Annotated in this window: 46 protein-coding genes (1 of these 46 cut by a window edge); 24 read left to right on the forward strand and 22 right to left on the reverse strand. The window is 68.4% G+C overall.

The features are described 5' to 3' along the window. Window positions 1–194 precede the first annotated feature (194 nt). Together Q0P60_RS17825 and Q0P60_RS17830 are read right to left on the reverse strand one after the other, a co-directional pair. Complete coding sequence (locus Q0P60_RS17825; RefSeq protein WP_294996695.1) at window positions 195–3,356, reverse strand: efflux RND transporter permease subunit; 3,162 nt, start codon at window positions 3,354–3,356, stop codon at window positions 195–197. Between the two features lie 4 nt (window positions 3,357–3,360). Continuing rightward, on the reverse strand, window positions 3,361–4,491 hold the full coding sequence (locus tag Q0P60_RS17830) for an efflux RND transporter periplasmic adaptor subunit (protein ID WP_294996698.1): 1,131 nt from the start codon (window positions 4,489–4,491) through the stop codon (window positions 3,361–3,363). A 118-nt stretch (window positions 4,492–4,609) separates the two neighbouring features. Here Q0P60_RS17830 and Q0P60_RS17835 point away from each other — a divergent pair, with 118 nt between their 5' ends. The 3 genes from Q0P60_RS17835 to Q0P60_RS17845 all read left to right on the forward strand — a co-directional run bounded on the left by Q0P60_RS17835 (window position 4,610) and on the right by Q0P60_RS17845 (window position 7,450). Beyond that, on the forward strand, window positions 4,610–5,287 hold the full coding sequence (locus Q0P60_RS17835; RefSeq protein ID WP_294996701.1) for a TetR/AcrR family transcriptional regulator: 678 nt from the start codon (window positions 4,610–4,612) through the stop codon (window positions 5,285–5,287). Between the two features lie 140 nt (window positions 5,288–5,427). After that, window positions 5,428–6,075, forward strand: coding sequence for a protein-L-isoaspartate O-methyltransferase (locus Q0P60_RS17840; protein WP_294996704.1), 648 nt, complete (start codon window positions 5,428–5,430; stop codon window positions 6,073–6,075). Window positions 6,076–6,091: 16 nt separating this feature from the next. After that, on the forward strand, window positions 6,092–7,450 hold the full coding sequence (locus Q0P60_RS17845) for a TolC family outer membrane protein (RefSeq protein WP_294996707.1): 1,359 nt from the start codon (window positions 6,092–6,094) through the stop codon (window positions 7,448–7,450). A gap of 94 nt (window positions 7,451–7,544) precedes the next feature. On the opposite strand, the gene waaA is transcribed toward Q0P60_RS17845, so the two are convergent. Beyond that, entirely contained in the window at window positions 7,545–8,843 is a 1,299-nt protein-coding gene (gene waaA / locus Q0P60_RS17850) for a lipid IV(A) 3-deoxy-D-manno-octulosonic acid transferase (protein ID WP_294996710.1), read from the reverse strand. A gap of 60 nt (window positions 8,844–8,903) precedes the next feature. On the opposite strand from waaA, the gene Q0P60_RS17855 reads away from it, so the two are divergent. After that, window positions 8,904–9,821, forward strand: a complete 918-nt coding sequence (locus Q0P60_RS17855) for an LpxL/LpxP family Kdo(2)-lipid IV(A) lauroyl/palmitoleoyl acyltransferase (RefSeq protein WP_294996713.1) — start codon at window positions 8,904–8,906, stop codon at window positions 9,819–9,821. Window positions 9,822–9,978: 157 nt separating this feature from the next. Here the strand turns inward: Q0P60_RS17855 and Q0P60_RS17860 are convergent, their stop codons facing one another. The 3 genes from Q0P60_RS17860 to Q0P60_RS17870 are packed head-to-tail and all read right to left on the reverse strand — an operon-like array spanning window position 9,979 to window position 12,619. Then, a complete protein-coding gene (locus Q0P60_RS17860; protein ID WP_294996806.1) occupies window positions 9,979–11,310 on the reverse strand; it encodes an O-antigen ligase in 1,332 nt (443 codons plus the stop codon). Further along, entirely contained in the window at window positions 11,291–12,406 is a 1,116-nt protein-coding gene (locus Q0P60_RS17865; RefSeq protein WP_294996717.1) for a glycosyltransferase, read from the reverse strand. Before Q0P60_RS17865 ends, Q0P60_RS17860 begins: the two co-directional genes overlap by 20 nt. 15 nt (window positions 12,407–12,421) lie before the next feature. Beyond that, window positions 12,422–12,619, reverse strand: coding sequence for a zinc-finger domain-containing protein (locus tag Q0P60_RS17870; protein ID WP_005410967.1), 198 nt, complete (start codon window positions 12,617–12,619; stop codon window positions 12,422–12,424). A gap of 420 nt (window positions 12,620–13,039) precedes the next feature. Here Q0P60_RS17870 and Q0P60_RS17875 point away from each other — a divergent pair, with 420 nt between their 5' ends. Next, complete coding sequence (locus Q0P60_RS17875; protein ID WP_294996722.1) at window positions 13,040–16,384, forward strand: GH92 family glycosyl hydrolase; 3,345 nt, start codon at window positions 13,040–13,042, stop codon at window positions 16,382–16,384. Continuing rightward, the gene (locus Q0P60_RS17880; protein WP_294996724.1) at window positions 16,381–17,124 is read left to right on the forward strand and encodes a basic secretory protein-like protein; all 744 of its coding nucleotides are present in this window, start codon (window positions 16,381–16,383) and stop codon (window positions 17,122–17,124) included. Before Q0P60_RS17875 ends, Q0P60_RS17880 begins: the two co-directional genes overlap by 4 nt. Before the next feature lie 425 nt (window positions 17,125–17,549). Here Q0P60_RS17880 and Q0P60_RS17885 read toward each other — a convergent pair whose 3' ends face one another. Both Q0P60_RS17885 and Q0P60_RS17890 read right to left on the reverse strand, forming a co-directional pair. Then, window positions 17,550–19,841 carry an NADP-dependent malic enzyme gene (locus tag Q0P60_RS17885; RefSeq protein ID WP_294996726.1) on the reverse strand — a complete coding sequence of 764 codons (2,292 nt, stop codon included), beginning with the start codon at window positions 19,839–19,841 and terminating at the stop codon, window positions 17,550–17,552. A gap of 230 nt (window positions 19,842–20,071) precedes the next feature. Beyond that, the gene (locus Q0P60_RS17890) at window positions 20,072–21,415 is read right to left on the reverse strand and encodes a dicarboxylate/amino acid:cation symporter (RefSeq protein ID WP_294996728.1); all 1,344 of its coding nucleotides are present in this window, start codon (window positions 21,413–21,415) and stop codon (window positions 20,072–20,074) included. 332 nt (window positions 21,416–21,747) lie between these two features. Here Q0P60_RS17890 and Q0P60_RS17895 point away from each other — a divergent pair, with 332 nt between their 5' ends. After that, entirely contained in the window at window positions 21,748–22,917 is a 1,170-nt protein-coding gene (locus Q0P60_RS17895; RefSeq protein ID WP_294996730.1) for a porin, read from the forward strand. A gap of 66 nt (window positions 22,918–22,983) precedes the next feature. Then, window positions 22,984–25,626, forward strand: a complete 2,643-nt coding sequence (locus Q0P60_RS17900) for a PAS-domain containing protein (RefSeq protein ID WP_294996732.1) — start codon at window positions 22,984–22,986, stop codon at window positions 25,624–25,626. Between the two features lie 264 nt (window positions 25,627–25,890). Here the strand turns inward: Q0P60_RS17900 and Q0P60_RS17905 are convergent, their stop codons facing one another. From Q0P60_RS17905 to Q0P60_RS17920, 4 genes are read right to left on the reverse strand one after another with little or no spacing between them, the layout of a single operon-like run. Then, window positions 25,891–26,541 (reverse strand): response regulator transcription factor, encoded by a 651-nt coding sequence (locus Q0P60_RS17905; protein ID WP_294996734.1) that lies wholly within the window; start codon window positions 26,539–26,541, stop codon window positions 25,891–25,893. A gap of 28 nt (window positions 26,542–26,569) precedes the next feature. Next, window positions 26,570–27,625, reverse strand: coding sequence for an ABC transporter substrate-binding protein (locus tag Q0P60_RS17910; protein WP_294996736.1), 1,056 nt, complete (start codon window positions 27,623–27,625; stop codon window positions 26,570–26,572). Then, a complete protein-coding gene (locus Q0P60_RS17915; RefSeq protein WP_294996738.1) occupies window positions 27,622–29,013 on the reverse strand; it encodes a sensor histidine kinase in 1,392 nt (463 codons plus the stop codon). The genes Q0P60_RS17910 and Q0P60_RS17915 overlap by 4 nt, the downstream gene beginning before the upstream one ends. Beyond that, window positions 29,006–29,695 (reverse strand): response regulator transcription factor, encoded by a 690-nt coding sequence (locus tag Q0P60_RS17920; RefSeq protein WP_294996740.1) that lies wholly within the window; start codon window positions 29,693–29,695, stop codon window positions 29,006–29,008. The genes Q0P60_RS17915 and Q0P60_RS17920 overlap by 8 nt, the downstream gene beginning before the upstream one ends. A 244-nt stretch (window positions 29,696–29,939) precedes the next feature. On the opposite strand from Q0P60_RS17920, the gene Q0P60_RS17925 reads away from it, so the two are divergent. The 4 genes from Q0P60_RS17925 (at window position 29,940) to Q0P60_RS17940 (ending at window position 35,779) form a co-directional block, all read left to right on the forward strand. Next, a complete protein-coding gene (locus Q0P60_RS17925; RefSeq protein WP_294996742.1) occupies window positions 29,940–31,079 on the forward strand; it encodes a porin in 1,140 nt (379 codons plus the stop codon). A 75-nt stretch (window positions 31,080–31,154) separates the two neighbouring features. After that, window positions 31,155–32,483 carry a CitMHS family transporter gene (locus Q0P60_RS17930; protein WP_294996808.1) on the forward strand — a complete coding sequence of 443 codons (1,329 nt, stop codon included), beginning with the start codon at window positions 31,155–31,157 and terminating at the stop codon, window positions 32,481–32,483. A gap of 23 nt (window positions 32,484–32,506) precedes the next feature. Then, a complete protein-coding gene (gene phbB / locus Q0P60_RS17935; protein WP_005419193.1) occupies window positions 32,507–33,247 on the forward strand; it encodes an acetoacetyl-CoA reductase in 741 nt (246 codons plus the stop codon). Window positions 33,248–33,475: 228 nt separating this feature from the next. Continuing rightward, entirely contained in the window at window positions 33,476–35,779 is a 2,304-nt protein-coding gene (locus tag Q0P60_RS17940) for a TonB-dependent receptor (protein WP_294996744.1), read from the forward strand. 439 nt (window positions 35,780–36,218) lie between these two features. On the opposite strand, the gene Q0P60_RS17945 is transcribed toward Q0P60_RS17940, so the two are convergent. Both Q0P60_RS17945 and rsgA read right to left on the reverse strand, forming a co-directional pair. Continuing rightward, on the reverse strand, window positions 36,219–37,472 hold the full coding sequence (locus Q0P60_RS17945) for a flavohemoglobin expression-modulating QEGLA motif protein (protein ID WP_294996746.1): 1,254 nt from the start codon (window positions 37,470–37,472) through the stop codon (window positions 36,219–36,221). Window positions 37,473–37,598: 126 nt separating this feature from the next. Continuing rightward, window positions 37,599–38,708, reverse strand: coding sequence for a ribosome small subunit-dependent GTPase A (rsgA, locus tag Q0P60_RS17950; protein WP_294996748.1), 1,110 nt, complete (start codon window positions 38,706–38,708; stop codon window positions 37,599–37,601). A gap of 113 nt (window positions 38,709–38,821) precedes the next feature. Between rsgA and Q0P60_RS17955 the strand changes: the two genes are divergently transcribed. The 3 genes from Q0P60_RS17955 to Q0P60_RS17965 are packed head-to-tail and all read left to right on the forward strand — an operon-like array spanning window position 38,822 to window position 41,438. Continuing rightward, the gene (locus tag Q0P60_RS17955) at window positions 38,822–40,096 is read left to right on the forward strand and encodes a pyridoxal phosphate-dependent aminotransferase (RefSeq protein ID WP_294996750.1); all 1,275 of its coding nucleotides are present in this window, start codon (window positions 38,822–38,824) and stop codon (window positions 40,094–40,096) included. Between the two features lie 3 nt (window positions 40,097–40,099). Next, on the forward strand, window positions 40,100–40,717 hold the full coding sequence (locus tag Q0P60_RS17960) for an SGNH/GDSL hydrolase family protein (RefSeq protein WP_294996752.1): 618 nt from the start codon (window positions 40,100–40,102) through the stop codon (window positions 40,715–40,717). Window positions 40,718–40,721: 4 nt separating this feature from the next. Then, window positions 40,722–41,438, forward strand: a complete 717-nt coding sequence (locus tag Q0P60_RS17965; protein WP_294996754.1) for a class I SAM-dependent methyltransferase — start codon at window positions 40,722–40,724, stop codon at window positions 41,436–41,438. Between the two features lie 51 nt (window positions 41,439–41,489). Here the strand turns inward: Q0P60_RS17965 and Q0P60_RS17970 are convergent, their stop codons facing one another. Further along, window positions 41,490–42,269 carry a polysaccharide deacetylase family protein gene (locus tag Q0P60_RS17970; protein ID WP_294996756.1) on the reverse strand — a complete coding sequence of 260 codons (780 nt, stop codon included), beginning with the start codon at window positions 42,267–42,269 and terminating at the stop codon, window positions 41,490–41,492. 59 nt (window positions 42,270–42,328) lie between these two features. Between Q0P60_RS17970 and grxD the strand changes: the two genes are divergently transcribed. Beyond that, window positions 42,329–43,255: a Grx4 family monothiol glutaredoxin gene (gene grxD / locus Q0P60_RS17975; protein WP_294996758.1), complete on the forward strand. Its 927-nt coding sequence runs from the start codon at window positions 42,329–42,331 to the stop codon at window positions 43,253–43,255. Between the two features lie 78 nt (window positions 43,256–43,333). On the opposite strand, the gene Q0P60_RS17980 is transcribed toward grxD, so the two are convergent. Further along, window positions 43,334–43,873 carry a DUF924 family protein gene (locus Q0P60_RS17980; RefSeq protein WP_049421811.1) on the reverse strand — a complete coding sequence of 180 codons (540 nt, stop codon included), beginning with the start codon at window positions 43,871–43,873 and terminating at the stop codon, window positions 43,334–43,336. 43 nt (window positions 43,874–43,916) lie between these two features. Next, complete coding sequence (locus Q0P60_RS17985; protein WP_005414446.1) at window positions 43,917–44,693, reverse strand: AMP nucleosidase; 777 nt, start codon at window positions 44,691–44,693, stop codon at window positions 43,917–43,919. Window positions 44,694–44,901: 208 nt separating this feature from the next. Between Q0P60_RS17985 and Q0P60_RS17990 the strand changes: the two genes are divergently transcribed. From Q0P60_RS17990 to Q0P60_RS18015, 6 genes are all read left to right on the forward strand, one after another. Then, a complete protein-coding gene (locus Q0P60_RS17990) occupies window positions 44,902–46,257 on the forward strand; it encodes an amidohydrolase (RefSeq protein ID WP_294996810.1) in 1,356 nt (451 codons plus the stop codon). Further along, window positions 46,257–47,540: an amidohydrolase family protein gene (locus Q0P60_RS17995; RefSeq protein WP_294996761.1), complete on the forward strand. Its 1,284-nt coding sequence runs from the start codon at window positions 46,257–46,259 to the stop codon at window positions 47,538–47,540. Before Q0P60_RS17990 ends, Q0P60_RS17995 begins: the two co-directional genes overlap by 1 nt. A gap of 21 nt (window positions 47,541–47,561) precedes the next feature. After that, window positions 47,562–48,194, forward strand: coding sequence for a 2-hydroxychromene-2-carboxylate isomerase (locus tag Q0P60_RS18000; RefSeq protein ID WP_294996763.1), 633 nt, complete (start codon window positions 47,562–47,564; stop codon window positions 48,192–48,194). Window positions 48,195–48,288: 94 nt separating this feature from the next. Next, window positions 48,289–49,230: a DegV family protein gene (locus Q0P60_RS18005; RefSeq protein WP_294996765.1), complete on the forward strand. Its 942-nt coding sequence runs from the start codon at window positions 48,289–48,291 to the stop codon at window positions 49,228–49,230. 78 nt (window positions 49,231–49,308) lie between these two features. Then, window positions 49,309–49,647, forward strand: coding sequence for a hypothetical protein (locus Q0P60_RS18010; protein ID WP_006469105.1), 339 nt, complete (start codon window positions 49,309–49,311; stop codon window positions 49,645–49,647). 124 nt (window positions 49,648–49,771) lie between these two features. Then, window positions 49,772–50,170 (forward strand): hypothetical protein, encoded by a 399-nt coding sequence (locus tag Q0P60_RS18015; protein ID WP_294996768.1) that lies wholly within the window; start codon window positions 49,772–49,774, stop codon window positions 50,168–50,170. Between the two features lie 34 nt (window positions 50,171–50,204). On the opposite strand, the gene Q0P60_RS18020 is transcribed toward Q0P60_RS18015, so the two are convergent. The 4 genes from Q0P60_RS18020 to Q0P60_RS18035 form a co-directional block, all read right to left on the reverse strand. After that, on the reverse strand, window positions 50,205–51,626 hold the full coding sequence (locus Q0P60_RS18020; protein WP_294996770.1) for an efflux transporter outer membrane subunit: 1,422 nt from the start codon (window positions 51,624–51,626) through the stop codon (window positions 50,205–50,207). Continuing rightward, window positions 51,623–52,705 (reverse strand): HlyD family secretion protein, encoded by a 1,083-nt coding sequence (locus tag Q0P60_RS18025; protein ID WP_294996772.1) that lies wholly within the window; start codon window positions 52,703–52,705, stop codon window positions 51,623–51,625. Before Q0P60_RS18025 ends, Q0P60_RS18020 begins: the two co-directional genes overlap by 4 nt. Window positions 52,706–52,726: 21 nt before the next feature. Then, window positions 52,727–54,256: an MFS transporter gene (locus tag Q0P60_RS18030; protein WP_294996774.1), complete on the reverse strand. Its 1,530-nt coding sequence runs from the start codon at window positions 54,254–54,256 to the stop codon at window positions 52,727–52,729. A 152-nt stretch (window positions 54,257–54,408) separates the two neighbouring features. Then, window positions 54,409–55,326 (reverse strand): LysR family transcriptional regulator, encoded by a 918-nt coding sequence (locus Q0P60_RS18035; RefSeq protein WP_294996775.1) that lies wholly within the window; start codon window positions 55,324–55,326, stop codon window positions 54,409–54,411. A 141-nt stretch (window positions 55,327–55,467) separates the two neighbouring features. Between Q0P60_RS18035 and Q0P60_RS18040 the strand changes: the two genes are divergently transcribed. Next, the gene (locus Q0P60_RS18040; protein WP_294996776.1) at window positions 55,468–55,914 is read left to right on the forward strand and encodes a universal stress protein; all 447 of its coding nucleotides are present in this window, start codon (window positions 55,468–55,470) and stop codon (window positions 55,912–55,914) included. A 5-nt stretch (window positions 55,915–55,919) separates the two neighbouring features. Continuing rightward, entirely contained in the window at window positions 55,920–56,390 is a 471-nt protein-coding gene (locus Q0P60_RS18045; protein WP_294996778.1) for a hypothetical protein, read from the forward strand. Between the two features lie 9 nt (window positions 56,391–56,399). On the opposite strand, the gene Q0P60_RS18050 is transcribed toward Q0P60_RS18045, so the two are convergent. Beyond that, on the reverse strand, window positions 56,400–57,343 hold the 3' portion of the coding sequence (locus Q0P60_RS18050) for a GGDEF domain-containing protein (RefSeq protein ID WP_294996780.1). It continues 502 nt past the right edge of the window; 944 of the gene's 1,446 nt are visible here — the last part of the coding sequence; its start codon lies off the right edge, out of view — the gene reads right to left on this strand; it ends in the stop codon at window positions 56,400–56,402.

Raw genomic sequence — 57,343 nt, forward strand, 5'->3', positions numbered from 1 at the left:
GCCCCCTCGCAGCCACCCATGGGGTGGCTCTACTGGAGAAATTCCACGCCATGCGTGGATGGCGGAGCCTGCCCCCTCGCAGCCACCCATGGGGTGGCTCTACTGGAGAAATTCCACGCCATGCGGGGATACGTCCATCGGTGCCAACCAAGGTTGGCACCTGCCAAGGGGCGGTCGCTGCAGAATCCGGGGCGTTACGCCCCGGATTCGTCCGGCTTGACCCGGAACCACGCCGCGTACAGCGCCGGCAGGAACACCAGGGTCAGCACCGTACCCACGATCAGGCCACCCATGATCGAAATCGCCATCGATCCATAGAACGCACTGCGCGACAGCGGAATCATCGCCAGTACCGCCGCCAGCGCGGTCAGCACGATCGGGCGGAAGCGGCGTACGGTCGCATCGATGATCGAATGCCAGCGGTCATGCCCGGCGTCGATGTCCTGCTGGATCTGGTCGATCAGGATCACCGAGTTGCGCATGATCATGCCCGCCAGCGCGATCGTGCCCAGCAAGGCCACGAAGCCGAACGGCGCGCGGAACAGCAGCAGGAACAGGGTCGCGCCGATGATGCCCAGCGGGGCGGTCACCAGCACCATCGCCGCCCGCGAGAAACTGCGCAGCTGCAGCATCAGCAAGGTCGCCACCACTACCAGGAACAGCGGCATGCCGGCCTTGATCGAGTTCTGGCCGCGCGCCGAATCCTCCACGGTGCCGCCGGTTTCCAGCAGGTAGCCGCTCGGCAGTTCGGCACGGATGCCATCCAGCGTCGGCAGGATCTGGTGCACCACGTCCAGCGGCTGCATGCCATCGCTGATGTCGGCACGCACGGTCACCGTCGGCAGGCGGTTGCGGTGCCAGATGATGCCGTCCTCGAAGCCGTACTCCATCGTGGCCACCTGCGACAGCGTGATGCTGCCACCGTTGGCGGTCGGCATCGACAGGCTGGACAGCAGCTCCAGCTGGTTGCGCTCGTCGGCCGGGCCACGCAGCAGCATCTCGATCTGGCGGTTGCCTTCGCGGTACACGCTCACCGACTGGCCGGCCAGCGAACTGGACAGGAACTGGCTGACCTGGGCACTGCTCACGCCCAGCGCGCGGGCGCGCTCCTGGTCGATCACCAGCCGCACGACCTTGCTCGGCTCGCTCCAGTCCAGGTTGACGTTCATCACGTGCGGATTCCCGCGTACCTTGGCCTCGACCTGGCGTGCGATCGCCTGCACCTTCTCGATGTGTTCGCCGGAAATGCGCATCTGCACCGGGTAACCGACCGGCGGGCCGTTCTCCAGGCGGGTCACGCGCATCTGCACATCCGGGAACTTCGGGATCACCTCGTGCAGCAGCCAGTCACGGGTGCTTTCGCGCGACTTGATGTCCTTGGCCAGTACCACGAACTGGGCGAAATTGGTCGCGGGCAGCTGCTGGTCGAGGGGCAGGTAGAAGCGCGGCGAACCGGTGCCGACGTAGGACACGTAGTTGGCGATGCCGTCGCGGCTGGACAGCAGCTTCTCCAGCTTCTCGGCCTGGGCCTGGGTCGAGCGCAGCGATGCGCCTTCGGCCAGTTCGATGTCCACCATCAGCTCCGGCCGGGTCGAATCCGGGAAGAACTGCTGCGGCACGAAGCGGAACATCATCAGCGAGAACACGAACAGGCCGATGGTCGCGGCGATCACCCACCAGCGGTGGCGCAGGCAGGTATCCAGGAAGCGACGGAAGCTGCGGTAGAACGGACGCTGGTACGGATCATGGTCGTGCCCGTGCTGCGGCGGCGCGATCAGGTTGGCCAGCGCCGGATAGCGGTCGGCCCACTGCTGGCGCCTGGCCAGCCAGCGCGCAGACAGGCTGCCCGGCTTCGGCGGCTGCGGATTGAACAGGTCCGGCAGCATCTTGTCGCCCAGGTACGGGATGAACAGCACGGCGGCAATCCATGACACCACCAGCGCAATCGTCACCACCTGGAACAGCGAACGGGTGTACTCGCCGGTGCTCGACGCGGCCGTGGCGATCGGCAGGAAGCCGGCGGCGGTGATCAGGGTACCGGTCAGCATCGGGAACGCGGTCGATTCCCAGGCGAAACTGGCCGCGCGCAGGCGGTCGTAGCCCTGCTCCATCTTGGTGGCCATCATCTCCACCGCGATGATCGCATCGTCCACCAGCAGGCCCAGTGCCAGTACCAGCGCGCCCAGCGAGATCTTGTGCAGGCCGATGTCGAAGTAGTGCATGACGAAGAAGGTCATCGCCAGCACCAGGGGAATGGTCACGCCGACCACCAGGCCGGTGCGCAGGCCCAGCGAGAAGAAACTGACCAGCAGCACGATCACCACCGCCTCGGTCAGCACCTGCACGAACTCGCCAACCGACTCTTCCACCGACTGCGGCTGGTCGGACACCTTGCGCAGCTGCATGCCGGCTGGCAGGGTCTTCTGCAGGCGCTCGAACTCGGCATCAAGGTTGGCGCCGAGCTTGAGGATGTCACCGCCATCCTTCATCGCCACCGCCAGGCCGATCGCCTCCTCGCCCATGAAGCGCATCTTCGGCGATGCCGGGTCGGCGAAGCCGCGCTTGACCTCGGCGATGTCGCCCAGGTGCACCGTGCGGTCACCGGCCCGGATCGGAAACTGGCGGATCGCTTCGATGTCGTTGAACTGGCCGGTCACGCGCAGCTGCACGCGATCGGTGGCGGTCTCGAAGAAGCTGGTGCCGGTGACCGCGTTCTGGTCGGCCAGTGCCTGCTGTACCTGCTGCATCGACACGCCCAGCGTGGCCAGGCGGGTGTTGGACAGCTCGATCCACACCTTCTCGTCCTGCAGGCCGACCAGGTCGATCTTGCCGACGTCGGGTACGCGCTGCAGTTCCAGCTGGATGCGGTCGGCGTAATCGCGCATCACCGCATAGTCGAAGCCCTTGCCGGTCAGCGCATAGATGTTGCCGTAGGTATCGCCGAATTCATCGTTGAAGAACGGGCCGACGATCTCGCGCGGCAGCGTCGGGCGGATGTCGCCCACGCGCTTGCGCACCTGGTACCAGAGGTCGGGAATCTGCTTGGAGCGCAGGCTGTCGCGCGCCATGAAGATGACCTGCGATTCGCCCGGGCGCGAGTACGATCGGATGAACTCGTACTCACCGGTGTTCATCAGCGCCTTCTCGATCGGCTCGGTCACCTGCCGCGAGACCTGCTCGGCGGTGGCGCCCGGCCACAGCGTGCGCACCACCATCGCCTTGAAGGTGAACGGGGGGTCTTCGGACTGGCCCAGGTGCTTGTACGACCATGCGCCGATCAGGGCGAAGGCGAGCATCGCGAACAGCACCAGTGGACGATTGGCCAGCGCCCACTCGGAAAGATTGAAGCGGCGCACCGGCTTACTCCTTGGCCTTGGCGGCGGCGGCCGGCGCGGCCGGCTTCAGCACCGGGCGGTTCTGCCGGTCCACGGCGACCACCGGCTGCCCGGCCCGCAGCAGATGGCCGCCGGCGGCGACCACCCAGTCACCTGCGGCCACGCCGGACAACACCGGCACCGTCTCGCTGCCGTAGGCACCGGTGGTGACGGTCGCGGCCTTCAGCGTGCTGTTGGCCGGGTCCACCACCCAGACGCTGGCGGCCCCGTTGGCGCCACGCTGCAGCGCGCCCAGCGGCAGCTGCAGGGTGCCGTGGCGGCCTGCAGTGCTGTAGACGCGGGCGCTCTGGCCCAGCTCGACATCGGCCAGCGCATCGGCCGGCAGGCTGACCCGGGTCGCATAGGTACGTGCCTGCGGATCAGCGGCGGCGGCGATCTCGCGGATCGTGCCCGGCAGGCGCTGGCCCGGACGGTTCCACAGCTCCACTTCGACCGGCTGGCCGACCGCGTAGTCGCGGATGGTCGCCTCGGGCAGGTCGATCAGCACTTCGCGGCCCCCATCGGCGGCCAGGTTGAAGATGGTCTGGCCAGCGGAGACCACCTGGCCGGCTTCGGCCTCGCGGCTGGCGATCACGCCATCGGCCGGCGCGCGCAGCTGCGCGTAGTCGGCCTGGTTGCGCAGCACATCGAGGTTGGCGCGGGCGGCATTGGCCTGGCCCTGCGCGGCCTTGAAGGCGGCGGACTGCTGGTCCAGCTGCGAGCGGCTGACCAGCTGCTGGTCGGCCAGTACCTGGTAGCGCTTGAGGTCATCGCGTGCGCGCACCAGATCGGCTTCCGCCGCCGCCAGCTGTGCCTGCGAGGCACGCGCCTGCAGCGCGAAATCGGCCACGTCCAGCTCGGCCAGCACGTCGCCCTTCTTCACCCGCTGGCCGGCATCGACGTGGCGCTTGACCAGGTTGCCGCCCACGCGGAACGAAAGCGGGCTTTCCTGGCGGGCACGCACCGTGCCCGGGAATGCCGCAGGCGACTGCCCGGCCTGCTCGCCCGGGTGAACCACCAGTACCGGCACGGCCGCCTGCGGCGCCTGTTCCTGTCCCGAACAGGCTGCCAGCGCAGCCACCCACACCATACCGCCCATCCAGCGCACGATCTTCATCGGTCAACGTCCTGAAAACGCAGGGTTGCAACAAGGGGGGAGCCGCGACTGCCGGCCCAATTTAATAAACCGGCCGGTATAGTATAAATATCGAACCGCTTGGTCTAGTATTGTCGTGATGAGTTCTCCCACTTCCCGCAAGCCGTCGGCCAAGCCCGCTGCCAAGGCCGCCGGACCCGGGCGTCCCAAGGACCTCGGCAAGCGCGCGGCGATCCTTGAAGCAGCCAAGGCACTGTTCATCGAACAGGGCTATACCGGCGTGAGCATGGACAGCATCGCCGCTCAGGCCGGCGTCTCGAAGCTGACCGTGTACAGCCATTTCGGCGACAAGGAGACCCTGTTCTCCGAAGCCGTGCAGTCCAAATGCATCGAGATGCTGCCTGACGCGCTGTTCGTGGCCGACGCCAACGGGCCGCTGCGCGACCAGCTGATCGGTATCGGCCTGGCCTTCTTCGAGCTGATCACCTCCGATGCGGCGATCTCGATCCAGCGCATGATGATGGCGCCGGAAACCGACGAACGCCTGCGCGAGCTGTTCTGGCAGGCCGGCCCGGAGCGTACCTGCGAGGCCCTGGCCGACTTCCTGCGTGCACGCGGGGAGCGCGGCGAGCTGGAGATCCCCGACTATTACCTGGCCGGCCAGCAGTTCCTGACCCTGGTCAAGGGCGAAGTGCACATGCATATGATGTGCGGCATGCCACTGTCACCGGTGGAGTGCGACCCTCTTGCCCATGTGACCGCCAGCATCGACTTCTTCCTGCGCGCCTATGCGCCGCGAGGGGCCGGAACCGGCTGAAACGGCAAACCTGAATGAACCGGAGGTCGCGATGACTTCCGGCACTGCGACCCCGGCCCCCCGGCAGCTGATGCTCTGGGCGCGCCGCCGGCCTCCGGCACCGGTAAAATGGCCGGCCCACTGCGCTGGATTTGAACCTCATGACGATTGATTACGCCCACGCCCGCGAACTGATGGTGGAACAGCAGATCCGTCCCTGGGACGTGCTGGACATCAAGGTGCTCGACGTCCTGGCCCGCCTGCCGCGCGAGGCCTTTGTCGCCGATGCACACCGGGCACTGGCCTACGCCGATGTCGAACTGCCGATCGGCCACGGCCAGAAGATGATGAAGCCGGTCATCGAGGGCCGTACCCTGCAGGCGCTGGATCTGCAGCCGGGTGACGAAGTGCTGGAAATCGGCATCGGCAGCGGCTTCCTGTCGGCCTGCATCGGCGCGCTCGCGCGCGACGTGCTGAGCCTGGAGATCGACCCGGAACTGGCCGCCGCCGCGCGTGCCCGCCTGGACGCCTCCGGCCTGGGCACCAATGTCCGCGTGGAAGTGGCCGACGCCCTGTCCTGGCAGACCGAACGCCGCTTTGACGTGATCTGTGTCACTGGTGCGGTCGACGTGGTGCCGTCACAGTTCGCTTCGTGGCTGCGTCCGGGTGGCCGCCTGTTCGTGATCCACGGCCGCTCGCCGGCGATGGAGGCCCTGCTGGTCAAGGCCGACGGCAGCACCGAGTCCCTGTTCGAGACCGATATCGATTACCTGCGCGGTGCCGCCCCGGCACCCCAGTTCCACCTCTGAGTCCAAGGAAGCCGCAATGATCCGCCGATCCCTCGCTGTTGCGCTGGCCACTGCCCTGCTGCCGTTGTCCGCCCATGCCGCCGACCTGCTGCAGGTCTACGAAATGGCGCGCAACGGCGATCCGCAGCTGTCCGCCGCCGAATCGACCCGGCTGGTCGACAAGGAAGGCGCCGTGCAGGCGCGCGCTGCCCTGCTGCCGCAGATCAACGGCGTCGCCCAGTTGAACCGTACGCGCAGCGAGCCGAACGCCGATGCCAATTCCGGCTCGTTCACCAACAAGCGCCGCAGCTACACGGTCGACGGCAGCCAGACGCTGTTCAACTGGACCCAGATCAACAACCTGCGTTCGCAGCGTGAGCTGAGCAAGGCGGCGGATTTCACCCTCGATTCGGCCAACGACAGCCTGATCGTGCGCACCTCGGCGGCCTACTTCAACGTGCTGGTGGCGATCGAATCGCTGAACGCCGCACAGACCAATGAAGCGGCCGCGAAGAAGCAGTTCGACTTCGCCGACAAGCGCCTGGAAGTGGGCCTGGCGCCGATCACCGACGTGCACGAAGCACGCGCCCAGTACGACCAGGCGCGCGCCAACACCATCGTTGCGCAGAACACCCTGGCCGACAATTACCAGGCCCTGACCGAGTTGACCGGCCAGCCGGTGGTCAACCTGCGTGGCCTGCCGGCGGACTTCCGCCCGGAAGTGCCGGCCAACCGCGGCAACATCGACGAACTGGTGCACCAGGCCACCACCCAGAACCCGGCGCTGAAGGCGCAGGAACTGAAGGTCAGCGCCGCCGAAGCCGGCGTGCAGGCCGCACGTGGTGGCCACTACCCGACCCTGTCGCTGGGCGGCAGCTGGGGCAAGACCGCAACCTGGGGTGACAGCACCGGTTCCGGCTCGCTGTCGCCGGATGCACGCACCAACAGCATCGGCCTGACCCTGAACGTGCCGATCTTCGCCGGTGGCGCTACCCAGTCCGGCGTGCGCCAGGCCCTGGCCCAGCGTGACATCGCCCAGGATGGTTACGAGCAGCAGAAGCGCGCCCTGGACCGCAACACCCGCAATGCCTACCAGACCCTGGTACAGGGCATCAGCGAAGTGGAAGCCCGCCGCCTGGCGGTGGTCTCGGCACAGAGCGCGTACGACGCTTCGCAGGTCGGCCTGGAAGTCGGTACCCGTACCGTGCTGGACGTGATCCAGAACCAGCGCATCCTGTTCTCGGCGCAGCTGGACTACGCCCAGGCACGCTACACCTTCCTGCAGAACCGCCTGCTGCTGAGCCAGTCGCTGGGTGCGCTGGACGTGGCCGAGCTGCAGGACGTCAACCGCCTGCTGACCCAGGACGCGGGCAACCCGGCAACGACCACGCACTAAGGCGTCGCCCTGTCGGCCCCAGACAAAAGCCACCCGCGAGGGTGGCTTTTTTCATGGCCCGGGCAGCCTCAGGACCGGTACCGGTCGCGCCGCTTCAGGCGCACGGTGGCGGCAGGTGCGGTGCCACCAGTGCCAGCGTCCGCTGCAGGGCGCCGCGACCGTTGTTGATCAGCGTGCAGCCGGCCCGCGCCATGTCCTCGCGTGCCTGCGGGTCATCCAGCAGGTGCTGCAGCAGATCGCCGACCGCCTGTACGTCTTCACCGATCAGCAGTGCACCGGCCTCGCGCATGCGCCGCGAGATCTCGGAGAAATTGTGCAGGTGCGGACCGGTCACCGCGGCGGTGCCCATCGCGGCCGGTTCCAGCAGGTTGTGGCCACCGATCGGCTGCAGGCTGCCACCGACGAACGCCACCTGCGCACAGGCATAGAACGGCATCAGCTCGCCGAGGGTATCGATCACGAACACATCGGTGCCGGCTTCCGGCCACTGCTTCGCGCGCCGGGTGGCCACGTTCCAGCCCTGCTCGCGTGCCAGCGCTTCCACCTTCGGAAAGCGTTCCGGATGGCGTGGCGCCCACAGCAGCAACAGCTCGGGGTGCTGATGGCGCAGGCGCCGGTGCAGGTCGATGACCGCCTGCTCTTCACCGTCATGGGTACTGGCGGCAATCCACACCGGCCGGCCGGCCGGCACGCGCGCATGGAACTGCTCGACAAAGCCCTGCACGTCCGGCGTGGTGATGTCGAACTTCAGGTTGCCCAGCGCCTGTACCTGCTCCGGTGCCGCGCCCAGCTGCACGAAGCGGTCGGCATCGTCCTGCGACTGCGCCGCCACGCAGGTGACGGTGCGCAGTGCACGCCGGATCAGCGCCGCCAGCAAGCGGTAGCCACGCAGCGACCGTGCCGACAGGCGCGCATTGAGGATGTAGACCGGAATGCCACGGTCACGGCAGCCGAACAGCATGTTCGGCCACAGTTCGGTTTCCAGGATCAGCGCCAGGCTGGGCTGGAAGTGGCCGAGGAAGCGGTTGACGCTACCCGGCACGTCGTACGGCAGGTAGACGTGGTCCAGCGCATCGCCCCACAGTGCGCGCACGCGCTCCGACCCGGTCGGGGTGATGGTGGTGATGACCCAGCGGATGTCCGGGCGCTGCTTGCGCAGGGCGTTCACCAGCGGCGCTGCGGCGTTGACCTCGCCCACCGAAACCGCGTGCAGCCAGACCCGCGGCTGCCCGGTCGGCTGCGGATAGGAGGCATAGCGCTCGTCCCAGCGCCGGAAGTATTCACGGACCCGGAAACCGCGCCAGACCAGGTGGTACACGGTGATCGGCAGCAGGATGTAGAGCACGACCGAATACAGGCCGCGCAGGATCCATTCGACAGGGTCTTTACGCATGCGGCAAGGATACGGGAGCCCCCCGGGAAAGACACGCGGCGGCCTTGGTAGAATGGCCCAATGTCCGATGCCACCACCGCCGTCCGCCCGTCGCTGCGCGATCCCCGCAACTGGCCGATGTTCGCCGCCATGTTCGGCGCCTTCGCCATCGCCCGCCTGCCGTGGATGCTGCAGCGCGCGCTGGGCCGGGGCGTCGGCTGGATCACCTGGCGCCTGCTCGGCAGCCGTCGCCGCGCTGCGGAGGTCAACCTCCAGCTGTGCTTCCCGGAAAAGGACGACGCCTGGCGCCAGCGTCTGGTGCGCGACAGCTTCGATGCGCTGGGCGTGGGCGTGTTCGAGTGCATCCGTGCCTGGTGGGGCAGCATCGACCGCATCCGTCCGCAGGTGCAGATCGAAGGCCTGGAACACCTGCGCCGGATGCAGGCCGAGGGCCGGGGCGTCCTGCTGGTGTCCGGCCATTTCATGACCCTGGAGATGTGTGGCCGCCTGTTGTGCGACTACGTCGACCTGTCAGGCATGTACCGCAAGCACAAGAACCCGGTGTACGAGTGGGCGGTGAAGTTCGGCCGCCTGCGCTACGCCAAGGCGATGTTCGCCAACGAGGACATCCGCGCCACCGTGCGCCACCTGAAGAAGGGCGGCTTCCTCTGGTATGCACCGGACCAGGACATGCGCGGCAAGGACACCGTGTTCGTGCCGTTCTTCGGCCACACCGCCTCCACCATCACCGCCACCCATCAGCTGGCGCGGATGACCGGTTGCGCGGTGATCCCGTATTTCCATCGCCGCGAGGGCGGGAAGTACGTGCTGAAGATCGGCGCGCCGCTGGAGAATTTCCCCAGCGAGGATGTGGAAGCCGACACCACGCGGGTCAACCAGGCCATTGAAGAGATGGTGCGCGAGGCGCCGGACCAGTACCTGTGGATCCACCGCCGCTTCAAGCGCCAGCCGGGTGGCCGGAGCGATTTCTACTCGTAGCCGGATGTAACAGAGGCAGCTGCGTGCCTATGGTAGTCGCCAACCTTGGTGGGCGCCGATGACCCAACGCCCCTAGCGGCAGCCAACCAAGGTTGGCAGCTACCGGGGTGTCGCTCACCTGCGCGCCGTCGTAGTCGCCAACCTTGGTTGGCGCCGATCACCCGATCGGCAGAGAATCTTCGGCGTCGCGCGCCAGCAGGCTGCCGGCGAACAGTGCGGCCAGCATCACGGTCAGGCCTCCCCAGAACGCCGAGTAGAACGCCAGGTGGGTGTTGAGCGGGAAGACGGTGACCGCCAGCGCCAGCATCGCCGGGCGTGCGCGTTCACGCGCGATCGCCGGTGCATAACGCCAGGCCCGCCAGGCCTGGGCCACCGCTGCCAGCCACAGCAGCAGGCCGAGCACGCCAGTCTCGGCCAGGATTTCCAGCACGATCTGATGGGCGTGCAATGCCGGGGCGTTGCCCCACACCGCCGGGCCTTCCTCGGCCACGCACGCCGGATAGGCATCGCGGAAGCCGCGTGCGCCCACGCCGTTGATCGGGTGTTCTTCAATCATGCAGGCGGCGGCTTCCCAGATCCGCGCCCGCCCGGACAGTGCCTGGTCGACACCACGCTCGCCACCGTCCCAGGCCATCGCTGTACGCGTGAAGCGCTCGCGCAGCTGCGGCACGCCGGCGGTCAACGCGCCGGCACCGAGCACGGCCAGCAGCGCCAGCAGCAACAGCCGCTTCCAGCCGAACTGGCGCACGCCGCTGTACACCAGCACCAGCGCGAAGGTGATCCACGAGGCGCGCGAACCGGCCAGCAGCAGCACGCTGCCGAGCACCGCCGCGGCCAGCAACCAGCCGGGATTGCCGAACCGGCGCGCCGCCGGCAGCAACAGGAACGGTGACAGGCTGGCCAGCACCTGGCCGAACTTCAGGTTGCACGGCCCCAGCGCACCACTGAGCCGGTCGGCCAGCGCCGCTTCGTCGGCCGGGCACAGCGCATGACCGCTGATCGCCAGCTTCAGGTGTTCCAGCGACCAGAACCACGGGCTGGTTCCAGCCACCGCCTGCACCAGCGCATCCAGCGTCCAGGCGGCGGTGATCAACGCCAGGCCACCGAAGGTCAGGCGTCGCCGTTCCGGCGTGGCCACGGCGATCGCCACCAGCCACATGAACGGCAGGTAGCGCAGGCCTGCGGCGGCCTTGGTCCAGGAGGCCGCCGGATCGATGGCATCGATGGCCGAGAATGCCTGCGGCAGCCAGTAACCCAGGAACAGGATCGAGGTCAGCGCCCAGGCGGCCGTGCTCAGCAGATGCGGACGGCGCTGCAGGCGACGCATGACCATGCGCGCCGCGGCGTACAACGCACCGAGGCCGAGCACGGTTTCGGCGATGCCCGGCAGTGGCCACATCGCCACGTAGGCGAGCACCCACCAGGGCGCCCAGCGCCCGGCGCGGTCGTCGCGTACGACGACGGCGGGGTCAGCCGGCAAGGTCGGCATAGAGGCGGAGGGTGTCACGCTGCATGGCCTGCAGGGTAAACGGGATGCGGGCCGGCAGGGATGGCGGCTGCGCCAGCAGGGCCAGCGCGCGTTCACCGAGCGCGCGCGCGTCACCCAGCGCTACCGCGCCGCTGGGTTGCAGCTGCTGCAGCAGCTCACCGACGCCACCGTGGTTCCAACCCAGCACCGGACGGCCGACCGACAGCGCCTCGACCACGGTGCGGCCGAACGCTTCCGGCTTGTCCGACAGCTGCAGCACCAGGTCGCTGGCCGCATAGGCCTGGGCAATCCGCGCGGTCGGCGTGCTGATCTGCACGGCATCGGCCACACCCAATGCGGCGGCCTGCCGGCGCAGATCGGCCACGTAGGCTTCACGGCCGGGCTCATCGGTGCCAAGCATCCACAGCTGTGCCGGCACGCCGGCGGCGCGCACGTCGGCCAGCAGCTGCAGCGCGTGGGCGTGGCCCTTCAGGCGGGTGCCCCGGCCCGGCAGCAGCAGCAGCGGGCCTTCAACCTGCGCCAGCCACGGGTAATCGCTGGCCAGGGCCAAGCGCGGCCGGCGGTCGGCGCGTCCCACGCGCGGGAACTGGGCGACATCGACGCCCCGCGGAATCACCTGCAGTGCCGCTTCGGGCACGCTCGGGTAATGCCGCTGCACGTAGTCGCGCACGGTATCGGACACGCAGATCACGCGTTCACCGCTGGTCATCACCGCGCTGTAGCGACTGGGTGAATTCAGGCCATGCACGGTGGTCACCCAGTGCGGGCGCTGGGTGACGGGAAGCGCGCGGATCGCATACAGGCCCAGCCAGGCCGGCAGTCGCGAACGGGCATGCACGATGTCGGCGCCGACCTCGGCGAACAGCCGGCGCAGGGTCGGCAGATGGCGCAGGGTCAGCAGCGATTTGCGGCCGATATCAAGGGTGAGATGTTCGGCACCACTGTCGAGCAGCGGTTGTACCAGGCGCCCGCCGGCGGAGACCACCAGCGCACGATGGCCGGCGGCCACCAGCGCCGCTGCGATTTCCAGGGTCGAGCGCTCGACACCGCCGGAGTGCAGCGCCGGCAGCAACTGCACCACGGTCAATCGGCGCATCGACGGGGCGGCCGTTTAGTCGGCCAGCACGAACACGGAACCGCAGTACGGGCACTGCGCTTCGCCGTTGGGTTCGTCCTCGATCGGCAGGTACACGCGCGGATGCGAGTTCCACAGCGCCATCTCCGGGGTCGGGCAGCTCAGCGGCAGGTCGCTGCGGTGCACGGTGTAGCGCTTCTCGGCGTTGGCGGGCGCGGTGGCGGTATGGCTCATGGCGGATGTCGATGAACGGGTTGCGAGGCCTGTGATTCTAGCATCCGGGCCGCCCCGACATTGCGCCGCAACAGGTCTTTGCGCGCCCGGCGCCGATTCACCGCCGCGTTGCAGGGCGCCCCGGGGCCGGCCTGCGGCAGGATTTCTTCAATCGATCCAGCCGGTTGCGGCGAAAACCCGCCGACCGCGATATTTCCCGCATTTGGATCGAACTAAATGGCACTTGTCAGGCCGCGACGGCTGTTGCAGGATCGGGCCAGGTCGCAGCCCGACCCACCCCATCCGACCCGATCGCATGGCCCGCCCCCACCGGACCGGCATCGCCTCCTGCACTGCCACAGCGGCGGGCGGAGCGATGCTGCCCGTGGTGTCCGCCGATGCGGGTTCTGCCCGCCGCCTGCCCTTCCGGGAGACCCTTGCATGACCCTGTCCGATCCACGCCGCGCCCTGCTTCCGCTCGCCCTCGCCCTGGCCTGTGCGACCACCGCGATGCCGGTACTGGCACAGGGGCTGCAGACCTCGTTCGAGCCCGGCGAAGCCGCACCGGCACCGGCCGCGGGCGCGTTGCAGGTCGCGATCGGCAATGGCCCCGCCGCGCCCTACGCGGCCAAGCGCAACGCCGGCTACAGCGGCCTGCATGCACTGCACTACAGCAGCGCCGGCGGCAGCGCGCGGCGCGAGCTGTTCCGCACCGACCTGGCCATCGACGCCGATACCACGCTGTCGTGGCTGGTGCTGCCGGAAATCGTCGGCAAGGACACCGTGGCTTCGACCTATGTATCGCTGGACCTGCGCCTGGACGATGGCCGCCGCGTTTCCGCGCTCACCGCGTACGACCAGCACGGCGTGGCCCTCGGCGCGCGCGCACAGGGCGACTCGAAGACGCTGTACCCGCAGCAGTGGGCACGCAAGGCGGTACGCCTGGGCGGCATCCCCGCACTGAAGGGGCGCCGCGTGGTCGCGATCGAGCTGGAAGTGGCCAGTGCCGAGGGCGCACCGGTGTCCGGCTGGATCGACGACGTGCGCCTGGACGCACAGGCGCGGCAGCAGCCGCAGCGCGCCTCCGACTGGGTGCTGACCACCCGTGGTACCCAGGCCAACGGCACCTTCTCACGCGGCAACAATGTCCCGGCCACGGCCGTGCCGCATGGTTTCAACTTCTGGACCCCGGTGACCGACGCCGGTGCACTGAACTGGCTGTACCGCTGGAACGAACAGAACGATGCGCAGAACCGCCCGCAGCTGCAGGCGCTGGCGCTCAGCCACCAGCCCAGCCCGTGGATGGGCGACCGCCAGACCTTCCAGGTGATGCCTTCGGCCAGCCGCGGCGTGCCCGAAGCCGATCGTCGCAAGCGCGCGCTGTCGTTCGATCGCAGCCACGAGTCGGCGCGACCCTACCGCTACGACGTCCGCTTCGACAACGGTATCGCCGCAGCCATCGCACCGACCGATCATGCCGCGCTGTTCCGCTTTGATTTCCCGGAAGGCGGCGACGCCAACCTGCTGTTCGACAATGTCGATGCGCGTGGCGGCCTGACCCTGGACGCTGCCTCGCAGACGCTGTCCGGCTACACCGATACGCGCAGCGGCCTGTCCAACGGCGCCAGCCGCATGTACGTGGTGGCCAGCTTCGACACGCCGTGGCGCAGCAGTGGTCGCATCGATACCGGCCGCCCGACCGGCTACATCAAGTTCGAAACCGGTGGCGCGCGCCAGGTGACCATGCGTATCGCCACCTCGCTGATCTCGGTGGAACAGGCACGGCACAACCTGGCGCTGGAAATCGCCGCGGCCGATACGCTGGAGAGCGTGGCCGGCCGCGCCCAGGACGCGTGGGACACCCGCCTGGCCCGCTTCGACATCGGCGATGCCAGCGACGACCAGAAGACCACGCTGTATTCCAGCCTGTACCGGCTGTACCTGTACCCGAATTCCGGCCACGAGAACGCCGGCAGCACGGCGGCGCCGGACTGGCGCTATGCCAACCAGGCCAGTGCCAGCGATGACAACACCGACGGCAGCGCCACCCGCAGTTTTGCCGCCGTCCGCGATGGCCAGGTGTTCGTCAACAACGGCTTCTGGGACACCTTCCGCACCACCTGGCCGGCCTACGCGCTGTTCACCCCCGACGATGCCGGGCACCTGGTGCAGGGCTTCATCGAGCAGTACCGCGCCGGTGGCTGGATCGCGCGCTGGTCATCGCCGGGCTACGCCGACCTGATGGTCGGCACCAGCTCCGACGTGGCCTTCGCCGACGCCTGGCTGAAGGGCATCGGCGGCTTCGATCCAGCCGAGGCCTACGCCGCCGCGCTGAAGAATGCCACGGTGGTGCCGCCGGACCGCCATGTCGGCCGCAAGGGCATGGACCGCTCGACCTTCCGTGGCTACGCCAGCGCCGACGTGCATGAAGGCATGTCGTGGACGATGGAAGGGGCGCTCAACGATTTCGGCATCGCCAACATGGCCGACGCCCTGGCCAAGCGCGCGGCCACGCCAGCCGCACGCGAACGCTACAGCACCGAAGCCGACTACTTCCGCCACCGCGCCGCCAGCTACGCCACGATGTTCGACCCGGCCGCCGGCTTCTTCCAGGGCCGCACCGCCGATGGCCGCTGGCGCGTGGACGCCGCGCACTACGACCCGCGCGTGTGGGGCCATGACTACACCGAGTCCAATGGCTGGACCTTCGCCTTCACCGCCGCCCACGATGGCGAAGGACTGGCTGCGCTGTACGGTGGCCGCGACAAGCTGGCGGCGAAGCTGGATGCCTTCTTTGCCACGCCGGAAACCGCCGACCCGGCACTGGCCGGCTCCTACGGCGGCACCATCCACGAGATGACCGAGGCGCGCGACGTGCGCATGGGCATGTACGCGCACAGCAACCAGCCGGCACACCACATCCCGTGGATGTACCTGTATGCCGGGCAGCCGTGGAAGACCCAGCAGCATGTGCGCGAGATCCTGTCGCGGTTGTACGTCGGCAGCGAGATCGGCCAGGGCTATCCCGGCGACGAGGACAACGGCGAGACGTCGGCATGGTATGTGCTGGCCTCGCTGGGCCTGTACCCGCTGCGCATGGGCGCCCCCGAGTACGTGATCGGTTCGCCGGCGTTCCGGCATGCGCGAGTGGAACTGCAGGGCGGCGCGGTGCTGACCGTGAACGCGGCCAACAACTCGCGCGAGAACGTCTACGTGCAGTCGCTGAAGATCAATGGCAAGCCGTGGACCCGGACCTGGGTGCCGCACGAGCTGATCGCCAAGGGCGCCACCCTGGACTTCGTGATGGGCCCGCAGCCGTCGCGCTGGGGCAGCGGCGTGGACGACGTGCCGCGTTCGCTGACCGCGCCCGGCCAGCGCCCGCAGCGGCTGCACGACCTGCTCGGCAGCGCCGCGAAGGCGACCCTGGCCGATGGCCGCGCGCTGCCCGCACTGGTCGATGACGATGCCGCCACCACGGTCGGCCTGGGCGCTGGCGCGACCATCGCGCTGACCGGCCTGGCCGATGGTGCACCGACGATGTACACGCTGACCAGCGGCGACGGCAGCATCCGCGGTGGCGAATGGACGCTGGAGGCGCGCACCGGCAACGGCAGCTGGAACGTGCTTGACCAGCGCAGCGGCGAAGACTTCGAATCCGCCCGCCAGACCCGGCCGTTCCGCATCGCCCGCCCCGGCCGCTACAGCGAATACCGGCTGCGCCTGGCCGCACCGGCCAGGATGCCGCTGGCGGAGATCGAACTGCTGGCCATCAGCGCCGTACAATGAGCCGCATGCGCTACCGCCTCCTGCCCCTGGCCCTTGTTGCCCTGTCCTTCTGCAGCTTCGGCCAGACCCAGGCGTTCGACACCCAGCTGACCCGCGACGGGGTGACACTGAACTACCAGGACGCCCATGGCGCGCTGGCCGCGTCGCAGCGCAAGCGGGTCATCGATACGTTCTACTTCGCCTACCTGCGCGAACGCGCGGACTTCCATCGCGCTGCGCCGTCGATGGTGCGCATCGTGATCGATCCGGCCTACACCGGCATCGCCTTCGTCGGCGACAAGGACCAGGCGGCGACGATCACCATCAATCCCGGCTGGCTGGCACAGCACCCGAACGACATCGACCTGGTCAGCCATGAGGCCATGCACATCGTGCAGGGCTATCCCGGTTACGGCGATGCACGCGTGCCGGGCTGGCTGGTGGAAGGCATCGCCGACTATGCCCGCGACCGCTACGGCATGGACAACGCCGCCGCCGGCTGGGCCCTGCCGGAAAAGGTTGGCAAGGGCCAGAACTTCGACAGCGGTTACCGGGTCACCGGTGCGTTCCTGAAGTGGGCCGAGGCCGCGCATCCCGGCCTGGTGCAGGCGCTGGACAACGCCCTGCGCGATGGCCGCTACACGGTGGCGGTGTGGCAGAAGCACACCGGAAAGGCCTTGCCGGCGTTGTGGGCGGAATACGCCAGGCCGCGCTCGGAGGCCCCGCCGCCGGCCCCGGCACGTCGCGGCAAGCGGCACTGACAACCGTGCACCACACCTTCGCCGGGCATCGCCCGGCGCTACCGCGTCGCAGCCTCAGCGCGACCGCACGAAACCGGCGTACAGCGCGAACAGCTGCTGGAAATACCGCCGGGTCACTCGATTGCGCATGACACTCTCGCCGATGGGAAGATGGTCGGGCCCAGGGTGGGAAGGCCGGTCCGGTCCCCTCCCACGGCCGGGCCGCGTGGGCGTATTGGGCCGCAGCGGCGTTGCAGGCACATGACCGCCCTGCGTAGCGCGTGTGGCACGCACTCGAGGTAGAACCGGGCGCTGGCTGGCTTCCCACGCCTGCCTGAACGTGATTGCGATTGCCGGCCAGCGGCCGGCACTACCGTTTCCGCTCTGCGGAAACAGAAACGCGCCCCGTGGGGCGCGCTTCTGCAGATCGAATCGGCAAGAAGGCCTCAGGCCTTCTTGTCCGCCTCGATCTGCTTCCTGATCTGCGCATCGACCGCGGCAATCGCGGTCATGTTCAGGATCCGGCGCGAGGTCGCGCTGGTGGTCAGGATGTGCACCGGCTTGTTCACGCCCATCAGGATCGGGCCGATCGCCACGCCATCGGTGAACACCCGCACCAGGTTGTAGGCGATGTTGGCCGCTTCCAGGTTCGGCAGCACGAACAGGTTGGCACGGCCCTGCAGGGTGGAGCCCGGCAGCAGCTTCTGGCGCAGTGCCTCATCCCATGCGGTGTCGCCCTGCATTTCGCCGTCCACGTTCAGGCGCGGGTTGCGCTTGAGCAGCAGCTCGCGCACCTGACGCATCTTCAACGCATCCTTGGAATCGTGGCTGCCGAAGTTGGAGTGCGACAGCAGTGCCACGTTCGGCTCGATGCCGAACAGCTTCATGCGGTAGGCCGCCTGCAGGGTCGCTTCGCACAGCTGCTCGGCGGTCGGGTCTTCCTGCACATGAGTATCGACGAAGAAGAACACGCCCTGCTGGTTGATCACGCCGGTCATCGCCGAGGTCGAGGTCACCTTCGGTTCCAGCGGCAGCACGCTGCGCACGTAGCCCAGCTTCTTGTGGAAGCGGCCGACGATGCCGGTCAGCATCGCATCCGCTTCGCCACGGGCCACCATCACCGCGGCGATCAGGGTCGGACGCGAACGCATCAGGTTCTTCGCCGCCGCCACGGTCACGCCACGACGGCCGGTCAGGCCGTGGTAGTACTGCCAGTACTCGTTGAAGCGCGGGTCATCGTTGATGTTGGTCACTTCAACGTTTTCGCCGATCTTCAGGCGCAGGCCGAGGCGCTCGATGCGCGACTCGATCACTTCCGGGCGGCCGATCAGGATCGGGTGCGCCAGGCCGTCATCGACCACGTTCTGCACCGCCTGCAGCACCACTTCCTCTTCGCCTTCGGCATACACCACGCGCTGCTTGTCGCTGCGCGCGCGGTCGTAGACCGGCTTCATCATCAGGCTGGTGCGGTAGACGAACTGGGCCAGCTTGTCGCGGTAGGCGCCCATGTCCTCGATCGGGCGCGAGGCCACGCCCGAGTCCATCGCGGCCTGCGCCACGGCGGCGGACAGCTCCACCAGCAGGCGACGGTCGAACGGACGCGGAATCAGGTATTCACGGCCGAAGCTCGGCGTGTCGCCGCCATAGGCCGAGCCCATGTCGGTAGCGGCACGGCGGGCCAGCGCGGCGATGGCGCGCACGCAGGCGATCTTCATTTCCTCGTTGATCGCGGTCGCACCCACGTCCAGCGCACCGCGGAACAGGTACGGGAAGCACAGCACGTTGTTGACCTGGTTCGGATAGTCCGAACGGCCGGTGCCGATGATCGCGTCCGGGCGCGCGGCACGCGCCAGTTCCGGCATGATTTCCGGGGTCGGGTTGGCCAGCGCGAAGATCACCGGGTCCGGCGCCATGGTCTTGACCATGTCCGCGGTCAGGATGCCCGGCGCCGACAGGCCCAGGAAGATGTCCGCACCATCGACGATCTCGGCCAGCGTGCGCTTGTCGGTGTCGCGCGCATAGCGCTGCTTTTCCGGGTCCAGGTCGGTACGGCCGGTGTGGATCACGCCCTCGCGGTCGAAGGCCAGGATGTTCTCCGGCTTCAGGCCCAGCTGCACCAGCATGTTCACGCAGGAAATGCCGGCCGCGCCCATGCCCGTGGTCGCCAGCTTCACTTCCTCGATCTTCTTGCCGGTGATCGCCATCGCGTTGAGCACGGCTGCACCGACGATGATCGCCGTACCGTGCTGGTCGTCATGGAACACCGGGATCTTCATGCGCTCGCGCAGCTTGCGCTCGACCACGAAGCACTCCGGCGCCTTGATGTCTTCCAGGTTGATGCCGCCGAAGGTCGGCTCCAGCGAGGCGATGATGTCGACCAGCTTGTCCGGGTCGGTCTCATCGACTTCGATGTCGAACACATCGATGCCGGCGAACTTCTGGAACAGCACGCCCTTGCCTTCCATCACCGGCTTGCCGGCCAGTGCCCCGATGTTGCCCAGGCCCAGCACCGCGGTGCCGTTGGAGATCACCGCCACCAGGTTGCCGCGCGCGGTCAGCTCGCTGGCCTGCTGCGGGTCGGCCTTGATCGCTTCACAGGCGTACGCCACGCCCGGCGAATACGCCAGCGACAGGTCGCGCTGGGTCAGCATCGGCTTGGTCGCGGAGACCTTGATTTTGCCCGGGGGGGACATCCGGTGGTAATCGAGGGCGGCCTGTTTGAAATCTTCGTTGGACATCGACGTTGGTTACATGAATGGGCAAGAGGGACAGGGGATGATACCCCCGTTGGAGCGTCTGGACCTGTCGCTATCCTGTCGCAAGCATGCTGCGACCGCACAATTCCGTGCCGTATGCGACGTTCTCGCCAGACCAGCTTCGGCGCCTCCGATGACAGCCGTAGGACGCCTTGAAACGCCGCGGGGCCGTACCACTGTCGTGAACGGCCCCGCGGTACCACACACCTGGATCAGCCCTTGGCCGGCAATGCCTCGGGCAGCGCGTCCACCGGCGGCGGCAGTTCGCTTTCACGGCCATCCAGCGCCAGCTGCAGGCGGTTGCGGTCCAGCGCGCCTTCCCAGCGCGAGACCACCACGGTGGCCACCGCATTGCCGATGAAGTTGGTCAGCGAGCGGCATTCGCTCATGAAGCGGTCCACGCCCAGGATCAGCGCCATGCCCGCCACCGGCACCTCCGGCACCACGGCCAGGGTCGCGGCCAGGGTGATGAAGCCGGCACCGGTAACGCCGGCCGCGCCCTTGGAGCTGAGCATGGCGACCAGCAGCAGGGCGATCTGGTGGCCGAGGGTCAGTTCGGTATTGGTGGCCTGGGCGATGAACAGCGCGGCCAGGGTCATGTAGATGTTGGTGCCGTCGAGGTTGAACGAGTAGCCGGTGGGAACCACCAGGCCCACCACCGACTTGCTGCAGCCGGCACGTTCCATCTTCTCCATCAGCGACGGCAGCGCCGACTCCGACGAAGAGGTGCCCAGCACCAGCAGCAGTTCGGCCTTCAGGTAGCGCGCCAGCTTGAACACCGAGAAACCGCACAGGCGGCAGACCAGGCCGAGGATCACCGCCACGAACAGGAACGCCGTGAGGTAGAACGAACCCACCAGCCAGGCCAGGTTGATCAGCGAACCCACGCCGTACTTGCCGATGGTGAAGGCGATCGCGCCGAACGCACCGATCGGGGCGGCCTTCATCAGGATGTGCACCAGCTTGAACACCGGAGCGACCAGCGCTTCCAGGAAGTTCAGCACCGGCTTGCCCTTGTCGCCGACCATCGCCAGCGCGATGCCGAACAGCACGGCCACGAACAGCACCTGCAGGATGTTGCCATCGACGAAGGCGCTCAGCAGCGTCTTCGGAATGATGTCCATCAGGAAGCCGACCAGGGTCAGGTCATGCGACTTCTCGACGTAGCTGTGCACCGCGGTCTGGTCCAGCTCGGCCGGGTTGATGTTCATGCCGGCGCCGGGCTGCACCACGTGCGCGACGATCATGCCGACGATCAGCGCCAGCGTGGAGAAGAACAGGAAGTACGCCATCGCCTTGGCGAATACGCGGCCCACCGTGCGCAGGTGGGTCATGCTGGCGATGCCGGTGACGATGGTCAGGAAGATCACCGGCGCGATGATCATCTTCACCAGGTTGATGAAGGCATCGCCAAGCGGCTTCATCTTCTCGCCGATCAGCGGTTCGTAGTGGCCGAGGATGGCGCCCAGGACGATCGCCACGATCACCTGGAAGTACAGCTGGCGATAGATCGGCAACGGCTTTGCAGGCGCCGGGGCTGCGGTCGGGATGTGCATGGCGGACTCCGGAAGGGGCGTTTTCAGGCACGTACGGCCCCGGGACAGCACGGGAACCGTTACCGTGGAAACTGCTCGCAGGCCCCGTGCAGCACGCGCAGGGGGTGCGACCAATGGACGCCTTTGTACGCGCCGGGCACGCCGGCGCAGATAACCTATTGGTACTAGCCCCCCGGTTCAGGTGGCAGTGGTGCCTACACTGGCGCCGCACCGCCCGATCACGGGGAGGCCGGTGGCCCGAGCTGAACGGCCGGGCGCGTCTTTGCGAAAGTTCCGGCCCTTGCGGCCGTTGTTGTCCTGTCCACACGCAATCTGAGAGAGCCGCACCCAACATGCGCCCGATTCCCACCTTGCTGGCCCTGTCGCTGGCCACCCTTCCCGCCTTCGCCTCGGCTGCCGATTTCGACAACTGGCCGACCAAGTACGCCTTCAGCGACGGCACCGAGCTGGCCGCTACCGGCAACATCGCCTACGACTACAACGATTTCTCCTCGGGCAGCGGCCTTGAGGACGATGACGCCGTGCGCCGCAAGGAGTTCGGTGCGACGCTGAAGAAGAAGGGCGTCTACGACGCGATGGTCTACTACGACTTCCAGGCCGACACCTGGCTGGACGTGTTCGTACGCTTCGAGAGCAAGGCGCTGTTCGGCCGCGACATCGGCCGCTTCCGCTTCGGCTACATGAAGACCCCGGTCGGCCTGGATGCGAACACCGCCTCGCGTGCCGGCAGCTTCCTGGAAACCTCGCTGCCGGTGCAGGCCTTCTACGAAGGCCGTCGCACCGGTGTGGAATGGGTGCTGGAGCGCCCGCAGTACCTGCTGCAGGCCGGCGCCTATGGCGGCAAGGACCTGCAGGGCGACAACCCCGGCACCACCCAGGCGGTGCGTGCGGTGTGGACGCCGGTGAAGGCGCCGGGTGACGTGATCCACCTGGGCCTGGCCTATTCGCAGGAGAATCCGCGCGGCTACAGCGATGGCCGCGACGTCCACCACGAAGCCAGCGCCCGCCTGCGTGCTCGTCCGGAAGCCGGCCTGACCGACATCCGCTACGTCGATTCCGGCGCACTGGTCACCGCCGACCAGATCCGCCGCACCGGCCTGGAAGGCATCTGGATCCGCGGTCCGTTCTCGCTGCAGGCCGAAGCCCTGCGCGCCACGGTCACCCGTCATGACGGCAAGCCCGACTACACCGGCAGCGGCCAGTACGCGATGGCCAGCTGGGTCCTGACCGGCGAATCGCGCCCGTACAACGCCGGCGCGGTGGCCAACATCAAGCCGGCGCACAACTACGGCGCGGTGGAACTGGTGGCCCGCTACAGCCGCCTCGACCTCGACGATGGCGACATCCTCGGTGGCCGCCAGCACGACCTGACCCTGGGCGCGAACTGGTACCTGACCAGCCACTTCAAGTTCCAGGCCAACTACGTGAAGGTCGACGCCAGCCGTCGTGGCGTGCACAGCACGCCGGAGATCTTCGAACTGCGCGCGCAGATGCACTTCTGACCCCTTCCACGTCAGATCCCGGCGGGCGTGCACGCCACGCCCGCCGGCCCTGCGTAGACTGCCGCCATGTACTGGCTCAGCCGCCACCGGATGCTGTTGCTGACCCTTCTGGTGATGGTGGGTGGCACCGTGCTGTGCGCGGTGGCCGCCGGTCACTACGCCTGGCGCCGCGCCCTCGGCGACGAGAGCAGCCAGGTGCAACGCCAGCTGCAGCTGTATGGCCAGGGCCTGCAGCAGCGCATCGACCGCTTCGGCACGCTGCCACAGGTGCTGGCACTTGATCCGGACCTGCTGCACGCGCTGCGCGTGCCGCCCTCGCCCGCCGAACGGCAGCGGCTGAACCTCAAGCTGCAACGTGCCAATGAAGTCACCCGCACCTCTACCCTGACCCTGGTCGGCCATGACGGCGTGGCCGTGGCGGCCAGCAACTGGGACCAGCCGACCAGCAACGTCGGCGAGAACTACAGTTACCGCCCGTACTACCGCCAGGCACTGGCCCAGGGCCGTGGCCGCTTCTACGGCATCGGCATGACCACCGGCGTACCCGGCTACTACCTGTCGCAGGCGATCGAGGAGGACGGCCGGCGGCTTGGCGTGGTGGTGATCAAGGTCGAGCTGTCGGCACTGGAACAGGAGTGGTTGAGCAGCCCGGATGTGGTGCTCGCCAGTGACGACCACGACGTGGTCTTCCTGGCCAACCGCGACAGCTGGCGTTACCGCCTGCTGCGCCCGCTGGGTGCCGACGAGCGTCGCGAGATGCTGGATGCCCGCCAGTACGCCGACCGCGCCCTGCAGCCGCTGCGCGCACGTACCGAAGACGTGCTGGCCGACGGCGGCCGCATGGTGCGCCTGCTCGACCCGGCGCTGCCGCAGCCGATGCTGTGGCAGAGCCTGCCGCTGCCGGCCGAAGGCTGGAACCTGCACCTGCTGCACGATGCCGGTGCCGCCACCGCTGCCGGTCGCGCCGCCGCACTCACCGGCGGCGCCGCGTGGCTGGCACTGGGCTTCCTGGTGCTGTTCGTGCAGCAGCGCCGGCGCCTGGCCAAGCACCGCCTGCGCAGCCGCCGTGAGCTGGAAACCCTGCTCAAGCAGCATGCCCAGGAACTGCGTACCGCGCAGGATGGCCTGCTGCAGGCCGCCACCGATGCCGACAGCGGCCTCAGCCGCAGCCTCGAGCACCTACCGCAGGGCGTGGTGGTGATCGACCGCGAACTGCGCCTGGTCGCCTGGAATTCGCGCTACCTGGAGCTGTTCCGGTTCCCGCAGGACCTGGTCCGGGTCGGTCGCCCGATCGAAGAGCTGTTCCGCTTCAACGCACGCCGCGGCCTGCTCGGCCCCGGCCCGGTCGACGAGGCCATCGAGCGCCGCCTGAACCACCTGCGCAGTGGCCGCCCGCACATGCGCGAGAGCGAGAAGGACGACGGCACGGTGCTGGAGATCCGCGGCAATCCGCTGCCCGACGGCGGCTTCGTCACCAGCTATGCCGACATCACCAGCTACAAGAACGCCGCGCGTGAACTGCGCTCGCTGGCCGACGCGCTTGAACATCGCATCGCCGAGCGCACCCACGACCTGGATGAAGCGCGCCGTGAGGCCGAGCAGGCCAACCGCTACAAGACCCGCTTCGTCGCCTCGGCCGTGCACGACCTGCTGCAGCCGTTGAACGCTGCCCGCATGTTCGTTTCGGTGCTGCGCGGCAAGCTGAGCGATCCGGCGCAGCAGCAGACCAGCGACCACATCGAGGCCGCCCTGGCCGCGCAGGACGCCATCCTCAACAGCCTGCTCGATATTGCCCGGCTGGAATCGGGCAGCCTGCCGACCCGGGTGCAGGCATTCCGGCTGGGGCCATTGCTGCAGACATTGGCGCGCGAGTTCGGCATCGCTGCGCAGTCGCGTGGCCTGGTGGTGGACTGGGTCGATACCGGTGCAGTGGTGGTCAGCGACGAAGCGCTGCTGCGCCGCATCCTGCAGAACTTCCTGTCCAACGCGCTGCGCTACAGCGAGCGCGGGCGCGTGCTGCTCGGCTGCCGCCGCCGCGACGGGCTGCTGTGGATCGAAGTGCATGACCAGGGCCCCGGCATCCCCGATGCGCTGCAGGGCGAGATCTTCGAGGAATTCCGCCGCCTGCATGACGGCCAGCAGCGTGGCGCCGGGCTCGGCCTGGCCATCGTCGACCGCATCGGGCGCCTGCTCGGGCATCCCATCCGGCTGCACTCGCAGCTGGGCCACGGCAGCGTGTTCGCGGTGGGCGTGCCGTTCGGTGAAGCCAGCGCGATTCCAGCCACCGCGCCGGCACCGGTGCTGGTGCAGGAACCGGCGGCGGACAATCCGTTGCGCGGGCGCCGGGTCTGGGTGATCGATGACGACCCGCATGTGTGTGCGGCCAGCCGTGCACTGCTGGAACGCTGGGGCTGCGCGGTGGCGCTGGCCGACGGCCCGCAGGCGGCGTTGCAGCTGGCCGGCAGCGGCGCAGTGCCGGAACTGGTGCTGCTGGACGTGCGCATGGGCGACCACCATGGTCCGGTGCTGTACGAAACCCTGGCGGAGCTGTGGCAGGCCCGCCCGCCGGTGGTGCTGGTCACCGCCGAACGCGACGCGGGGCTGAGGGAAATGGCTGCCGAGCGCGGCTGGGGCATGATCGCCAAGCCGGTGAAGCCGCCGGCGCTGCGGGCACTGATGAGTCAGCTGCTGGTCCGCCATCTGCGCTGAATGCAGTAGATCCACGCCCTGCGTGGATGACGTACGCAAGGCCGTTCATGGGTCGGAAGCGGGTCGCGCGCTGCGCGTGCTCGTGTAGAGCCGAGCCCATGCTCGGCTTCGCGGAGCGGCCACAAAGCAGCCGAGCGTGGGCTCGGCTCTACAAACAGCCGCCTGACGGGCCGCCTTTGCTTCTGATCTTCTTTTTCTCTTCCGTGGCTGAGGAGCACCCGGAATCTGTCAGCGCCCGGGTGGGGCTGCGCCGTTGGCTGGAAACTACAGCCCGGCGCCCGCGTCGCCTTCCGGTTCCAGCGCCTTCACCAGCACTGCCGCCTGGGTGCGGCTGTGGCACTCGAGCTTCTTCAGGATCGCGGTGACGTGCACCTTCACCGTGTTCTCGGCCAGCCCCAGCGTGTAGGCGATCTGCTTGTTGAGCAGGCCATCGGCCAGGCACAGCAGCACGCGGAACTGCTGCGGGGTCAGCTGCGCCAGGCGGCTGGCCAGCAGCGCGTCGGCCTCGGAGCGCTCGGCGGCCATCGCCGGGAACCACAGGCCACCGTCGAGCACCGCCTGCACCGCCTCGCCGATGGTTTCGGCCGGGGCTGATTTCGGGATGAAGCCGGCGGCGCCGAACTGCTGGGCGCGGCGGATCACCCGCGGGTGATCGTTGGACGAGAGGATCACCACCGGAATGTCGGGATGCGAGCCGCGCACGTGCAGCAGCGCGGAGAACCCGTGTGCGCCGGGCATGGTCAGGTCGAGCAGCACCAGGTCCACGTCCGGCTGCGCGTCGAGGGCTTCGGCCAGCGCATCGGCACTGGCAACCTCGCGCACCTGCGCCAGCGGCAGGCTCTGCCGCAATGACTGCACCACCGCCGAACGCAGCAGCGGGTGGTCATCGGCGATCAGGATGGTGTATTCGCTCATGCCGCCATTGTACGGGCAGCGTGCCGCGTCAGCGCCCTGCCGGCTCCACGCTGCTGCGCCAGGCATCGAGGAACTGGCGGCGCTTGAGCGCATCCAGGTACACCAGCAGGCCCGGGCCGAGCTGGATCGGGCGGCGGCTGCGGCCGGGTGCACCGTCGCCGCGCGCATTGCCGGTCACGATCGGCATCAGCCGCGCCTCGCGTGACAGCACCTGCTGCCCGCGTGGCGACAGCAGGTAGTCGAGGAAGCGCCGTGCCTCCTCCGGATGCGGGCCGGTGCGCGGAATCACCGCCGTACGCAGCACCACCAGGGTGTAGTCCTCGGGCTCGACGATGGCCAGCGGTGCGCCGGCATCGATGCGTGCCTGCGCATAGGACCCGAGTACGTTGTAGACCAGCGACAGCTGGCCGCTGGCCACCTGGTCCAGCAGTACGCCGGTACGTTCCTCGCGCACCACGTCGTTGTCGCCGAGCGCACCGAGCAGCGCGCCGGCAATGCTGCCACGCTGCGCATCCTGGGTCGCCAGCAGGTAGCCGACGCTGCTGCGCTCGATGTCATAGGTCCCTACCCTGCCGCGCAGTGGCGCGCCCTCGGCGCGCAGCCGGTCCAGCAGCTGGCGCCGGGTATGCGGCACCTTCGCCGCCGGCAGCACGCGGGTGTTGTAGACCATCACCACCGGCTCGTAGCTGATCCCGAACGCCTCGTTGCGCCACTGTGCCCAGGCCGGCAGTGCGGCGGTCTGCGCCGAGCGGTGCGGCAACGCGTGGCCGTCATTGACCAGCTTGGTCTGCAGGTCCATGCCGCTGGAAATCAGCAGGTCCGGCGATGCCGGCCCGGCGCGGTCGTGCAGGTAACGCGCGTACAGGTCCTGGGTGATGATGTCCTCGTAGACCACCTCGGTGCCGGGATGCAGGCGCTGATAGTCGGCAATCACCACCGCGAACACTTCGATGTCGGTCGTGCCGTGGATGCGCAGCTGCGCGGTCGCAGCGCCCTGTGCGGGGAAGCGGCGCACATCGCCAGGCGCGGCCAGCACCGGTACCGCCAGCAGCAGCGCAACGACGACGACGATCAGGCGGATCATGGGCTGCTCCGGGGCAGGCGGATGGTGGCCACCAGCCCCCCCTGTGGACGGTTGCTGAGGTCGATGCGGCCACCATGGCTGTCAACCACGCGCTTGACGATGGCCAGGCCGAGCCCGGCGCCCCCGGACGGCGCGCCTTCACCGCGTGCGAAGCGCTCGAACACACGCTCGGCATCGGCGGCGGCAATGCCTGCGCCGTGATCGGCAATGGTCAGCACCGCCTGCCCACCGTCCACGGTCAACGCGATCTGCAAGGCGCCGTCTCCGCCATACTTCAATGCGTTGTCGACCAGGTTCTTGATCGCCTCGCGCAGCAGCAGCGCGTCGCCGTGGACCTGCACCGGCTCGGCGGTCATGGCCAGCTGCACGCGCGGCGCCGGGCCGGCCTGCGGCAAGGCTTCATGCAGGGCCTGGTGCACGGTTTCCACCAGGTCCACCGCGGCGAAGCGCTGCAGGTGCGAGCGATGGATCACGCTGGCGTCGCTGAGCAGCTGGTTGAGCAGCCGGCTCATGTGGGTGGCGTTGCGCTCGATGGCCTGCAGGCTGCGCCGCATGTCCTCCGGATCGTCATCATCCAGCGCCAGCTGCGCCTGCGCGCGCAACGCGGCCAGCGGCGTGCGCATCTGGTGTGCCGCCTCGGCCATGAACGCACGCAGCGTCTCGTTGCTGCTGGACAATCGCTCCATGAAGCGGTTCAACGCCGCCACCATCTGGTCCATCTCGCGTGGCACGCGCGCGTCCAGCGGCTTCAGGTCGGACGGCTCGCGGCGCGACAGTTCGCGCTCCACGCGTACCAATGGCCGGAACGCGCGATGCACGCCAAACGCCACCAACGCCAGCAGCAGGCCGGACAGCACGCCGATCGCCAGCAGCGCACGGTTGACCATGTCCTGTGCGACCGCTTCGCGCGCACGCCGGGTCTGCCCCACCTGCACCTGCACCTCGCCCTGCGCCGAAGCCGCGGCGAAGCTGCGCCCGACCACCACGAAGCGCACGGTCTCACCGCTGTAGGCGGCATCGAACAGCTGCGGCTGCGTTGCGGGCCGGCGCGGTGGCGCCGGCAGATCGCCATAGCCGGTGATCAGGTGGCCGCGGCTGTCGGCCACCCGATAGAACACGCGATCCTCCGGCGCCATCGCCAGCAGGTCCAGCGCCGCGTAGGGCAGATCGACCTGCCACTGGCCATCGACCAGGGCTACCGAATCGGCGATGGACAGCGCCGAGGAAACCAGCAGGTGATCGTAGGAACGATTGGCCGCGCGCTGGCCGTAATCGCGCGCGGCGAACAGCAGGGCCACCGCGAACACCGCCAGCAGTGCGCCGAGGTAGAGCAGCAGCGTGCGCCGCAGCGAGCCCGGTGCGGCATTCGCTGCGCGTGCGTCAGCCATCGGCATCGGCGCTGCCGTCGCTGGCTTCCAGCAGGTAGCCGACGCCGCGCACCGTGCTGATGCGCAACGGTGCAGCGGCCAGCTTCCTGCGCAGGCGCCCGACATACAGTTCGATCGCGTTCGGGCCGGCCTCATCGTCAAAGCCAAACAGCCCATTGCCGATCTCGTCCTTGCCGACCACCTGGCCGAGGCGACCGACCAGGATCTCCAGCAGGCGGTACTCGCGGTTGGGCAGCTCGATCGGTTCGCCATCCAGGCTGACCCGGTGCGCCGCGTTGTCGAACTGGAAACCGCCGATCTGCACCACTTCGCTGGCCTGGCCGCGTGCCCGCCGCAGCAGCACGCGGCAGCGCGCCTCGAACTCGCGGAAGTCAAACGGCTTGCCAAGGTAGTCGTCGGCACCCACGTCCAGCGCCTGCACCCGGTCCTCGATGCCGTCGCGTGCGGTCAGCATCAGCACCGGCGTGCTATCGCCGCGCTCACGCATGCCGGCCAGCACGCGCAGGCCATCCAGCTTGGGCAGGCCGATATCCAGCACCACCAGGTCGAAGCTCTGGTAACGCAGCACACTGGCGGCGGCCAGGCCATCGGCCTGCCAGTCCACGGCGTGCCCGCTGCGGCGCATGCGTCGGATGATCGCATCGGCCAGGTCCGGATTGTCTTCGACCAGCAGCAGGCGCATGGGCACAAGTGTGGGAGGGGAAGCGAATGCTACCGCATGCCGCCGTGCTGGCCCGCCACGCCGCGCCCGGCGCGGGTTGCGGCGGGCATTTACGCTGCACCGCACAATCGGTTGACAGGACGATGACAGCTTGCCCGACCCAGACTGCGGCCGCGCACCGTCCGGTGCCCACGATTGCCGCGCGCCTGGCGCGCACCTGGGAGGGTTTGTGGAATTCACGTTTGCCTGGCGGCGTCCTGCCGCCATGATGGCTCTGGCTGCCCTGTCGGCGCCGGCCTTCGCCGCCGAAGACGACCGTCCGGTCACCGCCACCCTCGGTGGCCGCCTGCACCTGGACTTCGCCACCTTCGACAACGACAACCGCGGCACGCCGAACAAGGACGACACCGAGATCCGCCGCGCCTGGGTGGACGTGTCGGGCAAGTTCTTCGTGGCCGACTACAAGCTGGAAGCGGACTTCTCCGGCGATCGCGTCGAAGCCAAGGATGTCTACCTGGCGCGCAGCTTCGGCAAGGCCGGCAAGCTGACCGTCGGCCAGTTCAAGCAGTACTTCTCGCTGGATGACCGCACCAGTTCCAACTACGGCAGCTTCCTGGAACGCGGCAACGCCGGCACCACGCTGGCGCCGCTGTACCGGCTGGGTGCGTCATGGCAGGCCAATCCGGGGGATTTCACCTGGGCCGCCAGCATCTACAGCCTGGAAAGCATCGACGCCTGGCAGGTCAAGGGCCGCGCCGCAGGCGGCCGCGTCACCTGGGCGCCGTCGCCGCGCGATGGCGACGTGCTGCACCTGGGCCTGTCGCTGGCCCGCGAGGCCTACGACAATCCCGGCGCCAACGGCGTGCCCGGCCTGAAGATCCGCCCGCGCCCGGCCGGTCATCTCTCCGATGAAAGCCGCCTGACCCTGGTCGATTTCTCGGCCGGCCGCGACACCGACGTCAACAAGTGGTCGCTGGAATACGCGCAGGTGCGCGGCCCGTTGTCGTGGCAGGGCGAGTTCAGCGGCGCCACCTTCGATGACGGCGCCCAGCGCGGCGACGTGATGGCGGCCTACGGCATGCTCAGCTGGTTCGTCACCGGCGAAAGCCGCGCCTACGACCGCAAGACCGGTCGCTTCGCGCGGGTCAAGGACATCCGCCACAAGGCCGGTGCCTTCGAAGTGGCGCTGCGCTATGACCAGATGTGGGGCGCCCAGCATCTGGACGGCGCGCCGGACCTGCGCCGCGGCCGCACGGCCGCGTGGACGCTGGGCGGCAACTGGTACCTGCGCGACAACCTCCGCTTCATGCTCAACGTCATCGAAAGCCGCAACCGCGACCGCCTGGCCGGGGTCACGCTGGACCGCACGCGCGCGGTCACCGGCCGCCTGCAGTACGACTTCTAAGCCTGGTTACCCGGGCATGCCGCCCGGGCCCCTTCCACTCCCCCACGTCCTGTTTTTTCAAGGAGTCCGCAGATGATGCTGAGCATCCTCGGCTTTGGCATGGTCATTACGTTCATGTACTTGATCATGAGCAAGCGGCTGTCGCCGCTGGTGGCCCTGATCACCATTCCCATCCTGTTCGCGCTGATCGGTGGCTTCGGCGCCGGCATCGACGAAATGATGCTGGAGGGCATCAAGAAGATCGCGCCGACCGGCGTGATGCTGATGTTCGCCATCCTCTACTTCGGCGTGATGATCGATGCCGGTCTGTTCGATCCGCTGGTGCGGGTGATCCTGCGCTTCGTCAAGGGCGATCCGATGAAGATCGTGCTCGGCACCGCGGTGCTGGCGATGCTGATCTCGCTCGATGGCGATGGCTCGACCACCTACATGATCACCGTCTCGGCAATGCTGCCGCTGTACCAGCGGCTGGGCATGAACGCGCTGAACATGACCTGCGTGACCATCCTCGCCGGCGGCGTGATGAACCTGACCCCGTGGGGTGGACCGACCGCACGCGCCGCCACCGCGCTGCACGTGGACCCGGCCGATGTGTTCGTGCCGCTGATCCCGTCGATGGTGATCGCCTGTGCCGGCGTACTGCTGCTGGCGTGGTACCTGGGCCTGAAGGAACGCCGCCGGCTGGGCGTGGTGACCCTGCCCAAGGGCGGCAGCTGGATGGACAACAGCGTGTCCGACGACAGCAACCCGCTGCCGACCGTGGAAGATGCCGAGGACATCAAGCGCCCGAAGCTGCTGTGGGTGAACCTGGTGCTGACCGTGGCACTGATGACCGCGCTGATCATCGGCGTACTGCCGATGCCGGTGCTGTTCATGGTCGGCTTCGCCATCGCCCTGGTGATCAACTATCCGAACCTGGCCGAACAGCGCCGCCGCGTGGTCAACCACGCCGGCAACGTGCTGTCGGTGGTGTCGCTGATCTTCGCCGCGGGCATCTTCACCGGCATCCTCAACAACACCGGCATGGTGGAGGCGATGTCGCACAGCTTCCTGGCGGTGATTCCGGAATCGTGGGGCCCGTACCTGGCGGTGATCACCGCCGTGGCGTCGATGCCGTTCACCTTCTTCATGTCCAACGACGCGTTCTACTTCGGCGTGCTGCCGATCCTGTCCGAGGCCGCCGGCAACTACGGCATCACCCCGGTTGAGATGGCGCGCGCGTCGCTGGCTGGACAGCCGGTGCACCTGCTCAGTCCGCTGGTGCCGTCCACCTACCTGCTGGTGGGCCTGGCCAAGGTCGAATTCGCCGATCACCAGAAGTTCACCCTGAAGTGGGCCATCGCCATTTCGATGCTGCTGATGGTCGGCAGCCTGCTGTTCGGCCTGTACCCCCTCGCCGCCTGACCCTTACCAAGGAGTCTTCTGCAATGACGCTTCGAATCGCTTACGTCACCAGCGGCATGGGCAGTGTCGGTACTGCCATCTGCCAGAGCCTGGCCCGCAGCGGCCACACTGTGGTCGCCGGCTGCGCACCGAACTCGCCGCGCAAGGCCAACTGGCTGCGCGAGCAGCGCGAACAGGGCTTCGACTTCATCGCCTCCGAAGGCAACGCCACCGACTGGGCCTCGACCAGCGCCGCGTTTGCCAAGGTCCGCGCCGAAGTCGGTGAAGTGGACGTGCTGGTCAACAACTCCGGCGGCAGCCGCGACCTGCTGTTCCGGCAGATGACGGTGGAAGACTGGAACGCGGTGATCGCTTCCAACCTCAATGCGCTGTTCAACCTGACCAAGCAGGTGGTCGATGGCATGGCCACGCGTGGCTGGGGCCGCATCATCAACATCGGTTCGGTGAGTGCCCACAAGGGCCAGATCGGCCAGGTGAACTACGCCACCGCCAAGGCCGCGATGCACGGTTTCAGCCGTGCGCTGGCGGCCGAAGTGGCCTCGCGCGGCGTCACCGTCAACACGCTGTCGCCGGGCTACATCGCCAGCCAGGCCATCAGCAGCTTCCCGCCGGACGTGCTGGACCGGCTGGCCGCATCGGTACCGGTGCGCCGCCTCGGCCGCCCGGAGGAAGTGGCCGGCCTGTGCGCCTGGCTGGCCTCGGACGAAGCTTCGTACGTGACCGGCGCCGACTATCCGGTCAACGGCGGCCTCTACATGGGCTGAGCGCGGCGCCCTGCAGTGTGTCCACCGCCTCCCCCACGGAGTGCGCCGGGGCCGGAGAACCTTCGCGTGCGGGGGTGATCCGGCCCCGTTTTTTCATGCCCGCCCACCGCCACGCACGCCCTGCAGCGTTCGTTGGTTTTTCGTAAAGAAGGTTTCATGTTCCGTTCGCATAGTGGCCATGCACCGCGCATTGCATGCCGGTGACCATCCCCCATGCAACGGACCACCATGCAGACCCGACACCTGACGATCGCCGTGGCGATCGCGCTTTCCGCCGCCGCCAGCGCCCATGCCGCCGCCGCGGCCGATACCGGCGCCAACGCCAGCACCGATGCCGCGCTGAGCGCGCAGACGCTGGATACCGTCTCCGTGATCGGCCAGGGCGAGACCCGCCAGGTGCAGCGCATCACGGCGGTCGACAAGCAGGTGCTGCCGCCGGGCACCAGCGGCCAGAAGATCCTCGACCGTCTGCCGGGCGTGTCGGTGCAGTCCAATGACGCCTTCGGTGCCAACGAGGAATCGCAGACCATCAGCCTGCGTGGCTTCGACAAGAGCCGCCTCGGCTACACGCTGGACGGCATCCCGCTGGGTGACAACAGCTACGGCAACTACAACGGCCTGAGCATCGCCCGCGCGATCATTGCCGAGAACCTGGCCGGTGCCGAGCTGTCGCAGGGCATCGGTTCGCTGGGCGTGGCCTCGACCAGCAACCTGGGCGGCACCATCCAGTACTTCTCGATGGACCCGTCCACCGAATTCGGCGGCCGTGCCAGCGTCACCGTGGGCGACAACAGCCAGCGCCGCGGCTACCTGCGCGTGGATACCGGCGACATCAACGGCTTCTCGGCCTACGTGTCCGGCGTGCACCAGGACCAGGACATGTGGGCCGCGCCGTACCAGAACCAGACCACGCGCCAGTTCAACGCCAAGGCGGTATGGAACGTCGGCGACCACCGCTTCGGTGCCTTCGTGGCGACCTCGCGCGCCAGCCAGGCCAACTACGCCTACCTCTCCAAGGACATGCTGTCGCGTGGCCTCGGTTGGGACTGGAACATCTACGCACCCGACTGGGACCGCGCCGTGGCCGCCGCCTACTGCGCGCCGGGGACCTACAACAAGGCACGCTGCAAGTTCAGCGGCGGCGTCAACAGCATCGACGATGCCTACTACCAGAGCCGTGCGCTGCGTGACGACAACCTGTACTCGGTGGACGCCGACCTGCGCCTGGGCGAACAGGGCCGCCTGAAGCTGCTGGCCTACCACCACGACAACCGTGGCCAGGGTCACTGGTGGGCACCGGGCCAGCCGTCCTACCCGGGCACCGACAAGATGCTGCCGATCTCGATCCGCAGCACCAACTACACGATCAACCGCGATGGCCTGACCGCCGCGCTGTCGTGGACGGTGGGCATCCACGAGCTGGAAGCCGGTCTGTGGTACGAGCAGAACGACCACAACGTGTCGCGCAACTTCTACTACATCAGCGGCCCGTTCCTGGACGACCTGTACCTGAAGAACCCGGACCGCCTGCTGTTCAACCAGGACTTCGACATCCGCACGCGCCAGTTCTACGTGCAGGACCGCATGCGCTTCCTGGACCAGCGCCTGACCGTGGACATCGGCATCAAGAGCCCGAACACCCGCATGCGCGCCACCGCCAAGCCGGGCGTGGAAACCAGCATTGCCTCGGGCACGCTGACCGCCAAGGAATCGGTGCTGCCGCAGCTGGGCCTGGGCTTCAAGATCAACGCCAACAATGAGCTGTTCGCCTCGTACGCCGAGAACATCGCCGCCTTCGTCGGTGGCGGCAGCGGCGGCCCGCTGCAGGTGTCGCCGGAATCGTTCGCGGCCAGTGCCGGCCTCGAGCCGGAGAAGTCCAAGAGCCTGGAGGCCGGCTTCCGTACCTTCGGCGAGAAGTACCAGGCATCGATCGCGGCCTACAACGTCACCTTCGACAATCGCCTGCTGTCGCTGAACCCCTGCTCGAGCATCGAAGTGGGTACCCGTCCGGAGTGCGTGACGCGCTTCATCAACGTCGGTTCGGTGAAGAGCCACGGCGCGGAACTGACCTTCATCCTCAAGCCGATCGACGGCCTGCAGTGGTACAACGCGCTGTCCTGGAACAAGACCACCTACGAGGATGACTACACCTCGGGCGGCGCGATCGTGCCGGTGGCCGGCAAGATCACGGTGGATACCCCGCAGCGCATGGCCTCCAGCGAAATCAGCTGGAACCGCGATGGCTTCTTCGCCAGCCTGCGTGCCAAGTACACCGGCAAGCGCTACTACACCTACACCAACGACCAGTCGGTGCCGGGCGTGACCACCTTCGATGCCGGTGCCGGCTATGACTTCGGCCCGGGGCTGGGCCTGCGCAACGTGCGGGTGTCGTTGAATGCGACCAACCTGACCAACAAGCGCTATGCCGGCCAGCTGAGCTCGTTCGCACCGACCGATCCGAAGGGCACCCGCTATGCGATCCATGCGAGCGCGCCGCGGCAGCTGTTCATGACGGTGGCGGCGGAGTTCTAAGTCGAAAGCGTTGCCTCGCGGCGTCTTGATTATCGTTGCGGGGCACGGCCGGATGGGCCGGCGCAGGACACGCCGTGAACCCGTCCATGGGGGCTCGATGGCGCCATCCATGGCGCCAACGGTCCTGCGCCAGCCCATCCGACCCTGCTCGACGGTTTCCCGCGCCACGGTGCGGAAGGCAAAAATGAGCAAAAAGCAAAGAGCCGGGCATTGCCCGGCTCTTTGCTTTTCAAGCGCAATCCCTTCGGCGCGGTGATGTGCTGCCGCTCGCGCGGGAAACTGTCTGGCGGCGGTGGGGCACCCTGGCCAGGACCGTGAGGCGCATGGATGCGCCGATCGAGCCCCCATGGATGGGTTTACGGCGTGTCCTGGCCAGGGTGCCCCACCGCCGCCCAGCGATATCAATCGAGGCGCCAGCGCATCATCCCGCCAACGCATTTCATTCCGGCGCCAGCTGGTCCATCCGTATCCGGTTGGCGAACAGCGAGAATGCCAGCATGCCGGCCAGGCCATTGGCCCGGCTCACCCAGTGCGGCAACCAGCGCGGCGGCTTGAGTACCCCGGCCTCGAACAACGGTGCGAACGCGATGGCGTCGGTCAGGCTCATCTTGCCGGCAAACAGCCAGCGGCAGACCTGCAGCCGGTCCTCGGCGAGCATGTGGCGGAAGAAGGTGTGCACCGACACCAGTCCGCGCAGGTACACCGTGTCCTTGGTGAAGGCCAGGCCGCCACTGGGCGGTACGCCGCGGAACACGCGCTGCGCTGAAGCGAAGCTTTCCTCGGCGTTCTGCCCGGCATCGCAGAAGTAGCGGAACACCTCGATGAAGTCGGCGCCCTCGCGCGCCATCGCGATCGCTTCGGTGCGCAGGCTGATGCGTTTCAGCCGCTCGATGTCGATGCTGCCAGTGATCTGCTCGGCGAACGTGGCCAGTCCTTCCTGGGTCGCCGTCACCCGCGGCGATGACAATGCCAGGCTCGGCAGCACCGGCTGTTCGCGGCCATTCAATGCAGTCAACGAGTGCACCAGCGCTTCGTGGTGGAACAGCTGCGCGCGGTCATAGGCGCTGAAGCGCGCACTGGTGCGCAGACGGATGCGGGTCGGGCCTGCGGCGGCCTTGGAGACCAGCTCCGGATCCAGCTGCACCTGGATGATGCGCGATTCGAAGAACGCATCCAGGTCGTTCTGCAGCTGCAGCTGCAGCGCGATGGCCGACACCGGCACCTGCTCCTCCGGCGCCAGCAGTTCGTGGTCCAGCTCGGCGGCGATCTGGATGAAGTGGCGTGCCGCTTCGCGCGTGCTCGGGCCGTTGCCCGGCAGCGGCTGCTCGGGCGCGCCGAACAACTGCACCGAACAGGTATCGACGGCCGCCGTGCCCAGCCCTTCCAGCAGCTGCGCGGCCAGGTCCCAGCTCTGCGCCGACTGCCGCACGTAGTGTCCGAGGGGATGACTGTCATCGCAGTCGGCGGCGATCGCGGCCAGTGCACGACGTTCTTCGCTGAAATCCAGCCGCGGATAGTCCACCTTGGGCAGCACCGGCTGGCCGCGTGCCACGCTGTCCAGGAACGGTGCCTGCAGCGTTGCCGGCCAGCTGGTCAGGCCCAGCAGTCGGATGCCTCCCACGGCCTCGACCAGCCGCGCATCAAGCGCCGCATGGTGGGCCACCTCACGGTCAAGCGTAGCGGTCGGTTCCATGCGCGGACTATAGCGCCCTGCCACGCCCGGCGCTGTGCGCCGCCGCCCGAGCATCGGCTCGGGCGCTACAGGCAATGGCTCCAGCACGGAGCAACTGTAGAGCCGAGCCCATGCTCGGCTGCTTTGCTAGCGCCTGCGCGGCTTGCCGGCCGGTCGGAACTGCTGGCCCTTGCCCTTCTTGCCGCCACGCTCCTGCGCGGTCTCGGCCTGGCGCACTGCCAGCTTGGCCGCCGCGGCAGCCACTTCTTCCTTCAGCTTGAAGTAGTTCAGCAGGCGGCTCTCTTCGATCTCACCCGCGTCGATCGCCGCCCGCACCGCACAGCCCGGCTCCTGGTGATGCGAGCAGTCGCGGAACCGGCACTGCTCGGCCAGCGCTTCGATGTCGGCGAAGCCACCCTCGGACAGCGTCTCTTCGCCGGTTGGCTTCAGCTCGCGCATGCCCGGGGTATCGATCAGGCAGGCCCCGGTCGGCAGCGGCATCAGCGCGCGATGGGTGGTGGTATGGCGTCCACGCGAATCGTTGGCGCGTACCGCGTTGGTCTTCATCCGCTGCTCGCCGAGCAGGGTATTGGTCAGCGTGGACTTGCCGGCGCCCGAGGAACCGACCAGCACCACCGTGCGGCCCGGGCCCAGCCACGGTTGCAGCACCGCCACGCTTTCGGCATCCAGACCGTTGATCGCATGCAGCGCAATGCCCTGCATCTCCAGCTCCTCCAGTACCGCCAGCGCATCTTCGCTGTACTCGGTCTGGTCGGCCTTGGTCAGCACCACCACCGGTTCGGCACCGCCACCGCCGACCAGCAGCAGGTAGCGCTCGATGCGGCGCGGGTTGAAGTCGGCATCCAGGCCACAGACGATGAACACCGTATCGATGTTGGCCGCGATCACCTGCTGGTGGTAATGCTCACCGGCCGCGCCGCGCTTGATCGCGGTACGCCGCGGCAGCAACGCGACGATGCGGATGCCATCGAGCAGCACCCAGTCGCCGACGGCCGGTCGTTCATGGCTGGGGAAGCGCGGGCGCTGCCATTCCGGCAGCGACTCGGCCTTGATCGACGCATCCGGCCCATCGGCCACCACGTAGTGGGTGCGGTGCTGTTCGATCACCCGCGCCGGGCGTGCCTGCGGGTGGGCGGCCATCGCGGCCTGCCAGTCGGCCTGCTGCGCCGGGCCCGGCCAGGGCCAGCCGATGGTCTGCAGGGCGGTGAAATCAGGGGTCTGGGTCATCGCCGCCATTCTACCTGTGCCAGTGCCCGGCCCGCCCAGCCATGACCGGCCTGGCGTCCTTGCCATGCACTGCAGCAATTCCGGTAGGATGGAAGCCCCATGCCACTGACGGCCCAGCCCCCATGTCCACCCACTCGCCCAAGCCCCTGGCCATCCGCGAGCGCCTCTCTGAAGTGCGCTACGAAATCCGCGGAGAACTGGCGCGGCGAGCCCGGGAGCTGGAGGCGCAGGGCCGCAAGCTGATCAAGCTCAACATCGGCAACCCGGGCGCCTTTGGTTTCCGTGCACCCGAGCACCTGCAACGCGCGATTGCCGACGACATGGGCCGCACCGACCCGTACACCCACCAGCAGGGCCTGCCGGTGGCGCGCGAAGCCATCGCCGCCTACTACGCCCGCCGTGGCGCGCCCGACGCACATCCGGACCGCGTCTTCCTCGGCAACGGTGTCAGCGAACTGATCGACCTTTCGCTGCGTGCGCTGCTCAACCCGGGGGACGAAGTGCTGGTGCCCTCGCCCGACTACCCGCTGTGGTCGGCCTCGACCATCCTCAACGACGGCCGCCCGGTGTACTACCGCTGCGCGCCGGAGAATGGCTTCCAGCCGGACCCGAGCGAGATCGAGACGCTGGTTTCTTCGCGTACCCGCGCGATCGTGCTGATCAACCCGAACAACCCCAGTGGCGCCAGCTATCCGCGCGAGCTGCTGGAGCGCGTGGTGGAGATCGCACGCCGCCACAACCTGCTGCTGCTGGTCGATGAGATCTACGACCAGATCCTGTACGACGACGCGGTGTTCCAGCCGGTCGCACCGCTGGCGGGCGACCATCCGTGCCTGACCTTCAGTGGCCTGAGCAAGGTGCACCGCGCCTGCGGCTGGCGCGTCGGCTGGGCCCATCTCAGCGGCGACGACGCCCGCCTGGGCGACTTCCGTGCGGCGCTGGACCTGCTCGGCGCATTGCGCCTGTGCGCCAACGTGCCGGGCCAGTACGCCATCGAGGCCGCGGTGAACGGCCCCGACACCATTTCCGCGCTGTGCACCCCGGGCGGCCGCCTGTATGAAACCCGCCGCGCGGTGATCGAGGCCTGCGAAGCCAGCGAGCACCTGTCGCTGGTGGCACCGGCTGGCGCGCTGTATGCGTTCCCGGCGGTGGTCGGCGCCGCCGCCAAGGGCTTTGATGACCATGCCTTCGCGCTCGACCTGATGAATGATGAAGGCGTGCTGGTGGTGCCGGGTTCGAGCTTCAACGTGCCCTACCGCCACCACTTCCGCGTAACCCTGATGCCGGAAGCCTCGGTGATGCGCGATGTATTCGCCCGCATCGACCGCGTGCTGGCCCGCCGTGCCGAGGATGCGACCAAGGTGGTGCCGCTGAAGCCGCGCCGCTCGGTGGCCTGAGCGGTGGCGCTGTCCTACCTGGCGCTGGGCGACTCGTACACCATCGGCGAAGCGGTTTCGGTCGAAGGCCGCTGGCCGCACCAGTTGGCCGCCGCGCTGCGCATGCAGGGCGTCGACCTGGCCGACCCGCAGACCATCGCCACCACCGGCTGGACCACCGACGAGCTCGACGCCGGCATCGACGCGGCCGCACCGCAGGGCCCGTTCGACTTCGTCAGTCTGCTGGTCGGCGTCAACAACCAGTACCGCGGGCGTCCGCTGGATGAATACCGCGTCCAGTTCCAGGCGCTGCTGCAGCGGGCGATCGGCTTCGCCGCCGGCCGCCCCGAACGGGTGCTGGTGCTGTCCTTCCCGGACTGGGGCGCGACCCCATTCGGCAGCAACAGTGGCCGTGACCTGGCCGCGATCGAGATCGAGACCGACGAATTCAATGCCGCCGCCGAGGTGATCAGCACCCAGCAGGGCGTCGCCTTCGTCGACATCACCGATATCAGCCGTGCCCATGGCGACGACCCGACAATGATCGCCAGCGATGGCCTGCATCCCTCGGCACGGATGTACGCGCTGTGGAGCGCGCGGGCACTGCCGGTGGCGACGCACCTGCTCGGCGGCACTGACTGAAGCAATGGATGGCACGCCAGGGAACGGCTCGCCCCTGCCCTGCACGCCGCTTGCGAGCGCGCAGGCACGCGCGATCGCCGACACGTTCCGGCCGTCGCGGGCCTGGGGTAGCCGCCGCGATTACTACTACACCCGCAGCAAGCTCGGCAGCGACCCGCTGTACGACGGCGTGCTGCAGCAGCTGCCCGATGACGGGCAGCCGGTACTGGACCTGGGCTGCGGACTGGGCCTGATGGCCCACGTGCTGCGCCAGCGCGGCCGCACCCAGCGCTATCGGGGCGTGGACGTGGATGCCGCCAAGATCGCGCGTGCCCGCCGTGCCGCCGCCGATCTGCGCGAGGTGCATTTCGATTGCCTGGACGTGCAGGCACCGCTGCCGTCGCAGCCCGGGCATGTACTCCTGCTGGATGTGCTGCAGTACCTGGATGCGGAGCCGCAACAGGCGTTGCTGCGCGCAGCCGCTGCACGCGTGGCCCACCCAGGACGCCTGCTGCTGCGCACGCCGCTGGCCACCGGCGACGGCCGCGACCGCACTACGCGGGTGGCGGACCGGCTGGCCTGGCTGATCGGCTGGATGGGCACGCGGCCACGGCATTACCCCGATCCGCAGCAGTTGCAGGCGATCCTGGTCGAGGCCGGATTGCGGGTGAGCGCACCGCGCGCCCTGCATGGACGTACCCCGTTCAACAGCTGGTTGCTGGTGGCCGAACGCGGCGCTTGATCGCACCGCGCATGTAGAGCCGAGCCCGTGCCCGGCTGCCTGGCCCCGGCGCTACAGCGAAGGCAGCTCAGCCCTCAATCCGCGTGCTTCAAGCGCCTGCAGCACGCGCTCGATGATCTGCAGATTCTGGCCGTGCGCGGCACCTTCATGCAGCAGCACGATCGCGCCCGGACGCAGGTCCGGCAACAGGCGGTCAAGCACGCCCTGCGCGGTGCAGCCGATGCCGTCGAAGCCGCGGGCACTCCAGCCCACCCGAACCAGCCCCAACCGGTGCAGCACCGGCGCCACGAAGGGGTTGGTCATGCCCACCACCGAGCGGTACCAGCGCACCGGTTGGCCACTCAGCGCCTGCAGGGCATTCTGGCAACCTTCGATCTCGGCGCGCATCGCGCCCGGCCCCAGCCGCCAGAAGCGGGCCTGCGGGTGGCTGAGGCTGTGATTGCCCAGGTCATGGCCGCGGCGCAGGATCTCCTGCACCAAAGCCGGCTGCGCCAGCGCGCGCTCCCCCACCAGGAAGAAAGTCGCGCGTGCCTGGTGCTGGTCCAGCAGGTCGAGCACGGCAAGGGTTTCCGGGCTGGGACCATCATCAATGGTCAGCCAGACCGTGGGCGTCGCCTCTGCCACCCGGCTCATGACCGGCGCGTAGAACGCGCTGTTGGGCAGGAACACCGGCACCATGAAAAGGGCATGGCTGGCCACCATCAGCGGCAGCCCCCACTGCCAGCCGGCCAGCACCCAGACCAGGATCACTGCCAGCTGCGACGCCACCAGCCAGGGCAACCAGCGCCAGGGGCGGGCCGGGATGCGATGCAATGTTCCTGCGCTGCTCATCCCCCATGATGCCATGAGGGGTAGAATTGATGATTCGAATTCCCGGAACCCCGACGTCCATGTCCCTCGATCCCGCCCTGCGTTCGCGCATCGAATCCATCCTCAACGCCAATCGCGTCGTGCTGTTCATGAAGGGCCAGCCGTCGATGCCGCAGTGCGGCTTCTCGGCCAAGGCCGTGGGCGCCCTGCAGGACCTCGGCGTCGACTTCGCCCACGTCAACGTACTGGCCGACCAGGAAATCCGTGAAGGCATCAAGGCCTACGGCGACTGGCCGACCATCCCGCAGCTGTACATCGACGGCGAGCTGGTCGGTGGCAGCGACATCGTGCTGCAGATGGCCGCCAGCGGCGAGCTGAGCAGTGTGCTGGGCCTGGCCGCGCCGGACCGTACCCCGCCGAGCATCACCGTGACCCCGGCCGCCGTGGAAATGCTCAAGGGCGCGCTCGCCGACGCCCCGGGCGCCGCCCTGCAGCTGACCATCGACGCCGGCTTCCAGCCGAACTTCCAGCTGGCTCCGCATGACGAAGGCGCCATCGCGGCCGAGTCCAATGGCCTGCGCGTGCAGTTCGACCTGGCCAGCGCCCGTCGCGCCAACGGCATCACCATCGACTGGGTGGACGACATCCGCGGCAAGGGCCTGGCGATCGACAACCCGAACGCGCCCAAGCCGGTGCAGGAAATCAGCGTGCGCGATGCCGACGACCTGGTGCGTGCCGGCAACATTACCCTGGTGGACGTGCGCCCGGCCGACGAGCGCGCCATCGCCGCCGTCGGCGTGCCGTTCAAGAGCTTCGATGGCAATGGCCGTGCCGAGCTGGAAGCCCTGCCGAAGGACACCGCGCTGGCCTTCATGTGCCACCACGGTGGCCGCAGCGCGCAGGCTGCCGAGCAGTTCCGTGCACTGGGCTTCAGCAAGGTGTTCAACGTCACCGGCGGCATCAACGCCTGGTCGGAAGACGTCGACAACGGCGTGCCGAAGTACTGATCGGCCCCGAAAAAGGGGACGGAGGGGATTAAGTCGTTTGTGCCATAAACGACTTAATCCCCTCCGTCCCCTTTTTTGTCAGCCGGCGAAGCCGCCTTCGGCGAGGTAGTCGAGTTCTTCCGGCGTCGGGATGCGGCCCAGCACGGCGTTGCGATGCGGGAAACGGCCGAAGCGGCGGATGATGTCGCGGTGCAGTTCGGCGTACTGCAGGTATTCCTTGTCACCCAGCACGTCGAACATCGCCACCGAGCGGTCCTGGTCCAGCGGATCCTCGGAGTGCTCGAACGGCAGGTAGATGAACGCACGCAGCTTCGGCACCAGCTGCAGGTCCAGCCCTTCCTCGATCGCGCGCATGGCGTAGTGCCGGGCCAGCCCATCGGTGGCGTAGGAATGGGCGGTACCGCGGAAACAGTTGCGCGGGAACTGGTCCAGCAGCAACATCAACGCCAGCGCGCCCTCGGCGCTGCCCAGCCAGTGTTCGCGCGCGCGCGAGGCGGCGGCGAAATGCTCATCCAGGAACAACTGGCGGAACTGCGCGTCGAACGCGTCGTCGCGGGCGAACCACTTCGCAGGGCCCGCCTCCTTCCAGAATTCCACCACTTGCGCGGCAACGTCCATCACCTACTCCCCAGGGCCGGCGCGCCGCACCAGGCCATCATCATCATTCGTCGAAGCGCAGGTGGCGGACCGACTTGCCGTTGCGCCGGATAAGCTTAAGCGCCTCGATGCCGATCTGGATATGGTTTTCCACGAACTGGGAGCTGACCTTGGCATCGGAGGCCTCGGTCTTGACCCCGTCGGGGATCATCGGCTGGTCCGAGACCAGCAGCAGCGCGCCACTGGGGATATGGTTGGCAAAGCCGGCGGCGAACACCGTCGCCGTTTCCATGTCGATGGCCATGCAGCGCATCGCCCGCAACCGCTCCTTGAACGCCTCGTCGTGCTCCCAGACCCGGCGGTTGGTGGTGTAGACGGTGCCGGTCCAGTAATCGTGGCCAAGGTCACGGATCATGGTCGAGACCGCACGCTGCAGCGCGAACGCCGGCAGTGCCGGCACTTCCGGCGGCAGGTAGTCGCCCGAGGTGCCTTCGCCGCGGATTGCGGCGATCGGCAGCACCAGGTCGCCCAGCTGGTTCTTGCGCTTGAGCCCACCGCACTTGCCCAGGAACAGCACCGCCTTGGGCATCACCGCCGACAGCAGGTCCATGATGATCGCGGCATTGGGACTGCCCATGCCGAAGTTGATCATGGTGATGCCGTCGATGGTGGCGCTGGCCATCGGCCGGTCCAGGCCAATCACCGGCGCGCCGGTCAGCTCGGAAAAGGTATGCAGGTAGCCACCGAAGTTGGTCAGCAGGATGTGCTGGCCGAACTGGTCCAGGGGCACGCCGGTATAGCGCGGCAGCCAGTTGTCGACGATTTCCTGCTTGCTCTTCATGGCCGGGGTCCGGTACGGCGGGGGACCGGCTATTTTCGGCCAGGCGGGCGGTGCCGTCGAGACACCGTGGGCCAGCCTGTGAAGAAGGTCACTTGGCAAGCCCACCGCCGCCCGGCTAGCGTCGGCGGCTGGATCACGCTGCAAGGGGAACTGCATGGCATCGACGTTGTTGCGCGCCGGGGTGGCACTGGCGCTGCTTTCAGTGGGCATGGCACCGGCGGTGGGCGCTTCGCGCTTTGTCGCCGATCCGTATCCCAGCACCTACCAGGCGCATCCGGATGCGCCGGTGCTGATCCAGAACGCCACCGTGCTGACCGGCACCGGCCAGCGCCTGGACAATGCCGACGTGCTGCTGCGCGACGGCCGCATCGTCGCCGTCGGCCGCCAGCTGCAGGCCGAGGCCGGCGTTACCCGCATCGATGCGCAGGGCAAGTGGGTCACCCCCGGGCTGATCGACGTACATTCGCACCTGGGCGTGTATCCCAGCCCCGGCGTGGGCGCGCACAGCGACGGCAACGAGATCACCGCACCGGTCACCGCCAACGTATGGGCCGAGCACTCGGTGTGGCCGCAGGACCCCGGCTTCGCCACGGCATTGGCCGGCGGCGTGACCAGCATGCAGGTGCTGCCCGGCTCGGCCAACCTGGTCGGCGGCCGTGGCGTGACCCTCAAGAACGTGCCGGCGGTGACCTACCAGGCGATGAAATTCCCCGGTGCACCGTGGGGGCTGAAGATGGCCTGCGGCGAGAACCCCAAGCGGGTCTATGGCGAAGGCAAGGGCGTGGCCCCGTCCACGCGCATGGGCAATGTGGCCGGCTACCGCGCCGCCTTCATCGATGCCGCCGACTACATCGCCAAGAACACGCCCAAGCCGGCCAAGCGCAAGGGCTGGTTCGGCAGCGACAAGGGCGATAGTGCCGGTGATGCCGGCGGCAAGCGCGACCTCAAGCTGGACACGCTGGCCGGCGCGATCGAAGGCGACATCCGCGTGCACATCCACTGCTACCGCGCCGACGAGATGGCCACCATGCTCGACCTGGCCAAGGAGTTCGGCTTCAAGGTGGCCGCCTTCCACCACGGGGTGGAGGCCTACAAGCTGGCCGACCGCCTGGCTGCCGACGGCGTCTGTGGCGCACTGTGGGCCGACTGGTGGGGCTTCAAGATGGAAGCCTTCGACGGCATTCCGGAGAACATCGCGCTGGTCGACCGGCCGAAGAACAGCTGCGCCATCGTGCACTCCGATTCCCCCGAGGGCATCCAGCGCCTGAACCAGGAAGCGGCCAAGGTGATGGCCTCCGCGCGCCGCGCACGCATGCCGGAGATCACGCCCGAACACGCCATCACCTGGATGACTGCCAACGCCGCCAAGGCGCTGGGCATCGAAGGCCAGACCGGCACCCTGGAGGCCGGCAAGATGGCCGATGTGGTGGTGTGGAACGGGAACCCGTTCAGTTCGTACGCGCTGGCCGAGCAGGTGTTCATCGACGGCCGGCGCCTGTATGACCGCAGTGCGCCGGCGACGACGCCACGTTCCGATTTCCAGCTTGGCCAGGAGGTGCGCTGATGGGAATGCTCAAGCAGTGGCTGCAGTCTGCCGCGAAGGGCCGCCGGGCGTGGCTCGGCTCTACTGCCATGGTGCTGGCCAGCATCTCCGCATCCGCCCAGGCGCAGGACCTGCTGGTGCGCAACGCGACGGTGCACACCGCCGGCGCGCGCGGCAGCCTGCACAACACCGACGTGCTGGTGCAGGGCGGGATCATCCGCGCGGTGGGCAGTGGCCTGTCCGCACCAGCCGGCACCCGCGTGGTCGATGCCGATGGCCGGCCCCTGACCCCCGCCCTGTTCGGCGGCATCACCGAGACCGGCATCGAGGAGGTCTCCGGCGAATCGAGCACGGTGGACAGTTCGCTGAAGATCGGCGAGCAACCGCTGCGGCCGGAATTCGACGTCACCCTGGCCTACAACCCGGCCTCGGTGCTTATTCCGGTGACGCGGCTGGAAGGCATCGGCTTCACCGCACTCGGCGCGGCCACCGGCGGCGGCTTCGTGGCCGGCCAGGGCGGCGTGATGCGGCTGGACGGCAGCATCGACCCGATCGGGCCGCGTGCACTGTTCCTGCGCATGGGCGCGGCCGCCTCCGAACTGACCGGGCACTCGCGTGCCGCGCAGTGGATGCTGCTGCAACAGATGATCGACGAGGCGCGCGGCCAGGTGGCCGCGGATTCGCCGCATGCGCTGCTGACGCCCGCCGGACGCCGCGCGCTCAGCCGCTACCTGGCCGGCCAGGGCCGCATCGTGGTGGAGGTGGACCGTGCCGCCGATATCCGCCAGCTGCTGCGCTGGGCCGCCCGCGAGAAGGTGAAGATCGCCATCGCCGGTGCCAGCGAGGCCTGGCAGGTGGCGCCTGAACTGGCCGCCGCCCATGTGCCGGTGTTCGTCGATGTACTGGCCAACCTGCCGGCCAGCTTCGACCAGATCGGCGCCACCCTGGAAAACGCCGCACGCCTGCAGCGCGCAGGCGTGGCGGTTTCCTTCGTGCAGCGCGGCGACGCCACCCACAACGCGCGCAAGATGCGCCAGCTGGCCGGCAATGCGGTGGCCCATGGACTGCCCTGGGCCGATGGCCTGGCCGGGCTGACCCGGGTGCCGGCGCAGGCGTTCGGCGTCGGCGACCAGATCGGCAGCATCGAGCCCGGCAAGCGTGCCGACCTGGTGCTGTGGGAAGGTGACCCGCTGGACGTGGCGCACTATGCCGAACAGGTCTGGCTGGGCGGCCGTGCGATGCCGATGCGTTCGCGCCAGACCGACCTTCGCGACCGTTACCTGCAGCGCAATGCGCAGCCCTGACCGCAGACAAGGAGCCCCCCGATGACCACGCTGCGCTGGTATTTCGACTTCATCTCGCCCTATTCCTACCTGCACTGGCAGAAGCTGAAGCAGCTGCCGCAGTTCGCGCAGATCCAGACCGTGCCGATCGCCTTCGGTGCGGTGCTGCATCACCTGGGCAACCTCGGCCCGGCCGAAATCCCGGCCAAGCGCCGCTTCGTCTACCGCCAGCTGCTGTGGACCGCACAGGCCGAGGGCACCCCGCTGCGGTTCCCGCCAGGCCACCCGTTCAACCCGCTGTCGGCGCTGCGCCTGTGCCTGGCTGCGGGCGCCAGCACGCAGGCGGTGGACGTGCTGTTCGACTGGATCTGGCGCGATGGCAACGCCGCCGACAGTGCCGCGGCCCTGCGCGAACCCGCGGCACGGCTGGGTATCGACGATGCCGACAGCGCCATTGCCGACCCGGCGGTCAAGGAGCAGCTGCGCCGCAACACCGAGGCCGCGATCGCCGCCGGGGTGTTCGGGGTGCCGACCCTGGCCATCGACGATGAGCTGTTCTGGGGCAACGACGCGCACCCGCTGATGGCGGCGGTCCTGGCCGATCCGGGCCTGCTGCAGCAGCCCGAATGGCAGCGCCTGGCCAGCCTGCCGGTGGCGGTGCAGCGCAACCGCTGAACAGGGCCGGCGCGTTGCCCTCGCGCGCCGGGCCCGGTTTTGAGATAGTTTTCACATTTCCGAACCTACAACCGCCCTGGAGGGGGAGCCGCGGATGCGCATCGGAATCGTCGTCGACTCGGCCTGCGACCTGCCGCAGGAGTTCATTGCCGAGCACAACATCGTGCTGCTGCCGATCACCGTGCGGATCGGCGAAGCGGTGCTGGCCGATCACCGCGATGAGCAGGCCACGCTGAGTTTCCTGCACGCGCACGTGGCCGAACACGGTGCCGAGGCGGAGACCATCCCCTTCAGCGTCAACCAGATCCGCGACCTGTTCCTGCAGCAGCTGGTGATCGATTACGACCACGTGTTCTGCATGACCATCACCAAGACCCGCAGCCCGATCCACGACAACGCGCTGCAGGCCAGCTTCGCCATCCTCAACGACTACAAGCCGGTACGGCAGGCGGCAGGCTACAACTCGCCGTTCGCGCTGCGCGTGCTCGACACCCAGAACCTGTTCGCCGCGCAGGCGGTGACTGCTGTGGAAGCGGTGCGCCTGCGCGAGAGCAATGCCAGCGTGCAGCAGATCCGCGAGCGGCTGGAAGAACTGGCCGGCAACGTGCACGGCTACATGGTCACACGCGATCTGTACTACATGCGTGCGCGTGCACGGCACAAGGGCGACCGCAGCGTTGGCCTGCTCAGCGCTGCACTTGGCAGTGCGCTGGACATCAAGCCGGTGCTGCATGGCTACCGCGGCGAGACCGGGCCGGTGGCCAAGATCAAGGGCTTCGACAATGCCGTGCAGAAGCTGTTCGCGGTGGTCGGCCAGCGCGTGCGTGCCGGGCTGATGACCCCCACGGTCTGCGTCAGCTACGGCGGCGAGCTGGACGAGCTGCGCACCCTGCCCGGCTATGCGCAGCTGAAGGAGGTCTGCGCCAGCCACGGCGTGACCGTGTACGAATCGGTGATGAGCCTGACCGGCATGGTCAATGTCGGCAAGGGCGCGGTCACCGTGGGCTTTGCCGATGGGCCGCATCGGTTCGAATGATGGCTGGCCACAGGCTGGAATCTGCACATCGATTCCACCGCCACTGTGCCAGCCTTGCCGCACTTCAAGGAGAACACCATGCCTGCGCAGTACCACATCAGCCTGCCCGATCCGTCCAAGGCCCGCGGCAACGACCCTGACCTGTCCTTCCATTCGCAGGGCGCCGCCGGCTTCGCCGAAGAACTGCAGGACGCCCTGCGCAGCGGCACCCTGTTCGAGCGCTGGAAGGCCAAGCAGCCCGACCCGGATGCGGTGGAACCGCAGTGGGGCGTGACCGACCCGGATGCCACCGTGACCGGCGAGCAGAAGGACCTGCGCATCAACCTGGTGGCCACCACCCGTATCGACAGCGATGTGTTCAAGCAGCGCCTGCGCCTGCTGGCCGGCCACCACTGGGAACTGCGCGACGTGCGTTGAGATGCCGCGCCGGGCAACGCCCGGCGTGCCGCTGCCACGCTAGCGGCCGACCTGGATTGGGACTATCTGCGGTTTGGGGATGCTGCTATCGTGCCGCCGCCAACGGTAGCGGCACGGATTGCACATGGACCCCAAGCTGAAAGCCCTCATCGAGCAGACCAACCTGGACGACCTGCTGCCGCAGGCCTCCCGGGAAATGGACCTGCAGCAGCCGGTGGCCCCCCCGGAACCTGCCAAGCCACAGCCCGCACGCTCGACAGGCGACGCACTGCAGGTGCACTTCGGTGGCACCGACATGGTCGGCAAGCTGGCCAACGCGCCCACCAGCGGCAGGGTGAAGACCTTCGCGATGGTCCTGTTCGGCGGACCGACCATCGTGTTCGGCCTGCTCCTGCTCGGCATGGTCTGGACCGACCCGGCGAAGCCGGCCTTCGCCCGTGCCTGCGGCACGCTCATCGCTTTGCTGCTGGTCGGCATCTGGCCCTACCTGTTGTTCCGCAAGCGGGAAAAACCCCAGCCCTGAGCGGCGGTGGGTTCCACCGTGCCGGCCTGGCCGCTCAACGGTCCTGCCATCCACCGCCGAGTGCGCGGTACAGCTCCACCCGTGCGATCGCTGCCGTGGCCTGGCTGTTGGCCAGCGCGGCCTGGTTGTCCAGTGCGATGCGCTGGGTGGTCAGCACGTCCAGCATGTCGACCACGCCGGCCTGATACTGCCGGCGCGCGGCGCCCAGCGCGGTCTCGCTCTCGTCCACCGCCACATGCAGCTGCAGCGTACGCTGCTGCTCGGCGGCATAGCCATCGATGGCATCGTCCACTTCGTGCCACGCCTGCAGCACGGTGCGACGGAACTGCAGCGCCGACTGTTGCTGCTGCAGCCTGCTCAGCGCCAGGTTGGCCTGCAGGCGGCCGCCCTGGAAGATCGGCACGCTGATCGACGGCCCGATGCTGAAGCGGTGCGCGTTCCAGCCGTCCAGGTCATCCAGCTGCCTGGCCTGGAAACCGGCATCGCCGTTCAAGGTGATGCGCGGCAGGAAGCTGGCCTTGGCCACGCCGATTCCCGCCGTGGCCGCATGCAGTGCCGCCTCGGCACGGCGGATGTCCGGCCGCCGCGCGGCCAACTCGCTGGGCACGCCCACCGCCACCGCCGGCAATGCCGGCCAGTCACGTCGTGCATCCTGCAACTGCGCATCCAGGGCCTGCGGTGGTTGCGCCAGCAGCAACGCCAGTGCATTGCGCAGCTGTGATTCGCGGTGCCGCAGCGGTGCGATGCGTGCCTGCAACGCTGCGACCTGCGCGGCCGCGCTGGATACCTGCAAGGTGCTGGCCACGCCGTGGCGCTGGCGCGCTTCGGTCAGGCGCTTGATGTCGTGGGCGATGCTGAGGTTGTCCTCGGTGATCGCCAGCAGCTGCCGGGTCGCGCGCAACTGCAGGTAATCACGCGCGGTTTCCGCCAGCAACGCGATGCGCACCGCATGCGCATCTTCCTCCGCCATCTGCACGCGTGCATCGGCCGCTTCCACCTGGCGGCGCACGCGTCCCCACAGGTCCAGTTCCCAGCTCAGGCCGATGCCGGCCTGGAACAGCCCGTAATCATCACGACCGCCGTTGCCGGACGGATCATTCAGGCCCACCTCGCTGTTGCGCGCACGCACGCCGCTGGTGGTTGCGCTGACGCTGGGCAGGCGGTCGGCAGCACTGATGCCACGCGCGGCGCGGCTCTGCTGCACCCGGTTGGCGGCCAGCTGCAGGTCCAGGTTGGCCTGCAGCACCTGGCCGGCCAACTGGCCCAGCAGCGGATCGTCGAAGCCGGCCCACCAGGCGGCGTCCTGGTCGATCGCATGGCCGGCGACAGCCTCGCCCTGCCAGTGACCGGGCAGCGCTGCCTGCGGGCGCACGAAGTCCGGGCCCATCGTGCAGGCCACCAGGGCCGTGCACAGGGTGGCCGCAACGAGGGTGCGGAATACGCGGCCTGCGTTCATGCGCCCTCCCCGCCCTTGTGGCCCGGCCGGCGCTGTGCGCTCTGCGTGCGCGCGCGGCTGCCCAGATCGACGCGGGCTTCCACCGACATGCCGGCACGCAGCTGGTCGAGCAGCGGCTGGCCCGGCTCCAGCACGATCTTGACCGGAATGCGCTGCACCACCTTGGTGAAGTTGCCGGTGGCATTTTCCGGCGCAACCGCAGCGAAGGTCACGCCGGTCGCCGGGGCGATGCTGTCGATGTGGCCGCGCAGCGGCTTGCCCGGGAATACATCCACCTTCAGTTCAACCTGCTGGCCGGCCTGCATGCGGGTCATCTGCGTTTCCTGGAAGTTGGCGACCACGAACGCACGCTTCAGCGGAACCACCGCGGCCACCGGCGTGCCCGGGGTCAGGTAGGCACCCACGCGCACCGCGCGGCGGCCGACCATGCCGTCGATCGGGGCGCGCAGTTCGGTATGCGACAGGTCCAGCTCGGCGCGTGCCTGCGCCGCTTCGGCGCGCTGCACGGCGGCCTGTGCGGCCTGCACGCCGGCGGTGAGGATGTCGGTGCGCTGGCGTGCGGTCGACAGCGCCGCCTGGCCCTGCTGCAGGTGGGCGCTGGCCACGGCCTGCTTCGACTGCGCCTGCTGCGCGTTCTGCACGGTGCCGGCGCCGTCGCGGGCCAGCTCCCGGTAACGCTGCTGGTCGGCGCTGGCCAGGGTCAGTTCGGAGCGGCTGACATCGACGCTGGCCCTGGCCTGTTCAATCAGCGAGCCCTGCTGGGCCAGCGCGGCCTGCGCGTTGGCCAGCTGTGCACGGGCATTGGCAAGGTCGGCACGCGCCGCCTGCAGCGCCACCTGGTAGTCGCGGTCATCGATGCGGGCCAGCACGTCGCCGGCCTTTACCGCCTGGTTGTCCTCCACCTCCACGGTGCTGACAAAGCCGGGGATCTTCGGCGCAACCAGCGTGTAGTCGGCAACTACGTAGGCATTGTTGGTGGTCTGGTGGCCGCCGTCGCGCAGCAGCAGCCAGGCGCCGATGGCCAAGGCCAGCACGCCCAGGCCGAGGCCGGTATGGAGAGTGGTTCGATTGATCTTCATGGGGGAATTCCTGCGAAAGGTTCAGGCCACGGCACGTGGCGGATGGATGCGGGTGGGCATCCAGGCAATGAGGGGTATGAAGGCCAGCGCGACCAGCGCAACCACCCAGTACAGGTCGGCCGAGGTCAACGCCTGTACCTGCGCATGCAGGCGGGCGCCCAGCTGCGGGCCGTCGGCCAGCCACGGCTGCTCGCCAAGGCGATCCACCAGCACGGTGGAATGGAAGTGGCGACGGCCCTGGGCGACGGCATCCAGCACGCCGCTGGCGAGTACCGCAGCAAAGCCCTTGACGGTGTTGAACCAGGCCGAGGCGAACGGCCCGTCCTGTGGCGCCAGGCCACCGGTGGCCAGCATCAGCAGCGGCAGCACCGCCATCGGCTGGGCGAACACCTGCAGCAGCTGCACCCACAGGAAGTTGTCGCGGATCCAGGCAACGTCCAGCTGCGATCCAAGCCAGCACGCCAACGCCAGCATCGCCAGGCCGGTGGCCTGCACCCAGCGGCAATCCACCGCGCGGATGTTCAACAGCGCCGCCACCAGCGGCAGCGCCACCACCTGCGGCAACGCTACCCACAGCAGCATCGGTGCAGTCTGCAGCGGGCGATAGCCCTGCACGCTGGCGAGGAAGCCGGACGGGATCGAGATCACCGCCAGCAGCACGAACAGCACGCCGCCGAGCGTCACCAGCGAATAGCTGAGGTTGCGGTTGGCCAGCAGCTGCAACTTGAAGAACGGCAGCGGATGGAACCACTCGTTGATCATGAACAGCACCATCAGCCCGGCGCCGCCGCCGATCATCAGGGTGACCATCGGCGAATCGAACCAGTTCAGCCGCGGGCCCTGCACCAGGCCCAGCACCAGCAGTACCAGCGCCGGCAGTCCCAGCAGCAGGCCCACCGTATCGAACTGGGCGAATCGTTCCAGCCGCAGCGGATCCTGCGGCAAGCCCCAGCCGACCATCGCCATCGCGGCCAGGCAGTACGGCACGATCTGCCAGAACGCCCAGTGCCAGCCCACCTGTTCGACCCAGAACGCGGCCAGCGGCGTACCCATGCTGGGGCCGAACGTGGCGGTCAACGCGTAGCCGGCCAGCCCATACAGCTTGATGCCCGGCGGCAGGAAGCGCAGCGCCACGCTCATCAGCAACGGCGGCAACGCGCCGCCACACAGGCCCTGCAGTGCCCGCAGCAGCAGGAACACCTGCAGGTTCGGTGCCAGCGGGCAGAGCACGCCCAGCACCATGAAGCCGCCGATCATCGCCAACGCGAAACGGCGCAGCGAGAAGGTGGCGGCACACCAGGGGGCGAAGGCCATCGCGCTGACCGACATCGCGCTGTACAGGGCGACGATCCAGCTGCCGTCATCGACGCTGAAGCCCATCGCCCCCCGGATGTCGGCCAGCGCGACCTTGGTGACGTTCTCGTTGAAACCGGACACCAGCACCGCCAGCAGCACGCCACACAGGCCGACCAGCACGCGGCGGTCGAGCCCGGGGGCGGCAACAGGACGGGGCGCTGCGGCGGCCGGGACAGGGGCGGCCGGCACGTTCATCGCCGGTCGCCGATCCGTGCAGCGCACGGCATGTTGAGAGTCATTGGAATGCGCTCAGTGAAACTCCGGGGAGCGCAGTCTAGGGAGCCGGAACCCTGCGAAAAATGGCGTCACCGGCATCCCAGGCGTGCGCCTGGCGCACGCCCCGGCAATCAGCGCGGGCTGCCCTCGGCGTCTTCGCACATGGTCTTGATCGCGCGCCGCAGCCACTGGTGGGCGGCATCGTTGTCCAGCCGCGGGTGCCAGGCCTGGACGATGGCGGCGGTGCGTACCGGGATCGGCAACGGGAACAGGCGCAGCGGCAGCCGCATGCTGACGATCCGCTCCAGCATCACGCTCGGCATCTGCGGCAGGATCAGGTCCGATTCGGCGGCGGCGAAGATCGCGCCATGGAAGGTCGGGCTGATCAGCGCGACCCGTCGCTGCAGGCCCAGCGTGGCCAGGTCGTCGTCGATCGGGCCGCGCGGCAGGCCGCGGCGTGAGACCGCGATGTGGTCGCAGGCGGCAAAGCGCTCGGCACTGATCTCCTCGTCGAACAGCGGATGGTCTTCGCGCGCGGCGCCCATGAACGAGGTACTGAACAGGTTCTGCACCTTGGTGTCGGGCGCATGCTTGCCGGCCGTGCTGATGTAGAGGTCGATCCGCCCCTGCGCCATTGCGTCGTCGTCGGTGTCACCCTCGGGCACGAAGCGCAGCACCGCACGTGGCGCCTGCTGGCGGAACAGTTCGCGCAGGCGCCCGCCGAAGCCGCCGATGAAGACATCGTTGGCGCGCACGTTGAAGGTACGTTCCAGGGTGAGCAGGTCGATCTCGCGGCCGGCGTTGAACACGCGGTGGGCCTGCTCGATCACGTCGCGCACCTGCTCGCGCAGCTGCAGCGCGCGCGGCGTCGGCGCCAGCCCGCGGCCGGCGCGCACCAGCACCGGGTCTCCCAGCGCAGTACGGATGCGGCCGAGGGTACGGCTCATCGCCGGCGCGCTCAGGTTCATCCGCCGCGCGGCGGCGGCCACGCTGCATTCGTCAATCAGCACGTCCAGGGCCAGCAACAGGTTCAGGTCCGGCAGGGGCATGACAGTCTCCGCTAAATCAGATGACTGTACGGCACGCATTGCCACCATGGATTGCGTTTTACGCATTCATTGACTGCCGCGCACGGCATGGGTGCGCGCGGCGACATCGGCGACCATCCCCGGCCTGCCAAGGAGACATCCATGTTCACCACCCTGCTGGTCGCCCTCGACGGCGGCCCCCAGCACGCACGCGTGCTGGACCTGGCCGCGGCCATCGCCGGCCCGCGCAGCCGCCTGCACCTGCTGTGCGTGCTCGACCCCGAATTCGCGCTGGCCGCCGACGCCAGCGAGGCCGACCGCCTCGAGTACCCGGAAGCCGCGCGCCAGCGCTCGCGCGCCGAAGCCGTGCTGGCGGAAGCGCTGGCCGAGCTGCGCGAACGCGGCGTTGATGCCATCGCGCAGCTTCCCTCCGGCGATCCAGGCGAGGTGATCAGCGAGCAGGCGCGGCGCCTGAAGTGCGACCTGATCGTGATCGGCCATCGCCATCTGTCGCGCCTGCAACGCCTGTTCGAACCGTCGATCGGGCAATGGACCATCGACCACGCGCCGTGCCCGGTGCTGGTGGAAACCCGCGACCCACAACCCTAGCTGCCATGGCCTCCCGTTCCCCGTTGTTTCCCACCCGGGTCAGCTACCGCGCCCTCGGCCGCCAGTTCGGCCGGGGCGAACAGGAGCTGCTGGCGGCGATACGCCAGTTGAGCGAGCCGGATCTGCACGCCGCCGGACGGGCCCGCTTGAGCAGCCTCGGGCTGGACCCTGAAGGCTGCGAAGCATTCGTCGGCCTGTTGCCGCTGCTGGCCACCCCGACCGCACCGATCGATCTGCTGCCGGCCGGCTCACCCTTCATTTCCGCCAGCGAACTGGACCTGCTGGTCTGCCTGCTGCGCATCGCCCAGTGGCGGCACGCGCGGCCGCGCGAGGGCGACACGCTGGCGCCATTGCGCCAGCAGCTGGCACGCTGTGCACACGCGGTGCAGGCGGCACGGCTGCCCCTGCGGCAACGTTCGTTGTCACCGGTCGGGCTGCGCCTGCTCGATCCTGCGGGCTGGCAGCGGCAGCGCTGACGCCTGCCTTCAGCAGTCCATCGTGCCGTGCTCGCTGCCTTCGTCATCGAGCACCTGCGCGTGCAGCACCACCTGGTTGCGGCCCGCGCGCTTGGCCGCATACAACCCGGCATCGGCATCGGCCAGCAGCTGGTCGGCACTGGCCAGCGCGGGCGGATGCAGGTAGCCCACGCCGACGCTGATGCTGACCGATCCCTCCGCCAGCGGCAGTGACTCCACCGCATCGCGCAGGCGTTCGGCCAATGCCAATACCCCCGACAGCGCGCTTCCCGGCACGATCACCGCGAACTCCTCGCCGCCGTAGCGCGCCACACTGTCGCCGGCGCGGCCGGCGATCGCCTTCAATACCTTGGCCACGGCCTGCAGGCAGCGGTCGCCGGCCGGATGGCCGTGCTGGTCGTTGAAGGCCTTGAAATGATCGATGTCCACCAGCAGCAGCCCCAACGGGCTGCCGCTGCGCCGCGCACGGTTCCACTCGGCCAGCAGCAGCGCATCGAACTCGCGGCGGTTGGCAACGCCGGTCAGGCCATCCTGCCTTGCCAGCTGGTCGAGGCCGGCCTGGCGCTCCATCAGGTCGGTCTGCAGCAGGACGCTGCGCAGGCCGAAGCCGAGGGTCGCCACCACGAACCCGCTGACCGCCAGCGGCCGTGCGTGGTCCACCACCAGCGTGCCCACCACCAGCAGCAGCAACGGCAGGATCATCGGCCCGGCGGCCTGCACCGTGCGCACCAGCCGCGGATGCGGCAGTGCCCCCGGCGACGGTGCCCGGCTCAACGCCAGCAGTGCCAGCAGCAGGAACGGCAGGTCGATCAGCAGGTCGTTGTAGGCACCGAAGGCGTCCTCCGAGGTGTAGTGGTTGATGTAGTACGCCACCAGCAGGTAGGCCAGCGCGTACAGCGCCAGCACCCGGAAGAAACTGCGCCGCTCGGGAACATCACCGGCCAGCCAGCGCA

This window comes from uncultured Stenotrophomonas sp., from assembly GCF_945952405.1.
GTDB lineage: Bacteria > Pseudomonadota > Gammaproteobacteria > Xanthomonadales > Xanthomonadaceae > Stenotrophomonas.

Excerpts from the sequence above, each read along its gene's own strand:
- Q0P60_RS17905 (WP_294996734.1), bottom strand. The coding sequence starts at position 26,541 with ATGAGCGAATACACCATCCTGATCGCCGATGACCACCCGCTGCTGCGT.
- Q0P60_RS17855 (WP_294996713.1), top strand. The coding sequence starts at position 8,904 with ATGTCCGATGCCACCACCGCCGTCCGCCCGTCGCTGCGCGATCCCCGC.
- Q0P60_RS17840 (WP_294996704.1), top strand. The coding sequence starts at position 5,428 with ATGACGATTGATTACGCCCACGCCCGCGAACTGATGGTGGAACAGCAG.
- Q0P60_RS17995 (WP_294996761.1), top strand. The coding sequence starts at position 46,257 with ATGGGAATGCTCAAGCAGTGGCTGCAGTCTGCCGCGAAGGGCCGCCGG.
- Q0P60_RS18040 (WP_294996776.1), top strand. The coding sequence starts at position 55,468 with ATGTTCACCACCCTGCTGGTCGCCCTCGACGGCGGCCCCCAGCACGCA.
- Q0P60_RS17860 (WP_294996806.1), bottom strand. The coding sequence starts at position 11,310 with ATGCCGACCTTGCCGGCTGACCCCGCCGTCGTCGTACGCGACGACCGC.
- Q0P60_RS17955 (WP_294996750.1), top strand. The coding sequence starts at position 38,822 with ATGTCCACCCACTCGCCCAAGCCCCTGGCCATCCGCGAGCGCCTCTCT.
- Q0P60_RS17830 (WP_294996698.1), bottom strand. The coding sequence starts at position 4,491 with ATGAAGATCGTGCGCTGGATGGGCGGTATGGTGTGGGTGGCTGCGCTG.
- Q0P60_RS17835 (WP_294996701.1), top strand. The coding sequence starts at position 4,610 with ATGAGTTCTCCCACTTCCCGCAAGCCGTCGGCCAAGCCCGCTGCCAAG.
- Q0P60_RS17920 (WP_294996740.1), bottom strand. The coding sequence starts at position 29,695 with ATGCGCCTGCTGCTGGTCGAAGACAATCCGGACCTGGCCGATGCGATC.
- Q0P60_RS18005 (WP_294996765.1), top strand. The coding sequence starts at position 48,289 with ATGCGCATCGGAATCGTCGTCGACTCGGCCTGCGACCTGCCGCAGGAG.
- Q0P60_RS17875 (WP_294996722.1), top strand. The coding sequence starts at position 13,040 with ATGACCCTGTCCGATCCACGCCGCGCCCTGCTTCCGCTCGCCCTCGCC.
- Q0P60_RS17845 (WP_294996707.1), top strand. The coding sequence starts at position 6,092 with ATGATCCGCCGATCCCTCGCTGTTGCGCTGGCCACTGCCCTGCTGCCG.
- Q0P60_RS18025 (WP_294996772.1), bottom strand. The coding sequence starts at position 52,705 with ATGAAGATCAATCGAACCACTCTCCATACCGGCCTCGGCCTGGGCGTG.
- Q0P60_RS17885 (WP_294996726.1), bottom strand. The coding sequence starts at position 19,841 with ATGTCCAACGAAGATTTCAAACAGGCCGCCCTCGATTACCACCGGATG.
- Q0P60_RS17870 (WP_005410967.1), bottom strand. The coding sequence starts at position 12,619 with ATGAGCCATACCGCCACCGCGCCCGCCAACGCCGAGAAGCGCTACACC.
- phbB (WP_005419193.1), top strand. The coding sequence starts at position 32,507 with ATGACGCTTCGAATCGCTTACGTCACCAGCGGCATGGGCAGTGTCGGT.
- Q0P60_RS18045 (WP_294996778.1), top strand. The coding sequence starts at position 55,920 with ATGGCCTCCCGTTCCCCGTTGTTTCCCACCCGGGTCAGCTACCGCGCC.
- Q0P60_RS18035 (WP_294996775.1), bottom strand. The coding sequence starts at position 55,326 with ATGCCCCTGCCGGACCTGAACCTGTTGCTGGCCCTGGACGTGCTGATT.
- Q0P60_RS18015 (WP_294996768.1), top strand. The coding sequence starts at position 49,772 with ATGGACCCCAAGCTGAAAGCCCTCATCGAGCAGACCAACCTGGACGAC.
- waaA (WP_294996710.1), bottom strand. The coding sequence starts at position 8,843 with ATGCGTAAAGACCCTGTCGAATGGATCCTGCGCGGCCTGTATTCGGTC.
- Q0P60_RS17900 (WP_294996732.1), top strand. The coding sequence starts at position 22,984 with ATGTACTGGCTCAGCCGCCACCGGATGCTGTTGCTGACCCTTCTGGTG.
- Q0P60_RS17930 (WP_294996808.1), top strand. The coding sequence starts at position 31,155 with ATGCTGAGCATCCTCGGCTTTGGCATGGTCATTACGTTCATGTACTTG.
- Q0P60_RS17990 (WP_294996810.1), top strand. The coding sequence starts at position 44,902 with ATGGCACCGGCGGTGGGCGCTTCGCGCTTTGTCGCCGATCCGTATCCC.
- Q0P60_RS18020 (WP_294996770.1), bottom strand. The coding sequence starts at position 51,626 with ATGAACGCAGGCCGCGTATTCCGCACCCTCGTTGCGGCCACCCTGTGC.
- Q0P60_RS17925 (WP_294996742.1), top strand. The coding sequence starts at position 29,940 with ATGATGGCTCTGGCTGCCCTGTCGGCGCCGGCCTTCGCCGCCGAAGAC.
- Q0P60_RS17985 (WP_005414446.1), bottom strand. The coding sequence starts at position 44,693 with ATGAAGAGCAAGCAGGAAATCGTCGACAACTGGCTGCCGCGCTATACC.
- Q0P60_RS17865 (WP_294996717.1), bottom strand. The coding sequence starts at position 12,406 with ATGCGCCGATTGACCGTGGTGCAGTTGCTGCCGGCGCTGCACTCCGGC.
- grxD (WP_294996758.1), top strand. The coding sequence starts at position 42,329 with ATGTCCCTCGATCCCGCCCTGCGTTCGCGCATCGAATCCATCCTCAAC.
- Q0P60_RS17940 (WP_294996744.1), top strand. The coding sequence starts at position 33,476 with ATGCAGACCCGACACCTGACGATCGCCGTGGCGATCGCGCTTTCCGCC.
- Q0P60_RS17980 (WP_049421811.1), bottom strand. The coding sequence starts at position 43,873 with ATGGACGTTGCCGCGCAAGTGGTGGAATTCTGGAAGGAGGCGGGCCCT.
- Q0P60_RS17910 (WP_294996736.1), bottom strand. The coding sequence starts at position 27,625 with ATGATCCGCCTGATCGTCGTCGTCGTTGCGCTGCTGCTGGCGGTACCG.
- rsgA (WP_294996748.1), bottom strand. The coding sequence starts at position 38,708 with ATGGCGGCGATGACCCAGACCCCTGATTTCACCGCCCTGCAGACCATC.
- Q0P60_RS18030 (WP_294996774.1), bottom strand. The coding sequence starts at position 54,256 with ATGAACGTGCCGGCCGCCCCTGTCCCGGCCGCCGCAGCGCCCCGTCCT.
- Q0P60_RS17895 (WP_294996730.1), top strand. The coding sequence starts at position 21,748 with ATGCGCCCGATTCCCACCTTGCTGGCCCTGTCGCTGGCCACCCTTCCC.
- Q0P60_RS17965 (WP_294996754.1), top strand. The coding sequence starts at position 40,722 with ATGGATGGCACGCCAGGGAACGGCTCGCCCCTGCCCTGCACGCCGCTT.
- Q0P60_RS18010 (WP_006469105.1), top strand. The coding sequence starts at position 49,309 with ATGCCTGCGCAGTACCACATCAGCCTGCCCGATCCGTCCAAGGCCCGC.
- Q0P60_RS17945 (WP_294996746.1), bottom strand. The coding sequence starts at position 37,472 with ATGGAACCGACCGCTACGCTTGACCGTGAGGTGGCCCACCATGCGGCG.
- Q0P60_RS17890 (WP_294996728.1), bottom strand. The coding sequence starts at position 21,415 with ATGCACATCCCGACCGCAGCCCCGGCGCCTGCAAAGCCGTTGCCGATC.
- Q0P60_RS17880 (WP_294996724.1), top strand. The coding sequence starts at position 16,381 with ATGAGCCGCATGCGCTACCGCCTCCTGCCCCTGGCCCTTGTTGCCCTG.
- Q0P60_RS17970 (WP_294996756.1), bottom strand. The coding sequence starts at position 42,269 with ATGAGCAGCGCAGGAACATTGCATCGCATCCCGGCCCGCCCCTGGCGC.
- Q0P60_RS17915 (WP_294996738.1), bottom strand. The coding sequence starts at position 29,013 with ATGGCTGACGCACGCGCAGCGAATGCCGCACCGGGCTCGCTGCGGCGC.
- Q0P60_RS18000 (WP_294996763.1), top strand. The coding sequence starts at position 47,562 with ATGACCACGCTGCGCTGGTATTTCGACTTCATCTCGCCCTATTCCTAC.